This window comes from Geodermatophilus sp. SYSU D00758 (assembly GCF_054049955.1).
The window spans coordinates 1-52796 of record NZ_JBJGYK010000028.1 but is presented as its reverse complement, the minus strand read 5'-3'; the positions used below and the strand labels follow the sequence as shown (position 1 = coordinate 52796).

The window sequence follows — 52796 nt, the reverse complement described above, 5'->3', positions numbered from 1 at the left end:
CCCCCCCCCCCCCCCCCCCCCCCCCCCCCCCCCCCCCCCCCCCCCCCCCCCCGCCCCCCCCCCCCCCCCCCCCCCCGCCCGCCCCCCCCGCCCCCCCCCCCCCCCCCCCCCCCCCCCCCCCCCCCCCCCCCCCCCCCCCCCCCCCCCCCCCCCTCCCGGGTGTCCGGGTTGCCGGGGCGCCGGCCGGTCGGCCGGCGTCGGGGTGCGCTCAGCTGGTCCTCCTCCGCAGCGTCGCCGCCGCGAGGGCGAGGGCGACCAGGGCGGCGCCGGCCACGACGGCGACGTCCACCCACATCGTGCCGGTCGGCTCGGCCGAGCGCCCCAGCTCCTGCAGCCCGTCGACGGCGTAGGTGAGGGGCAGGGCGTCGCTGACCGCCTGCAGCCAGCCGGGCATCTGCTCGCGCGGCACGAGCAGCCCGCAGAGGAAGAACTGGGGCAGGACGACGACCGGCATGAACTGCACCGCCTGGAACTCGGTGCGGGCGAAGGCGCTGGCCAGCAGCCCGAGCGCCACCCCGAGGACGGCGTTGACCACGGCGATGAGGACCACCGCCCACAGCGGGCCGGCCACGTCGAGGTCGTAGAGCGTGGTGGCCACGGTGACGGTGACGGTGGCCTGCAGCGCCGCGGCCAGCCCGAAGGCCGTGCCGTAGCCCAGGAGCAGGTCCAGCCGGGACAGCGGCGTGGTGAGCAGCCGCTCGAGCGTGCCCGAGGTCCGCTCGCGCAGCATCGCGATGCTGGTGACGAGGAACATCACGACGAACGGCAGGATGCCGAGCATCGTCAGGCCGACGCGGTCGAAGGTCGACGGCTGACCGGGCGCGGTCGGCAGGTCGGCCCAGATGAGGTGCAGCAGCCCGAGCAGCAGGCTCGGCAGCACGAGCAGCATCGCCATCGTGCGGTGGTCGTGCCGCAGCTGGCGCAGCACGCGGCCGGTGGTCGCCGCGGTCAGCGCGGGGCTCACGTGGGTGGTCGGGGCGGTCATGCTCGGCTCACCTGCTCGCTCCCGCGGGACGCTCCGCTCCTCGTACGTCCCTCGCTGCGATGCTCAGGCCCCTGCTCGCTCGCAGCCACCTCCTCGGAGGCGCGGATCAGCCGGAGGAAGGCCTCCTCCAGGTCGTCGGTGCCCGACTCGGCGCGCAACCGGGCCGGCGTGGAATCGGCCAGCAGCCGTCCCTCGCGCAGCAGCAGCAGCCGGTCGCAGCGGGCGGCCTCGTCCATCACGTGGCTGGAGACCAGCAGGGTGGTCCCGGCCGCGGCGAGGGCGTGGAAGCGCGCCCAGAGCTCGGCGCGCAGGACCGGGTCGAGCCCGACGGTCGGCTCGTCGAGCACCAGCAGGTCGGGTGCGGCCACCAGCGCGCAGGCCAGGGACACCCGGCCCTGCTGGCCGCCGGAGAGGTCGCGGACCAGCCGGCCCGCGGCGTCCGCGAGACCCACGTCGGCGAGGGCGGCGTCGGACTCGCGGGCGCCCATGCCGTACAGGGACCCGAAGTGGCGCACGTTCTCCCGGACGGTCAGGTCGGCGTACACGCTCGGTGCCTGGGTGACGTAGCCGACGCGGGCCCGCAGCGCGGGGGAGCCGGCCGGCCGGCCGAGCACGGCGACCGCGCCCCCGGCCGTGCGCTGCACGCCGACGACCGCGCGGATCAGCGTGGTCTTGCCGCTGCCGCTGGGCCCCAGCAGGCCGGTCACCTGGCCGGCCGGGACGGAGAACGACAGCCCGTGCAGCACCCGGCGGCGGCCGCGGTCGACGGTCAGGCCGGTGACGGTGACGGCGTCGGTCATGGCGACCTCCCGGAGAGGAACTCAACGCCTGATGAACTCAACGGTAGGTGAGTTTTCCGGGCGCCGTCAACGGCCCCGAGTCCGGAATCCGGCGGCGACCCCGGGGGACGACGCGGCCGGCAGGGCGCCGTTCCCGGGCGAGGCTCAGGCGGTCCCGGCCAGCGCGCGGCCCAGCGCCGTCCCGGAGGTCCAGGCGCTCTGCACGCGGGAGGGCGCCGACCAGCCGTCCCCGCACGCGCCGACGCCGTCGACGAGGCCGAACGGCTCCTCGCGCGGCCGGGCCGGGCGGGCGAAGGTCCAGCGGTGCACGGCCGTCCAGGCCGGTGGCCCGTCGATGCCGAGCGCGCGGGTGACCGCGGCGGCGACCGGGCCGGCGGCCGCGTCGGGGTCCTCGAGGTGGGCGGCGGCGAGTTCCGGGGTGGTGTGGGCGACCAGCACGGGGGCGCCGTCCCCGCGGCGGTCGCCGTCGTCGGCGACCCACTCGACCGCGGGGTCGTCGTGGACGAAGGCGCCGTGCAGGTCGGCCGGCCAGCGCCGGGTCCCCCACCCGAGGACGACGGCCAGCGCGGGCAGCCAGGGCCGCTCGTCGAGCAGCGCCGCCGCGGTCGCCGGGTCGAGCAGCCGGCGGGCCTGCGGGTCGGGCATCGCCAGGACGACGGCGGGGGCCGGCTCGCCGTCCAGGTGCGGGCCGGGGCCGACCTCCCCGACCGTGCGGCCCTGCTCCACCTCGAGGTCGCCGGCGAGGTCGGCGACCAGCGAGCGCAGCCCGCCGGGCGCCCCGTAGCGCAGCGGGCCGCGCCGGGTCTCGCGCACGCCGTCCGGGCCGGCCACGGCGAAGGTGTCGGTCCAGGGCCGGGCCAGCCCGCGCGCGACCCAGCCGGCCACCACCTCGGCGAAGGGGGAGCCATCCTCGGCGGTCAGGTAGCTGGCGCCGAGGTCGACGACCCGGTCGTGGAGGGTCCGGGAGGCCATCCGGCCGCCGGGGCGCCGGCCGCGGTCGAGGACGCGGACCGGCCGCCCGGCACCGGCCAGGGCGCGGGCGCAGGCGACCCCGGCGATGCCGCCGCCGACGACGAGGACGGGGGCAGGGGAGGGCACGTCCCGATCCTGCGGGCTGTCCCGGCGCGGCGCCCGGCGAGCGCGCTGGCACGATCGCCGCCGTGCCCCCCGTGACCGTCACCGACCCGCGCGACGAGCGCCTGGCCGACTTCTTCGACCTCAAGGCCGGCGACCGGCGACCGGGGACGGAGCGGGGCACCGGCCCCGTGATCGTCGAGGGCGTGCCCGCGGTGCAGCGGCTGCTGGCCTCGCCGTACCGGGTGCGCGCGGTGCTCGGCGTCCCCGGGCGGGTGGCCGCGCTGGACCTGCCGCCGGGGACGCCGGCCTACGAGGCGGACAAGTGGGTGCTCTCCGAGGTCATCGGCTTCCGGCTCACCCGCGGGGTGCTCGCCTCGGCCGACCGCCGCCCGCCCGCGGACCTCGAGGACCTGCTGCGCGGGCCGGCCCCCGCGGCGCCGCGCCGGCTGGCCGTGCTGGAGGCGCTCAACGACGCCGAGAACCTGGGTTCGATCGCCCGCTCGGCGGTGGCCCTCGGCGTCGACGGCCTGCTGCTGGACCCGCGCTGCGCCGACCCGCTCTACCGGCGCTCGGTCCGGGTCTCGATGGGGCACGTGCTGGCGCTGCCGTTCGCCGTGCTCGCCGACTGGCCGGGCGGGCTGGCGCGGCTGCACGACGCCGGCTACCTGACGGTGGCGCTCACCCCGGCCCCGGATGCGGTCGACCTGGCCGAGGTGGACCCCCGCGCCCACCCGCGCACCGCGCTGCTGCTCGGGGCGGAGGGGCCCGGGCTCAGCCCCGAGGCGCAGGCGGCGGCGCGGGTGCGGGCGCGGATCCCGATGCGCGCCGGGGTCGACTCCCTCGGCGTGGCCGCCGCGGCCGCGGTCGCCTTCGCCGCGCTGCGCTGAGGCAGGACCCCCTCCTGCCCACCCCTCGCGGCGGCCCCGTCCAGAGGCTCGCCGCGAGCCTGCGAGCGGTGAGGAGGACGGGGTCCCCTTTCAGCCGCGCAACGAGAAGCGGGCCAGCATCGCCCGGGCCTCCTCGGCGTGCGCGGGATTGCACATGACGTCGTAGCGGCCGGCCACGATCGCGCTGGTGCTCGTGAAGTCCCGTCGGCCGCGGGTCGCGGCGTAGCCCATGGCGCCGAAGAGCGCGCCGAAGGCCAGACCGATGAGCAGGCCGGTGAGCACCGACCCCACCCAGCTGCTGCCGTCGGGGGCGAAGATGCCGAGCAGCAGGCCCACGAACAGACCCCACCAGGCGCCGGCGGCGGCCCCGGCGGCGATGGCCCGGCCCCAGGACAGCCGGCCGGTCACCCGCTCGACCTGCTTGAGGTCCGAGCCGATGATCGTCACGTTCTCGACCGGGAAGCGTTCGTCGGACAGGTAGTCGACGGCGGCCTGGGCCTGGGGATAGCTGTCGTAGGACCCGACCTGCACGCCGCCGAGGGGCATGGACACCGACGCAGACATGACCACCTCCTACCCCCGGGTCAACGGCGGACACGCAGGGCCGGTTCCGGGAGACGGAGGTCACCGGGCGGGTCAGCGCTGCCGGCGCACCCCGAAGACGATGTCCTCCCAGGCGGGGATCCGGGCGCGGGGGTCCTCGTCCTCGCCCTCCCCGCCGGGACGGCCGAGGACGACGGTGTCGTGCTCGGCGATGTCGTCGATGTCGACCGGCTCGTCGTCCCGCCGCTCCCGGCCGCGTCCGCCGGCCCGGTCGCGGTCGGGTCCGGTCCGCGGGCGGGCGTCGTCGGCGGTGGCCCCGGTGGGCGGGGCGCCGCCGGTCGCCGTCCCGTCCGTCCCCTCGCCGGTGGTCTCCCGGCCGGCGGTCCCGGTCTCCGCGGGCGGCTCCTCGTCGGCGACCACGGCGACCGGCCGGGTGCGCACCGGCGGCACGGGGACGCCGGCGGGCACGTGGGGGACCACCCGCACCAGGCGGGTGCCCTCGGCGAAGTCGGTGGTGGCCGCGTCGAGCGGGGTGACCGTGCGCGAGGGGACGTCGTAGGCCCACCGGGTGACGCCCTCGTCGTCCCCGGCCTGCCAGGTCGCGGTGACCTGCCAGGTGCCGTCGGTGGTCCGGGCGGCGTCCCACCGGACGGCGTCGAGGTCGCTGCCGAGCACGCGCAGGCGCTCGGACATGAACTGCTGCAGGGGGACGGCGGGGCTGCCGTCGGAGAGCCGAACCCGGGCCTCGCGGGCCTGCTCGGCCACCCGTCCGCGCTCCTGGAGCACCGGGTGGGCGAAGCGCATGACCCGCTCGACGGGGATCCCCGAGGCCTCGGCGACCTGCTCGGGGGTCTCGCCGGCGCGGATGCGGGCCTGGATGACGCGCGGCGGCAGCGTCGCGCCGATCTCGACCTCGATCTGACCGAGCCGGCGGGCGTCGCCCCGCGCCGCCGCGCGGACCCGTTCGTCGACGACCAGCTCGAAGCGCTCGCCCTCCTCGCCCGGCTCGACGGGGTCGGCGGCGAGCACCATCCGCGACCCGTCCTCGGAGAGCGCCACGAGGCGCAGCGTGCGCATGGGCACCTCCCGGAACCGGTCGTCGACGCGGACGGCCCGAGGGACAGTCCGGCTCCCGAGGCTATCCGTGCCGGGCCGAGCGTGTCGGCAGGCCACCCGGCGTGGCGGGGTGCGGCGCCGGGGTCGGGCGTCGGGGTCGTGGGTGGCGATGAACCGGGCGCAGCGCTCCGCGCCGGTGCCCGGGGCGACGGCGCAGCCGCGGAGCACCGTCAGGCCGAGGTGGCCCCACGTCCGGAAGGCCTCCTCGACGTCGTCCTGGTCCGCGTCGGTCCGCACCCCGCCGGCGAGCGCGTTCTCGCCCTCGAGCTCGGGCCCCGCCGCGAGCGTGCGAGTGGTGGGCGGCAGGGGGTCCTTTCAGAGCTTCTCGACGACGAAGTCGATGCAGGCGGTCAGCGCGCTGACGTCGTCGGGGTCCACGGCGGGGAACATCCCCACCCGCAGCTGGTTGCGGCCGAGCTTGCGGTACGGCTCGACGTCGACCACGCCGTTGGCCCGCAGGACCTTCGCGACCTGCGCCGCGTCGACCGACTCGTCGAAGTCGACGGTGCCGACCACGTAGGAGCGCTGCTCGGGGTCGGCGACGAACGGGGTGGCGTAGGACGAGCGCTCGGCCCACCCGTAGAGCCGGCTCGACGACTCCTGGGTGCGCGCCACGGCCCCGGAGAGGCCACCCAGCGACAGCAGCCAGCGGATCTGGTCGGCCAGCAGGAACAGCGTGGCCACCGCGGGGGTGTTGTACGTCTGGTCCTTGGCGGAGTTGTCGATCGCGATCGACAGGTCGAGGAAGCCGGGCACCCAGCGGCCCGAGCCCTTGATCTCGGCCACCCGGTCCAGGGCGTCCCGGGACATGAGGGCCACCCACAGGCCGCCGTCCCCGCCGAAGTTCTTCTGCGGCGCGAAGTAGTAGACGTCGGTCTGCGACACGTCGACGGGCAGGCCGCCGGCGGCGCTGGTCGCGTCGACGAGCACCAGGGCGTCCTCGGTGCCGTACGGCCGCTCCACCGGGGCCATGACGCCGGTCGAGGTCTCGTTGTGCGCCCAGGCGTAGGCGTCGACGCCCTCGGTGGCGGTGGGCAGGGCGAGCCCGCCCGGGGCGGCCTTGGCGATCACCGGGTCGGCGAGGAACGGGGCCTCGGCCACCCCCGAGGCGAACTTGGCGGAGAACTCGCCGTAGCTGCCGTGGGCGCTGCGCTCCCGGACGAGCCCGAAGACCGCGGCGTCCCAGAAGGCCGTCGTCCCCCCGTTGCCGAGGACGACCTCATAGCCGTCGGGGAGGTCGAACAGCTGCGCCAGGCCCTCGCGCACCTGCCGGACCAGGCCCTTGACCGGTGCCTGCCGGTGCGAGGTCCCCATGATCGCGGCGCCGTCGGCGGCCAGGGCCTGCAGCGCCTCCGGGCGCACCTTGGACGGACCGCACCCGAAGCGGCCGTCGGCGGGCAGCAGGTCGGCGGGGATGGACATGGTCATCCGGGGGGTGCCTCTCGGGTCGTGAGGGGGGAGGGAGGCCCTGCTAGGCGGGTGCGACCTCGTCGACGGCCTTGGTCTGGATGGTGTCCCAGCCCTCGACCTCGTCGGGCCGGCGCGGCGCCGGGCCGATGTAGCGCGCCGAGGGGCGCACCAGCCGGCCGGTCTGCTTCTGCTCGAGGATGTGCGCGCACCAGCCGGCGGTGCGGGCGCAGGTGAACATCGAGGTGAACATGTGGCCGGGCACCTCGGCGAAGTCGAGGACGATCGCCGCCCAGAACTCCACGTTCGTCTCGATGGGCCGGTCCGGGCGCCGCTCGCGCAGCTCCCGGAGGGCGGCCTGCTCCAGCGCCAGCGCGGCCTCGAACCGCGGGGCGCCGAGCTCCTGGGCGGCCTTGCGCAGCACGCGGGCGCGCGGGTCCTCGGCCCGGTACACCCGGTGCCCGAAGCCCATGAGCCGCTCCTTGCGGTCCAGCAGGTCCTTCACGTACCGGTCGGCGTCCCCGGCCTGCTCCACGCCGTCGAGCATGTGCAGCACCCGCGAGGGCGCCCCGCCGTGCAGCGGCCCGGACATCGCGCCGATGGCCCCGGACAGCGACGCGGCGACGTCGGCGCCGGTGGAGGCGATCACCCGCGCGGTGAAGGTGGAGGCGTTCATGCCGTGCTCGGCGGCCGACGTCCAGTAGGCGTCGACGGCGGCGACGTGGCGCGGGTCCGGCTCGCCGCGCCAGCGGACCATGAACCGCTCGACGATCGTCGCGGCCTCGTCGACCCGCGACTGCGGCACGGCCGGGACGCCGATGCCGCGCGCGGACTGGGCGACGTAGGACAGCGCCATCACCGCGGCGCGGGCCAGCTGGTCGCGGGCCTCCTCGTCGGAGATGTCCAGCAGCGGGCGGTAGCCCCAGAACGGCGCCAGCATCGCCAGCGCGGCCTGCACGTCGACGCGGACGTCGCCGCTGTGCACCGGGATGGGGAACGGCTCGGCGGGCGGCAGGCCCGGGCCGAACTTGCCGTCGACCAGCAGCGCCCACACGTTGCCGAAGGTGACCTTGCCGACGAGGTCCTCGATGTCGACCCCGCGGTACCGGAGGGCACCGCCGTCCTTGTCCGGTTCGGCGATCTCGGTCTCGAAGGCGATGACGCCTTCCAGCCCGGGGGTGAAGTCGTCGGCCATCTCGCATGCTCCTCTGCGCGCGGGACACGTGCGGCCACGGGAGGCATGGCGCACGACTGCGCCTGCGACCCTAGGCGGTGGCGGGCCCCCCGGTGCACGGGGGGCGCGGCCCGCACCGGAGGGGCGCACCGGCGCGGTGACAGCATGGTCGCCGTGCCCGACCTCTCCCGCATGCGCAGGGACTACGACCGGCAGGGACTGCGCGAGGAGGACCTCGCACCGACCTGGGTGGAGCAGTTCGACCGCTGGTTCGGCGACGCCGTCGCCGCCGGCCTCCCCGAGCCGAACGCGGTGGTCGTCGCGACCGCGGACGCCGACGGCGCCCCCGACGCGCGCATCGTGCTGGTGAAGGGCTACGACGAGTACGGCTTCGTGTTCGGCACCAGCTACGCCTCGGCGAAGGGCGCCCAGCTCGCCGTCAACCCGCGGGCGGCGCTGGTCTTCCCGTGGCACGCCCAGCAGCGCCAGGTGCGGGTGACCGGCCGGGTCGAGCGGGTCGGCGACCGGGCCTCCGACGACCTGTGGGACCCCCGCCCGCGCGGCGCCCAGCTCGCCGCCGCGGCCAGCCTGCAGTCCACGGTCGTCGACTCCCGCGACGAGCTGGTCGCGCGGCTGCGCCGGCTGGACGCCGACACCCCCGACGGCAAGCTGCCGCGGCCGGAGACCTGGGGCGGCTACCGGGTGCTGCCCGACGCCGTCGAGTTCTGGCAGGGCGGTGCCGACCGGCTGCACGACCGGCTGCGCTTCGTGCGCGACGACGCGGAGGGCGGCGGCTGGGTGGTCCAGCGGCTCGCCCCGTGAGGGAGCCCGCCGGGAGGACGCGGTGACCTCACCCGTCGACCCCGTCGAGGGGGCCGGCGGCGTCGAGGAGCCGGTGCCCGAGCAGGTGCGCCGCCGCGGGTGGGCCATCGACACCACCCCGCTGCGCAACCCGCACTACCGCCGGCTGTTCTGGGGCGTCGCGGCGACGATGCTCGGCCAGCAGATGACCCTGGTCGCCGTCCCGTACCAGGTCTACGCGCTCACCGGCTCCTCGCTGCTGGTCGGCGTGACGTCGGTCGTGGCGCTGGTGCCCCTGGTCGTCTTCGGCCTGCTCGGCGGGGCGATCGCCGACTCGATGGACCGGCGCCGCCTCATGCTGGTGACCGGTGCCGGGTCGGCGGTCACCAGCGCGCTGCTCGCGGTCCAGGCGCTGCTGCCCGGCGGGGGGAACCTGTGGCTGCTGTGGGCGCTCACCGCCGCGGTCTCCGGGTTCAGCGCTGTCAACCAGCCCACCCGCAGCGCGGTGATCCCGGCGATCGTGGGCGCCGAGGGCGTCCCGGCGGCCAACGCGCTGGCGATGACCGTCCGGCAGGTGGGGGTGATCGTCGGGCCGCTGCTGGCCGGCGTCCTCATCGGCCTCGGCGACCTGTTCGTCACCTACGCCGTCGACGCGCTCGGCTTCCTCGTCGCCGTCCTGCTGCTGCGGGGCCTGCCCGCCCTGCCCCCGGGCCGGGACGCCGGGCCGCTGCGGCTCGGCGCCGCGGTGCGCGGGGTGGGGGAGGGCTTCGGCTTCCTGCGCACCCAGCCGGTGCTGCTCATGACGTTCGTCGTCGACGTCGTCGCGATGCTCTTCGCCTGGCCGCAGGCGGTGTTCCCCGAGCTGTCCGAGGGCCGCTACGCCGACTCGCCCAACAGCCTCGGGTGGCTGTTCGCCGGCATCTCGATCGGCGCGCTGGCCATGGGGCTGACGTCGGGCTGGGTCTCGCGGGTGGACCGGCAGGGCGCCGTCGTCCTCGCGGCGATCGCCGTCTGGGGCGTGGCGATCATCGGGTTCGGTCTCGCCCCGACCCTGTGGCTGGCCGTGCTCTGCCTCGCCGTCGCGGGGGCCGGCGACATGGTCAGCGCGGTGCTGCGCTCCTCGATGCTGCAGCTGGCCGCACCGGAGGAGATGCGCGGGCGCATGCAGGGCGTCTTCCTCGTCGTGGTCGCCGGGGGCCCGCGGTTGGGCGACCTGCGCGCCGGCGCGATCGCCAGCACGGCCGGGGTCGGCGTGGCGATGGTCTCCGGCGGCGTGGTGGTCGTCGTGGCGATGGCCGTGGTCGCGGTCGCGGTGCCGTCGTTCTGGGCGTTCCGCGCCTCCCGGTCGGCGCTGCCCTGAGCGGTCCGGCGGGCCGGCGCGCCGTGTCCCTGAGGGCGGCCATCAAGGTGCCAGCGAACGCTCCCCTCATCGGCGGCTCGGGACGCGGCCCGTGTTCGTGCTCGAGATCCTCTCGGGCACATGGCGCGTGTGGCCGAGGACGAACCGCCAGGTCGGGGAGGCAGGCTGTTGACCGCCCCCTCCCGCCGCAGCCTGCTGGCCACCGTGGCCGTGGTCGCCGGCCTCGCACTCCAGCTGGTGAACCTGCTCGACGTCTTCGACGGAGCGCCGACGTCGGTGTGGATCACCGTCTTCGCGGTGCAGGCGCTGGTTCTCGCCGACGTGCTGGTCGTCGCCTACTCGAACGTCAGGGACGCACGGGCACGTCGCCGGCGCTGATCCACGTGACCGGGGAACGGACTGGCCAGCGGCGCCCGAACTGATGTCCCCCCGATGGCCACGTGCCTGGTCCTTGGCTTGCGGTCGCGGTGACGAGGCATGCGCCACCGGGACTCGCCCGCGTTCCCGGGGGAACGCCGTCAAGCCTCTCCCCTTGGCCGCGTTCCCGCGGGGAACGTCTGAGCAGGTCTCGTAGCGGGTTGCTCGGCGGCAGCCCGGCACCGGCTCGGGACCCTCGGGAGTCGCGCACGCGGCACGTCGGCGTTCCCGCGGGGACGCCGGCAGGACGCGGCCGGGCCGCACGACGCCGCACGACGCCACAGGGGGGCGCACGAGGGCCCGACGCGGCCGGGGCCACACGAGGTCGGGCACCGAACGCCCGTGTCAGCCCTCCCCGGCCGGGTCGCCCACGTGCAGGCCCACCTCGACGTTGCCCGCGGTCGCCCGCGAGTAGGGGCAGACGGTGTGCGTCTCGTGGAGCAGCGCGCGGGCCTGGTCGGCGTCCAGCCGGGGCAGGTGCGCGTGCAGGTCGACGGCGAGCCCGAAGTCGCCCTGCGCGCCGCGGAGGAAGTGCACCCGGGCGGTCACCCGCGAGCCCTCCAGCGCGTCGGCGGGCAGCCCCAGCCGCGGGACGCCGAAGCGCATGGCGCTGTGGAAGCAGGCTGCGTACCCGGCGGCGAACAGCTGCTCGGGGTTGGTGCCCGGCCCGTCGTCCCCGCCCATCGCCGCGGGCCGCGACAGCTCCAGCTCCAGCCGCTCGTCGGAGGAGACCACCGCACCGGTGCGCTGCCCGAAGGCGGTGGCCTCGGCCGTGTAGACCCGCGTCCTCCCGGCGCTCACGCCAGGGCCCCGGCGACGACGCGGAGGTCGGCGACCAGCGCGTCGTAGGCGGCCGCGCGGGCGTCGTCGGGCGTGCGCAGCACGGCCGACGGGTGCGCGGTGGCCAGCATCCAGGTCTGGTGCGGCGCGTCCTCCTCGTCCGGCGCGGCGTCGTCCCCGGCCTCGGCACGGGCCACCCCGGGCGGCGTCCACGGCATCAGCCGGCCGCGGTCCTTGGTGATCCGGAACGAGGGCGCGATGAGCGCCTTGGCCGCGACCGCGCCCAGGCACACCACCACCTCGGGCTGGAGCACGGCGAACTCCGCCTCCAGCCACGGCCGGCACGCGCGCAGGTGCTCCGGGCCCGGGCTCTGGTGGATCCGCCGCTTCGGCGTCGGGGTGAACCGGAAGTGCTTGACGGCGTTGGTGACGTAGGCGTCCCGGCGGTCGATGCCCGCGTCGCCCAGCGCCCGGTCCAGCAACCGCCCGGCCGGGCCGACGAACGGCTCGCCCTTGCGGTCCTCCTGGTCCCCGGGCTGCTCGCCGACGAAGACGATCCGCGCGGTCTCCGGCCCCTCGCCGAACACCGTCTGGGTGGCCGGCTCCCACAGCTCGCACGCCCGGCAGCCCGCCGCGGCGGCCCGCAGCCCGTCGAGGCCCACGCCCGAGGGCGGCTGCGCGGGCACGTTCTCCTGGCTCATGCGCCGATGGAAGCGCAGCCGCGGCCGCCGTGCACACTGACGCCCCACCCACCGCGAGGAGGCCGCGCACCGTGACCACCACCCACCTGATCGGCGGCGGCTGGGACCCCGCGGCGGCGGCCGACCTCTACGGCCCGTTCCTCGAGTCGGCCGGGACCGCACCGGTGGTGGCCGCCGTCGTCCTCGACGAGGGGGACGGCGCGGCGCAGTTCGAGCGCTGGGCCGGCGTGCTGCGGCGGACGGCGACCTGCGAGCCGGTGCCGGTCCTGGTGCCCCTCGGCGGGCGGCTGGACCCGGCCGCGCTGGGGGACGCCGACGCCCTGCTGGTCTGCGGTGGCCTCACCCCCGCCTACGCCGACGCGCTGGCCCCCGCGGCCGCGGGCGTGCGGGAGTGGCTGGCCGGCGGCCGCCCCTACGCCGGTTTCTCCGCCGGCGCCGCGGTGGCCGCCGCGCAGGCGCTGGTGGGCGGCTGGCGCTCCGGCGGCGTGCCGGTGTGCCCGGAGGACGCCGCCGAGGACCTCGACGAGCTGCGGGTGACCCCCGGGCTGGGCCTGGTGCCGTGGACCGTCGACGTCCACTGCGCCCAGTGGGGCACCCTGCCGCGGCTGCTCTCCTCGGGTGCCGCGCGGGGCCTGGCCCTCGACGAGGACACCGCCGTCCACGCGGACGGCGACGGCGCGCTCGTCGCCGGTCGCGGCACCGCCTGGCGGGTCACCCGCGACGGCGGCGCGTCGACGGTCACCGCCTCCCGCGCCGGCGACCGGCTGCGGTGGGCCGGGGACGCGTGATCGCGCCCGCCGGAACGTGCCCGGGGTCACCCGGATAGCGTCGGTCCCGCAGACCAGGGCGGCGAGTGCGGGGGTCGGAGCGGTGCTGGAGTTCGACGGGCTGACGAAGAGCTACGGCGCGAACCGCGTCCTGGACGACGTCAGCTTCACCGTCGCCCCGGGGACGATGTTCGGGTTCTGCGGCTCCAACGGCGCCGGCAAGACGACGACCATGCGCATCGCGCTCGGGCTCGTCCGGGCCGACGCCGGGGTGGTGCGCTGGCGCGACCGGCCCCTGGACCAGGAGGTCCGGCGCCGCATCGGCTACATGCCGGAGGAGCGCGGCCTCTACCCGAAGATGCGGGTCGGCGAGCAGCTGGCCTACTTCGCCCGGCTGCACGGCCTCGATGCTCGGGCCGCCGCCCGGGCGGCCGACGAGTGGGCCGGCCGGCTGGGCCTCGGCGACCGCCGCGGCGACGCGGTCGAGAAGCTGTCGCTGGGCAACCAGCAGCGGGTCCAGCTGGCCGCGGCCCTGGTCAGCCGCCCCGAGGTGCTCATCCTCGACGAGCCCTTCTCCGGGCTGGACCCGGTCGGGGTCGACGCGCTCGCCGACGGGCTGCTGGAGCAGGTGCGCGGCGGTGTCCCCGTGGTGTTCTCCAGCCACCAGCTCGACCTGGTCGAGCGGCTGTGCGACTCCGTCGGCATCCTGGCCCGCGGCCGGATGGTCGCCGTCGGCACGGTGCCCGAGCTGCGGGAGCGGGAGGCCGGCCGGCTGCTGCGCGTCGTCGTCCCCGACGCGCCGCGGGGCTGGGCCGCCACGCTGCCCGGGGTGCGGGTCGTCTCCGAGCAGGCCGGCGACACGCTGCTGGCCCTCGACGCCGGCGGCGACGACCAGGCCGTGCTGGCCGCCGCGGTGCGGACCGGGCGGGTCACCCACTTCGCCTGGCGGGAACCGACGCTGGTCGAGCTGTTCCGCGAGGCGGTCGCCGACGAGCGGACCCCCGAGGCGGTGGCGGCGTGAGCGAGGTGCGCACCCCGTCGAGCGCGGCGCTGGTCCGGATGGTGGCCGGCCGCGAGGTCTCCAGCCGGATCCGCGACAAGAACTTCCTCATCAGCTCGGTGGTCATCGTCCTGCTGCTGATCGGCGTGATGGCCTTCCAGGTGGTGGTCAACTCGGGTTCGGACACCAGCCGCCTCGGGGTCGTCGACGGCACCGAGGGCGTCGGCCCGGCCGTGCAGGCGCAGGGCGAGGCGGTCGGCCTCGACGTCGAGCTGGTCGACCTCCCCGACGAGGGCGCCGCCCGCGCCGCGCTGGAGGCCGAGGAGGTCGACGCCGTCCTCCTCGACGGGGGTGCGGCCCCCGAGCTCCTGCTCGCCGACCGCGACCCGACCCTGGAGGCCGTCGTCGGCTCCGCGGTGGCCGAGGTGGCGGTGACCGGGCAGCTGGTGGAGGCCGGGGTCGACCTGCAGGCGGTCCCGCAGCTCGGCATCACCACGCTCGAGGGCGACGACGAGGCCGACGGCCAGCGCGTCGTCGTGGCGATCATCGGCGTCGCCGTCCTCTACGGCCTGCTCATCCTCTTCGCCCAGTTCGTCGCGCAGGGCGTCGTGGAGGAGAAGGCCAGCCGCGTCGTGGAGCTCCTGCTGGCCACCATGCGCCCGTGGCAGCTGCTGGCCGGCAAGATCCTCGGCCTCGGGCTGCTCGGCCTCGCGCAGATCGTGCTGATCGCCGTCGTCGGCGTCACCGGTGCCCTCGCCTTCGACGTCGTCAGCGTCCCGGGCGAGCTGGTCTCCACCGTGGTCACGGTCGTGGCCTGGTTCGTGCTCGGCTACGGCTTCTACGCCTCGGTGTTCGCCGTCGCGGCCTCGCTGGTCAGCCGCCAGGAGGACCTCGGCAGCGTGCTGACCCCGACGACGATCCTGCTGGTCGCGGGGTTCGTCGTCGCCATCCAGGCCGCCGGCGACCCGTCGAGCACGCTGGCCACCGTCACCTCCTACGTGCCGGGGCTCTCCCCGCTGGTCATGCCGGTGCGGCAGGCCGCCGGCGAGGTCGCGGTGTGGGAGGTCGCCCTGTCGGTGCTGGTCATGCTCGCCGCGATCGCGGTCGTCGTCCGCGTCGGTGGCCGGGTCTACGCCGGGGCGCTGCTGCGCACCACCGGCAGGACGAAGCTGCGGGAGGCGCTGCGGGCCGAGCGGGCCTGAGCCGGACCACGCCTCCGAGGGGTGAGAGCGCACCGAACGGGGGACGACGTCCCGCCGCGGGGCCCGGATGATCACGGGCATGGAGGACCTGGACCGGCGCATCCGGCTGCTGCGGACCTCCCGGGACACCGACGCCGTCATCGAGCTGGGTTGCGACCTGGTGGAGGCCGGCCGGGGACGGGAGGCCGAGGACTGCTTCCGCCGTGCCGCCGAGCTGGGCGCCCCGCTGGGCTGGTTCAACCTGGGCAACGCGCTGGCCGCCCGCGGCGCGGCCGCGGAGGCGGTGGACGCCTACGAGCGCGCGCTGGCCGGCGGGGAGAGCGACGCCTGGCTGAACCTGGGGCTGGTGCTCGAGGACCTCGGCGACCTCGCCGGGGCCGAGCGGGCCTTCCGCGGCGCCGGCGCGGCCGGCGACCCGGCCGGCCTCCTGGAGCTGGCCTTCCTCCTCCGCGAGCAGGGCGAGACCGACGAGGCGGCCGTCGTCGCGGCCGGGCTGGCCCGGACCGGGCACGAGACGGCCGCCGCGGTGCTCGCCAGCTGGCGCTGGGCCGAGACCCGCGACCCGGCGCTGGAGGCCGAGCTGCGCGCCGGCGCGGGGGCCTTCCCGGCGACCCGGACCGCGCTGGCGGCGCTGCTGCGCGACGGCGGGCGCACCGCCGAGGCGCGCTGGTTCCTCGAGTGCGGCGCCAAGCTGGGCGAGCGGGAGTCCTGGCTGCCCCTGGGCAACCTCTACGTCGACGACCTGGGGGACGTCGAGTCCGCGGAGGAGGCCTACCGGGCGGGGCTGGCCGCCGGCGACCCGTACTGCCACCACAACCTGGCCGTCCTGCTCGCCGGCCGCGGCGACCTCGACGGGGCGATCGAGCACCTGCGCCTCGGCGCCGCCGAGGGCGACGAACTGGCCGCCCGCACCCTGGCCGACCTCGAGGGCTGAACGACCCGCCGGGCGCCGGACGGCTCAGCCGGCCTGGTGCAGCCCGCCTCCCGGCCCGCGGTACGGGGCGGCCGGCGGGCCGGTCACCCCCGGGCGGGCGGTGAACAGCCGGCCGGCGTCGGGCTGCGCGGCGCGGGCCGCGTCGTCCAGGCCCTCCGTCGAGGTGCTGATCACCAGCAGGTCGCGGCCCGGCCCGGCGAAGGCGCAGCTGGAGGTCTGCGCCGCCGGCACCTCGACCACGGCGAGCAGCGCGCCGTCCGGGGACCACCGGCGGACCTGCCCCGCACCCCAGAGGGCGGTCCAGAGGCAGCCGGCGTCGTCCACCGTGAGGCCGTCGGCCGGCCCGTCGTCGCCCGAGAGGTCCAGCACCACCCGGCCGCGGTGCAGCGCGCCGGTCGCCGGGTCGTAGTCGAAGGCGTGCACCACGCCCGGGCCGGAGTCGGCCAGGTAGAGGGTCCGCCCGTCGGGGGACCACCCCAGCCCGTTGGAGACGGTCAGGCCGTCGAGCACGCGGGTCACGGTGCCGTCGAGGTCGACGCGGTACAGCGCCCCCGCCCCCGGCCGCTGGTCGAAGGCCATGGTGCCGCCGAACAGCCGCCCGGCCGGGTCGCAGCCGCCGTCGTTCATCCGCGTGCCGCCGGTCCCCGGCGTGCCGCCCTCACCGGCCAGCTCGACCAGCACCCGTGCGGTGCCGTCGGGGGAGAGGTGGGTGAACCCGCCGTCGGCGCCGAGCAGCCACCCGCCCGCCGCGGCCGGGACGGCGAAGCCCACCGTGCCGCCGCCGCGGTCGCAGGCGACCTCGGTGAGCTCGTCGCCGTCGCCCAGGGTCGCGCGCCGGACGAGGCCGGCCGGGATGTCCACCCACACCAGCTCCCCGCGGCCGTCGTCCCACACCGGCCCCTCGCCGTGCTCGGCGGCCGCGGGGGCGGCGGGGCGCGCGGTCAGTCGCTCCACGGCCCCATCCTGGCCCGCGGGGTGCCGCGGCACCGCCGGGACGCCCAGGACACGCACCCGTCACACCGACGGTCGATACTCGCGGGGTGTCCGAAGCCAGCATCGACGTCGCGGACCTGCGTCACCACGGGGGGGTGGACGCCGACGGCGCCGACGCCCCGCTGCGGGAGGACATCCGGCTGCTGGGCCGGGTCCTGGGGGAGGTCATCGGCGAGCAGTCCGGCGACGACGTCCTCGACCTCGTGGAGTCCACGCGCGTGGAGGCCTTCCGGGTCCGCCGCTCGGAGGTCGACCGGGCCGAGCTCGCCGGCCGCCTGGGCGACCTCGACGTCCGCGCGGCCAACCACGTCATCCGCGCCTTCAGCCACTTCTCCGTGCTCGCCAACCTCGCCGAGGACCTCCACCACGAGCGGCGCCGGCGGTTCCACCGCCGGGAGGGCTCGCCGCCGCAGAAGGGCAGCCTCGCGGCCACGTTCCGGCTGCTCGACGCCGAGCGGCTCGACCCCGACGCGGTCGCCCGCCAGCTGCGCGGCGCGATGGTCTCCCCGGTCGTGACCGCCCACCCGACCGAGGTGCGCCGGCGGACCATCTCGCGGGTGCAGCGGCAGGTGACCGAGCTGATCCGGCAGCGCGACCGCTCGGCGGCCGGCGAGACCGACGCCGACTGGGAGGCCGCGCTGCACCGCGCCGTGCTCACCCTGTGGCAGACCGCGCTGCTGCGGCTGTCCCGGCTGCGGCTGGCCGACGAGATCGACGAGGCGCTGCGCTACTACGAGCTCTCGCTGTTCGAGGTGCTGCCGGCCATCAACGCCGAGCTGCGCCGGCAGCTGCGCGCCCGCTGGCCGGACGCCGGCCTGCTGGCCCGCCCGATGCTGCTGCCCGGTTCCTGGATCGGCGGGGACCGGGACGGCAACCCGTTCGTCACCGCCGAGGCCGTCCGGCGGGCGAGCACCCGCCAGGCGGAGACCGCGCTGGGCCACCACCTCGCCGAGCTGCTGGTCCTGCACGACGAGCTGTCGATGTCCGACCGGCTCATCACACCCACGCGCGAGCTGGCCCACCTCGCCGAGGTGGCCCGCGACGACTCCCCGTTCCGCGCCGACGAGCCCTACCGGCGGGCGCTGTACGGCATGTACGCCCGGCTGGCCGCCACCGCCGAGCGGGTCCTCGGCGCGGTGCCCGGCCCGCCGCCGCACGCCCGGCTCGAGCCCTACGACGACCCCGACGAGCTGCTGGCCGACCTGGCGGTCGTCGACACCTCGCTGCGCACGCACGGCGCCGGTGCGCTCGCCGACGACCGGCTCGCCCGGCTGCGGGAGGCGGTGGAGGTCTTCGGCTTCCACCTGTGCGGGCTGGACATGCGGCAGAACTCCGCGGTGCACGAGGAGGTGGTCGCCGAGCTGCTGGCCTGGGCGGGCGTCTGCCCCGACTACGCCGCGCTCGGCGAGGAGGAGCGGGTCGCGCTGCTGGCCGGCGAGCTGCAGATGCGCCGGCCCCTCGTGCGGCCGGGGGCCGGGCTCTCCGAGCTGGCCCGCGGCGAGCTCGACCTGCTGGAGGCCGCGGCGGGGCAGGTGGCCCTGCTCGGTCCGCGGGCCATCCCGAACTACGTCATCAGCATGTGCGAGTCGGTCAGCGACGTCCTCGAGGTCGCCGTCCTGCTCAAGGAGGTCGGCCTGCTCGACCCCGACGGCGAGGACGGTCCCGGCTGCCCGGTCGGCATCTCCCCGCTGTTCGAGACGATCGACGACCTGCAGCGCGCCGGGACGACGATGGCCGCCGTCCTCGCCCAGCCGCTCTACCGCGCGCTGGTCGCCGACCGCGGCGACGAGCAGGAGGTCATGCTCGGCTACTCCGACAGCAACAAGGACGGCGGGTACCTCGCCGCCAACTGGGCGCTGTACCGCGCCGAGCTCGAGCTGGTCGAGGTCGCCCGCGCCGAGGGCATCCGGCTGCGGCTCTTCCACGGCCGCGGCGGCACCGTGGGCCGCGGCGGGGGGCCCAGCTACGACGCCATCCGGGCCCAGCCGCCCGGCGCGGTGGCCGGGTCGCTGCGGATCACCGAGCAGGGCGAGGTGATCGCGGCCAAGTACGCCGACCCCGACCTCGCCCGCCGCAACCTGGAGGCGATGGTCTCGGCCACCCTCGAGGCCACGCTGCTCGACGTCGAGGGCCTCGGCGAGGACGCGGACGAGGCCTACGCGCTGCTCGACGACCTCGCCGACCGGGCCCGGCGCGCCTACGCCGAGCTGGTGCACGAGACGCCGGGCTTCGTCGAGTGGTTCCGCGCCGCCACCCCGATCCGGGAGCTGGCCGAGCTGAACATCGGCAGCCGGCCGCCCTCCCGCAAGCCCGGTGACCGGATCACCGACCTGCGGGCCATCCCCTGGGTGTTCAGCTGGTCGCAGGCGCGGATCATGCTGCCCGGTTGGTACGGCACCGGCACGGCCCTGGAGAGCTGGGTGGACGGCTCGCCGGAGCGGCTGGACCGGCTGCGCGACCTGCACCGGCGCTGGCCGTGGTTCCGGACCATGCTGTCCAACATGGGCATGGTGCTGGCCAAGACCGACCTCGGGCTGGCCGCGCGCTACGCCGAGCTGGTGCCCGACGAGACGCTGCGGCGGACGGTGTTCGACCGGATCACCGCCGAGCACGGGCGCAGCTGCCGGATGCTGCTGGCGCTCACCGGCGACGACGGCCTGCTCGCCGACAACCCCGCGCTGGCCCGGTCGATCCGCAACCGGTTCCCCTACCTCGAGCCGCTGCACCACCTGCAGGTGGAGATGCTGCGGCGCCGCCGGCAGGGGGACGACGACGAGCTCGTCCGGCGCAACATCCAGCTGACCATCAACGGCATCGCCACCGCGCTGCGCAACAGTGGGTGACGTCGGGGCCGGGCTCGGCGTGGCCACCACCGGCGCCCAGGTGCGGGAGGCGGCCGCCCGGATGGAGGTCTCGCCCAACGCGCTGGCGCCGGCCCTGCTGGACCCCAACGCCCGGGTGCTCCTCGGCCCCGCCGGGGCGGCGCACCTGCGCCGCCAGTGGTCGCCCGACGGCACCCCCGAGGTGGTCGTGCTGCCCTCGGCCGGGCTGGCCCTCGGCCGGCCGGAGGTGCTCGACGCCGCGGCCGGCTGGGGCTGCCAGCGGGTGCGGCACAAGTTCCGGGACGAGTCCCTCCCCGTGCCCGTCCCGCCCGGCGACGCGCCGCTGACCACCCGGTTCCGGCACGCGGCGGCGCTGGCGGCCAGCCGGGTGGAGATCGCCGTCGCCCTCACCCGCGACGACGGCGGGGACACCCGCAAGGACGACGGCAGCCTGTCGGTCGCCGCCGACGACGCCGCGCACGAGGCGGCGGCCGCGGTGATGGGCGACCTCGGCGTCCCGGTGCTCAGCGAGGAGCGCGCCGACCCCGCCGACCCGGGGCTGGGGCCCTGGGTGGTGCTCGACCCGCTCGACGGCACCGGCAACTTCCGCGCCGGGGTGCCGCCGTGGGCGTTCTCGGCGGCGCTGGTGCAGGCCGGCCGCCCGCTGGCCGGGGTCGTCGTCGACCTGTCGTCCGGCCGGCGCTGGGAGGGGGTGCCCGGCGAGGGCGCGCGACGGGACGGGACCCCGGTGCGGGTGCGGGCCGGCTCGACCGTCGTCCTGCCCTCGGCGCCCGGTGGCGGGGCGGTGCGGGTGCCCCCGTCAGCGCACCGGGTCCGGGTCACCGGGTGCACCGCCGTGGAGCTGTGCCTGGTCGCCGACGGGTCGGCGGCGGCCTGGCACGACGTCGACCGCAGCGGCACCCACGTGCACGACGTCGCCGGGGCGCTGGCCGTGCTCGCCGCGGCCGGCGGGGTCGCGCTGGACCCGGACGGCGAGCCGCTGCTGCTGCAGCCCGACACCGTCGCACTGATCCGCTTCGCCGCCGCGGCCGACACCCGGACCGCGCGGGAGCTCATCCGCCTGGCGCGCTGACCGTGGGGCCGGGCGGGCGGGCCGTCCGGCCGCGGTGACCGGGCCGCTGAGGTGGGCCTGCGGCGCTCCTACGCCGCTGAGTGCGATGGCACTCAGCGGCGTAGGAGCGCGGGTGCACCAGCAGGGGACCCGCCGGGGCCGGGCTCCGGGGCCCCGGGCCGGGGCCGGGCTGCAGAGCCGGAGCTGGGGAGAGGGCGCGGGCCCCGGCGTGCTCAGCCGACCCGGTGGGCGGCCTCCCGCACCGCGGCGAGCAAGGAGTCCCACTCGTGCAGCGTGGTGCGCGCCCGGCCGCGCTCGGCCCCCAGCGCCACCTCGGCGGCGTCGATGGCCCGCCAGTCCTCGAGCAGCACCGGGTCGGCGCCGCGGGTCCGCAGCAGCTCGACCAGGTCGCCGCGGCCGCCGGTCGGCCGCAGGACGCCGGTCGCGACGTCCTCCAGCAGCGCGGCCACCGTCTCCCGCGCGTCGTGCTTGTTGGTGCCCACCACCCCGGTGGGGCCGCGCTTGATCCAGCCGGCCACGTACTCGCCGGGGGCCGGGCTCCCCTCGCGCAGCACGCGGCCGGCCGCGTGCGGCACCGTCCCGCGGCCCTCGTCGATGGGCAGGCCCGGCAGCCCGCTGCCGCGGTAGCCGACCGAGCGGACGACCAGGTCGGCGGGCACCAGTTCGACGTCCCCGGTGCCCGAGGCGCGGCCGTCCTCGTCGACCACCGTCCGCTCGACCTCCACCCCGGTCACCCGGTCCTCGCCGGCCAGCCGCACCGGCCGGCCGAAGAAGCGCAGGGTCACCGTCGGGCGGCCCGGCTCGGCGGTGTTGCGGGCGAACTCGCGCAGCACCCCGATGTTGCGGGCGACCAGCCGGTCGGCCGGCGGCGGCTCGTCCTCGCCGGGCAGGTCGGCCGGGTCGACCAGCACGGTCGCGCCGGCCACCTCGCCGAGCTCGTCGAGCTCCTTGGTGGTGAACGTGGCCTGGGCGGGGCCGCGGCGGCCCAGCACCGTCACCCGCTCGACGGGGGCGGCGGCCAGGACGTCGAGCACGTGCTGGGGCATGTCGGTGGGGTCGAGCTCCTCGGGCGTGCGGACGAGGACGCGGGCCACGTCGAGCGCCACGTTGCCCACGCCCACGACCACGACGTCCCGGACCCCCTCCAGCGCCGCCTCCACCTTCGCGCGGTCGGCGTCGGGGTGACCGGTGTACCAGGCCACCAGCTCGGTGGCGGCGAGGCTGCCCAGCAGCTCCTCGCCCTCGATGCCCAGCTGGCGGTCCAGGGCCGCGCCGTAGGTGTAGATCACCGCGTCGACTGTCTCCAGCAGCTCCGCGCAGGAGATGTCGGTGCCGATCGACACGTTGCCGACGAACCGCACGCTGGGGTGCTCCAGCGCCCGGTGCAGGGTCTCCCGGATGGCGCGCATCTTCAGGTGGTCGGGCGCGATGCCGTGCCGGACCAGCCCGAACGGCGTGGGCAGCCGGTCGACGAGGTCGACGGCCACGGGGACGTCGTCCTGCCGGGTCAGGGCCTCGGCGGCGTAGATGCCGGCGGGCCCGGCGCCCACGACGGCGACCCGCAGCGGTGCGGACAGGGGGCCAGGGGGGGTGAGGGCCGACACGACAGGCATCCTGACCCGGCCGGGCGCGCGTGCGCCAGGCTCCGCCCCGATCTCCCCGGAGGAACCACGTGCCGATCGTCGTCGTCGCCACCATCAGCCCCCAGGCCGAGCACGCCGCCGAGGTCCGGGAGGCGGTGCTCGCCGCGGTCCCGCAGGTGCACCAGGAGCCGGGCTGCGCGCGCTACGCGCTGCACGAGGCCCAGGACGGCCGGCTGGTCATGGTCGAGCAGTGGGAGAGCCCCCAGGCGCTGGCCGCGCACGGCAAGGGGGAGGCGCTCACCGAGCTCGGCCGGCGGCTGGAGGGCAAGCTGACCGCCGCACCGGAGGTCGTCGTCCTGACCGCCGTGCCGGCCGGGGACCCGGGCAAGGGCGCCCTCTGACCCCGGGCGGGTCGCACCGCGCTCAGCGGCACGCGTGGTTGTGGTCCAGGCCGTCGGCGACGTACTGGACGAGCACCACCCGGCCGCCGCCGACCAGCGGCGGGAGCGCGCAGTTGGCCGCCGCCCCCGAGCGGGTCGTCGCGCCGGCCAGCCAGCTGTCCAGCTCGTACAGCGGGCTGTCCGGCGGCACCCGGCCGGCGATCCGGCCCCACTGGTACCCGGTGGAGTAGAGCCCGACCTCGGCCCCCAGACCGGTGAGGTGGTCGGTCATGCCCTCGAGCGCCGCCCGGTTGTGCGCGGCGGCCTCGGGGGAGCGCTCCTGCCAGGTGTTCATGGTCTCCACGTCCAGCCACCACCGGTACTGGGCGGGGTCGGGGTCCAGGTCGGCCTCGAGCGCGGCCGGGACGAAGAAGGAGTTGACGCTGGTGTAGGACCGCAGCCAGCCGTACTGCCAGGAGCAGGCCAGCGTGTTGCCGCCCAGGCAGCGGCCGTACGGCGAGCGCCCGGATTCCGGCCACGTGGTGACCAGGTGGCGTACCTGCCCCGGGTTGGCGGTGTTGAGGTAGAGCTGGACCTCGGGCTGGCCGCTCACCCGGCCGGTCGCGGACTCGGCCGCCCACTCCAGCTGCTCGGCCAGGCACGGGTTGGGGCGGGTGGCCAGCCCGCCGTTGACGCCGACGACGGCGAAGGCAGGGTTCTCGGGCAGGTCCTCGTCGCACTGCGGGTGGGAGACGTCGTAGCCGACCCGCCCGTCGTCCGGGCCCCGCCCGCTCCCGCTCCCGCGTCCCGGCTGGTCGTCGCCGCTCCGCTCGTCGCCGCTGCTCCGGTCGTCCCCGCTGCCGCGCGTGCCCTCGCTGCCCCGGTCGTCGCCGCGGCCGCCCCCGGGAGCGGCCGCCGCCGGCGGAGCGGCGAGCACCAGCGCCAGGCAGACCAGCGCGAGGCAGGCGACCAGGCGCACGGCGGCCCCGACCGCCGGGGGGTGCACCGTCGCCCTCATCGGTCCACCCTAGAACGCCGCGCGGGGCGGCCGGTCAGACCGCCTGGCAGACGGGGCACCAGTGCAGGTTGCGGCCGACCATGACCTCGGTGCGCACCGGTGTCCCGCAGATGCGGCACGGGAGGCCGGTGCGGCGGTAGACGTAGTGGGCGTCCTCGCGGCGGACGGCCCCGCCGCGACGCCCCCGGTCCTCCGGCCGCGTCGTGACGATCCGGCCCATCCGGACGCCGGCCCGCATGAGCGTGCGCAGGTCGGCGTAGAGCGCGGCCCACAGGTCGGCGTCGACGTCCCGGCCAGGGCGGAACGGCGACACCCGGTGCCGGAAGAGGATCTCGGCGCGGTAGACGTTGCCGACCCCGGCGAGCACCGACTGGTCCATGAGCAGCGTCCCGACGGCGGTGCGGCTGCCCTGCACACGGCGCAGGGCCCGTCCGTCGTCCCGCCGCGGGCGCAGCGGGTCCGGGCCGAGCCGGGCCAGGATGCCCTCCACCTCGGGCGGGGTGAGCACCTCGCAGGCGGTCGCGCCGCGCAGGTCGGTCCAGGCGCCGAGCCCGTCCGGCCCCTCGCCCACCCAGCGCATCCGCAGCGCGCCGCGCGGCGGCGGGGGCGCGCCGGTGCCCGCGGCGTACTTCCCGTACAGGCCCAGGTGCACGTGCAGGGTGTCCTCGCCGAACCCGGCGAACAGGTGCTTGCCGTAGGAGGTCACGCCGTCCAGCACCCGGCCGTCGAGCAGGGCGGCCCCGGCGGTGAAGCGGCCCTGCGGGCTGGACACGCGCACCGGGCGACCGGCGAAGGCGAGCGACTGGTCCTGGGCCAGCCGGTACAGGGTGTGGCCCTCAGGCACGGGCGGCTCGCCGGGTCATGCCCCCAGCGTCACCTGCGCGCCCACCGCTCGCCACGGCCCCGGCGTGACCTCGGCGACACCCGGGCGTCACCGGGCCTCACGGACCCGCTGGTAGCGCTCGAGGGCCACGTGGCGCTCCTCGGCGTGGTCGACGATCGGCGGCGGGTAGCCGTCGGGGACGCCGTCCGGGCTGTCCCAGGGGCGGTGCACGTACCGCCTCGGCACGTCCCGCAGCTCGGGCACCCAGCGGCGCACGTACTCGCCGTCCGGGTCGAACCTCTCGCCCTGGGTGACCGGGTTGAACACCCGGTAGTAGGGGGAGGCGTCGGTCCCGGTGCCGGCCACCCACTGCCAGCCGTGGTTGTTGCTGGCCAGGTCGCCGTCGACCAGGTGCGCGAGGAAGTGCCGGGCGCCGCGCCACCAGTCGACGTGCAGGTCCTTCACGAGGAACGACGCGACGATCATCCGCACCCGGTTGTGCACCCACGCCTCGCCGAGCAGCTGCCGCATCCCGGCGTCCACGACGGGGTAGCCGGTGCGGCCGGCGGCCCAGGCGGCGAACCGCTCGTCGGCGTCGGGCCCGGTGTCGTAGCGCATCGCGGCCATCCGGCGGTCGAAGGGCTCCTTGTGCGTCTCCGGCCGGTGCCAGAGGACGTCGGCGTAGAAGTCCCGCCAGGCCAGCTCGTTCGCGTACGCGCCCGCCGCCGCGCCGCCGACCTCGGCCAGGTCGGCCAGCAGGGTGCGCGGGTGCAGGCAGCCGTACTTGAGGTAGGCCGACAGCCGGCTGGTGCCGTCGGTGCCGGGGGTGTTGCGGGTGTCGGCGTAGCCGGTCAGCCGCTCGTCGCGGAAGCGCCGCCAGGCCTCCCGCGCGGCGGCCTCGCCCGCCGGGGGGAGCCGCACGCCGCCGAGGTCGGGCGCCGGCGGCGGGTCGTCGGAGCGCACGCCGGTCAGCCAGCGCACGTCCCGGGGGCGCGGCGCCGGGGCGCGCCAGCCGTGCGCCCGCCAGGCGCGGGCGAAGGGGGAGAAGACGCGGAACGGCGTCCCGTCGTCCTTGGTCACCCGGCCCGGGGTGACCGCGTAGGGCGAGCCGGTGCGCTCCAGGGGGGCGTCACCCAGCGCCCGCTCGACCGCCGCGTCGCGCTGCCGGCCGTAGGGCCCGGCGTCGGCCGAGACGTGCACGGCGGTGGCGCCCACCTCGCGGACCACGGCCGGGACGACGCGGGCCGGGTCGCCGTGCCGCAGCACGAGCGCGCCGTCGAGCTGGCCGGACAGGTCGGCGAGGCAGTCGAGCAGGAACGCCCGCCGCGGGTCCCCGGACGGTCCCCACAGCCGGTCGTCGAACACGAACACCGGCAGGACGGCGCCGTCCGGGCCGGCGGTGTCGCGGGCCGCGAGGAGCGCCGGGTGGTCCTCCAGCCGGAGGTCGCGGCGGAACCAGAGCAGGACGGTCGGCACCCGCGAAGACTAGGTCGTGCACGACCGGCTTGCAGGACGCGGAAGGGCCCCTCCACCCGGCGGGCGGAGGGGCCCTCGCGCGTCGGTGTCAGTGGTCGGCGGTCGCCAGGCCGAAGTGCGGCCGGTCGTCCTCGCTGACCAGGTCGAGGTACTCGGGGTGCTGCGCGATGTAGTGGCGCACGAACGAGCAGTAGGGCAGCACGTGCAGCCCCCGTTCCCGGGCGGCGGCGAGCACCCCGGCCACCAGCGCGGAGCCGATGCCGCGACCGCCGACGGAGGGGTCCACCTCCGTGTGCGGGAGCGCCATGGTGCCGCCCTCGACGTGGTAGCTGGCCAGGCCGACCACCCGGTCCCCGAGCAGCACCTCGAAGCGCCCCCGCTCCGGGGCGTCGACCACACGTGTCTCCATGCTGCTGATCCACCTCCGCTCCGCCCCGGCGCCGTTGCCGGGACACGACATGCGTACGGGAACGGTAACGCCTCGGAGCCCCCCGTGGTTTCGCCCCGGCGGGCGAGTCGATCACCGGGGCGCGGTCACGGAGCGTGGCACCGCCGGGGCGCGACCGGCCGTCGGGCGGCACGCGACCCGTCGTCGGGCGGCGCGCGACCCGTCGTCGGGCGGCGCGCGACCCCCTAGGCTCCGCCCCGTGACCGCGCGGCTGTTCGCCTCCCTCGGCTACCGCGACGCCCGGGCCGCCCTCGACTGGCTGGCCGCGGTCGGGTTCACGGAGGTCCGGCGGCAGGAGACACCGGACGGGCAGGTCCTGCACGCCGAGGTCCGGTGGGGGGACGCCGTCCTCATGGTCGCCGGAGACGGCACCGCGACCGGGGACGGCGCCGACGCCGCCGTGCGCCCGCCCGCCACGTGCGGCCTCTACCTGCGCGTGCAGGACGTCGACGGGACCTTCGAGCGGGCCGTCGCCGCGGGCGCCCGGCCGGTGGTCGAGCCGGAGCGGACCATCTGGCACACCCGCCGCGCCCAGGTGGTGGACCCCGGCGGCCAGGAGTGGACCTTCGGCACCTACGAGCCCGGCGTCGGCTGGTAGCCCGCGGAGCCCGGTGCCCCCGGCAGGATTCGAACCTGCGACGCACGGTTTAGGAAACCGATGCTCTATCCCCTGAGCTACGGGGGCTCGTCGGCGGGTGCGCCGACCGGGGCGTACGGCCTGGAGGGTATCGGCCCGCGCCGCCGGCTCCCGCGCCGGGCGGCGGCTCTGGCGCCCGGAGCGCACTACCGTCGTGACATGACCGGGGTGCTGGCGGCGGTGGTCCTCGTCGCGGTGCTGGCCGCCGTCCTGGTGTGGGTGGCCTCGCCGGAGCGCCGGGCGCGGCTGTCGGCCGGCCGGCCGGCGGCCCTGCCGCCGCGGGAGCGGGCGCGGCTGGCCGACGCGGTGGCCACGGCGCGCTGGGCGCCGGCGCACGACGAGGTCGACGGGCGGACGCGGGTGCTGCTGCGCCGCTCCTGCACCGGCCTGGACGGGTTGCCGATGGTGCTCGAGGAGCGGGTCTTCACCGACTTCCCGGCCGACGACCCGGCGTGGGAGGCCCGGTTCACCGAGGCCATGGCCGGCGCGCGGTTCCGCTGCACCTACCTCAACAACGAGGAGCACGGGGCCTGACGCCTCGCCCTGTGGACGGCCGGTCCGCTGGGGACGGCGGTCGAGCCCTGTCGGCGGCCGTCGCGACGGTGTCCTCCCGAACCGAGGAGGACACGTGGACACCCCGACCCCGACACCCGCCGAGCCGGAGGAGCACCTGCGCTCCCTCGCCGGCGCCCTGACCGAGCCGCGGGACGCCGAGTGCGTCCTGTGCTTCGCCGACCGGATGCTCGACGCCTTCGGCTGCGACGGCACCCTGCGCCGGGCCGGCCGCTGGCGGGACCTGCGCCGGCCCCGGGCGACCGGCCTGGAGCGCCGGCCGGCGTCGCGCGGCGGCCACTGCGACTGCGAGGTCTTCCTCGACGGCTGGACCCACCGGGACGACCTGCAGGTACCCGGCGAGGACGGCGAGCCGGACCGGCCGGAGGTGCGCCCGCCCTGCGCCGGCGCGGGTCCCCGGTCGGCGGAGCCGTGCGCGAACCGGGTCCCCCTGCGGAGGAGCCGCCGGTGAGGTGGCGCAGGATGGGGTCATGGGACAGGTCGTCGCCACCGCTGAACGCGTCGTCCGGGCACCGGCCGACCAGGTCCGCTCGGCGCTCGCCGACTACACCGGTGCCCGCCGCGAGGCGCTGCCGGAGCAGTTCTCCGACTACCGGGTCGAGGCCGGCGGCCAGGGCGCGGGCACCCGCGTCGCGTGGCGGTTCGCCGCCACCTCGAAGCGGGTCCGCGAGCAGCTGGTCGAGGTCTCGCAGCCCGACCCCGACACCCTGGTCGAGCGCGACACCCGCTCCTCGATGGTGACGACCTGGAGCGTGCACCCGGCCGATGCCGGCAGCACGACCGTCCGGGTCCGCACCACCTGGGACGGCGCCGGCGGCGTCGGCGGCTTCTTCGAGCGCACCTTCGCGCCGAGGGGGCTGCGCCGGGTGTACGAGGACCTGCTCGGCCGGCTCGAGCGACAGCTGGGCCCGGCGGCCTGACACCGGCGGTGGCGCCGCGGGTGGACCGGCGGCGCGCGACCGGATCGCGGGGGACCATGGCGGGGTGACCGCCGTCCCCGCGACCGACGCGCTCCCCGGCCTGCCCGTGGACGACACCCCGCCGGTGGACCGTGCCCCGGCCGTGGACGAGCCGGCCCTCGACGCGCCGGCCCTCGACGCGCTGGCCGAGCTGGTCCGGGACGGCGACGTCGTCGTCCTCTCCGGTGCCGGGCTGTCCACCGACTCGGGCATCCCCGACTACCGGGGCGCCACCGGGTCGCTGCGCCGGCACACGCCGATGACCTACCAGACGTTCCTCCGCGACCCGCGCGGCCGGCACCGGTACTGGGCGCGCAGCTTCGTCGGCTGGCCGCGGATCGCGGCCGCCCGCCCCAACGCCGGGCACCGGGCGGTCGCCGACCTCCAGCGCGCCGGGCTGCTCTCCGGGGTCATCACGCAGAACGTCGACGGGCTGCACCAGGCGGCCGGCGCGACGGGCGTGCTCGAGCTGCACGGGGGCCTGGACCGCACGGTGTGCCTCGCCTGCGGGGACCTCGCCGACCGCTGGGAGCTCGACGCCCGGCTGCGGGCGGCCAACCCGGCGTTCGGCCCGCACGCCGACGAGGTCAACCCCGACGGCGACGCCGAGCTGCCCGACGAGGTGCTCGACGGGTTCGTGATGGTCGACTGCCGGGCCTGCGGCCGCGGCCCGCTCAAGCCCGACGTCGTCTTCTTCGGCGAGACGGTGCCCCGGGACCGGGTCGACCGCTGCTTCGCCCTGGTGGAGGACGCCGGCGCGCTGCTGGTCCTCGGCTCCTCGCTGACCGTGATGAGCGGCTACCGGTTCGTGCTGCGGGCGGACAAGCTCGGCATCCCGGTCGGGCTGGTCAACCTCGGGCCCACCCGGGGTGACGCGAAGGTCGACGTCCGCGTCGACGCCCCGCTCGGCGCGGTCCTGCCCGAGCTGGCGCGTCGCGCGGCCCACCGCACGGCCTGAGCGGCGCCCGCGGCCGGGTCCGCCCCCGCTGACCGGGCGGGCCGCGCCGGCCTCGGCGAGGATCGGGCGCGATGCAGACCTTCCTGCCCGTCGCCGACTTCGAGGAGAGCGCCCGGCTGCTGGACTCGCCCCGCCTGGGCAAGCAGCGCGTCGAGACGCTCCAGGTGCTGCGGGCCCTGGAGCTGCCCGACTACGGCTGGACCTCCCACCCGGTCGTTCGGATGTGGCGCGGCCGCACGCCGGCGCTGGTGGCCTACGGGTTGGCGATGGTCCGCGTGTGGCGGGAGCGGGGGTTCGCCGACACGACGCACACCCTCATCGCCGAGTTCGCCCCCGACGTGGTGGGGGTGGCGCAGGAGGAGCTGGCCCGCGCCGGGCTGCTGCCCAGGTGGATCGGCGACGAGGCGCTGCACCGCTCGCACCGGTCCAACCTGCTGGCCAAGGAGCCCGGGTTCTACCGCGAGCGCTTCGTCCCGCTGTTCGGCCCGGAGCCCGACGACCTCCCCTACCTCTGGCCGGACCCCGACGACCTGCCGCCGGCGCCGGCCCCCGAGGGGGTGCCCGTGTGGGTCGTCCGGCCCCGCGCGCACAACGAGCTGGGCGCCTGCCTGGCCGCCGGCGTGGTGGGCCTGGGGACCCAGTCGGGCATCGACGTCGACGCCACCGGGCTGACCCCCGCGGAGCTGCGGGCCCTGGCCAAGGAGATCTCGGGCCGCCGCCCGGCCAAGGACCTCCGCCAGCTCTCGGCCTTCCTCGACGAGGTCCGGCCCGGCGACCGGGTGGGCCTGCCCGTCGAGCGGGGGGCCGGGTTGCTGCTCGGCGAGGTCGTGGGCGCCTACCAGTTCGAGGGGCGGGAGCTGCTGCCGCACCGGCGTCCGGCCCGCTTCGACCGCGTGGTCCCGCGGGCCGCGGCCCTGCCCCCGGCCACGCTCCAGGACCCCCGCGCCCTGTTCCGGGTCGTCCTCGACCCCGCGCACGTCCCCGGCGGCTGAGACCTCATCGGGCCCCCGGCAGCGGCACGTTCTGCAGCCGGACCTGCCCGCGCGCCACCGGCTTGCCGTCCGAGGCCCGCGTCAGCGTGACCAGCCACAGCTGGAGGGTGCGGCCCTGCTGCAGCGGCTCGGCGAGGACATGGAGCCGGTCGGCGGTCACCGGCCGCAGGAAGTCGGTGCTGTTGTTGACCCCGACGGCGAACTGGCCGCGGTCGGCGACCGCGGCGCTCGCGCCGATGCTGGCGGCGGACTCCACCACCGTGCAGTAGACGCCGCCGTGGACCACGCCCCAGGGGGTGTGCTGGTCCGGGCCGAGCTCCACCGACCCGGTCACCCGCGTGCCGCTCACCTCCCCGACGGTGAACCCGGAGGCCGCGACGAACCGGCTCGCCCGCCGGAGGTCCTCGGGGCCGCTCACGCGTCCCACACCAGGCAGAAGGGGTGCCCGACCGGGTCGGCGTAGACCCGGAAGTCGCCGCCCTCGCCGGGCAGCCGGCGGGCGCCGAGCGCCAGGACCCGCGGCTCGGCCTCCTCGACGTCGGCGACCCGGACGTCGAGGTGGAACTGCTGCGGCCGCGCGGGATCGGGCCAGTCCGGCGGCTGCAGGTCCGGCGCCTGCTGGAAGGCCAGGCGGTACCCCTGGCCGGTGACCACCACCCAGTCGTCGCCCGGCCCGCCCTTCGACACCTCCATCCCGAGCAGCTCGGCGTAGAAGGTGGCGAGCGCGTGCGCGTCGGGTGCGTCGATGACGACGGAGTGCAGCTGGCCGATCATGGCGGCCATCCTGCAGCGGCGGCCCGGGCCGCGCACCAGCGCGGACCCCCCGTGGGGGGGGGGGGGGGGGGGGGGGGGGGGGGGGGGGGGGGGGCCCCGCCCGCCCCCCCCACCCGCTCCACCCCCCCCCCCACCCACCCCCCCCACCCCCCCCCCCCCCCCCCCGTCCAATAGCGCGCCCGGCGCCGGGCCCCGGGCCCCCCCGCCCGGCCCGGGCCCCCCCCCCGGGTCCCGGCCCCCCCCGGGCGGGGCCCCCAGGACCGGCAACGACCAGCTCACCTGATCCCGGGAGCCGTCGTCCGCCGCCGTCGCTCGACAGGCCGATCGGCCCACCTGGTGCTTGACTCCCTCCTAGGCAACACGATGGCGCGCCACAGGGTCGTGGCCGACCGCGGAGGGGGTGCCGGTGGGCTGGCTGGTGACCGGGGGAGCCGGCTACATCGGGGCGCACGTGGTCCACTCACTGGTGGCCGGCGGGGAGGACGTCGTCGTCCTCGACGACCTCTCCACCGGTGACGCCGGGCGGCTGGCCGGGCTGCCGGGCGTCCCGCTGGCCGTCGGCTCGGTGCGCGACCGCGGGCTGCTCGCCCGCCTGCTGCGCGAGCACCCGGTCGACGGGGTGGTGCACCTGGCCGGCCGCAAGCAGGTGGCCGAGTCCGTGGCCGACCCGCTGCGCTACTACGGCGAGAACGTCGACGGCGTGGTCGCGCTGCTCGAGGCCTGCCGCGCGGCCGGGGTGGCCCGCGTGGTGTTCTCCTCCTCGGCCGCGGTGTACGGGCCGGCCGGCGCCGACCGGGTGGCCGAGGACGACGACTGCCGCCCGATCTCCCCGTACGGGCGCACGAAGCTCGCCGCCGAGTGGGTGCTGCGCGACAGCTCGGCCTGGGGCCTGGCGGCGGTGTGCCTGCGGTACTTCAACGTGGCCGGCGCGGGCGCGCCGCACCTCGGCGACCGCGGCGCGGCCAACCTCGTCCCGATGGTGTTCCAGGCCCTGGACGCCGGGCGGCGCCCGGTCCTCTTCGGCGCCGACCACCCGACCCCCGACGGCAGCCCGGTGCGGGACTTCGTGCACGTCTCCGACGTCGCCGAGGCGCACCTGGCCGCCGCCCGGGCGCTCGCCGGCGGGCACCCCGGCGGGGTCTACAACGTCGGGCGGGGGGAGGGCAGCAGCGTGCTGGAGGTGCTGCGCGTCGTCGGCGCGGTGACCGGCCGCGACACCGCGCCCGAGGTGGCCGGGCGGCGCCCCGGTGACCCGCCCCGGGTGGTGGCCGCCGTCGACCGGATCGCCGCCGACCTGGGCTTCCGGGCCCGCTGCGACCTGGGATCGACGGTCGGCAGCGCGTGGCGGGCCTGGCGCTGGGCGACCGCCGACCGCGCCGCCGTCGCGCGCTAGCGGAGCGGGCGGGGCGCACCTCCCGCGCCCTGCCACCCCACCGCGGCGCCGCTGAGCACCGCGCGGGCGCGCGCCCCCGCCAGCAACACCTCCGGCAGGCCGGCCAGCGCCGCCCGCATGCCCTCGGTCCCGCCGAACTGGAAGCCCAGCTGGGTGCCGTAGCAGGCGCACGCGGCCGCGCGCCGGTCCGGGTCCTGCGGCAGCCGCACCGGGGCCAGGCCGCCGGGCAGGTGCGGGCCGGGGGCGGCGGCGGGGTCGCGCAGCACGTACGGGCTGTCCCGCCACCACAGCACCGGGCGGTCCCGCCCGGCCACGGCGCGCAGCACCTGCAGGTGGTCGACGTGGCCGCCGAGGGCCTGCGGGGCCAGCACCAGGTCGGCCCCCAGACCGGCCTCCAGCCCGTCGAGCCGGGCGGCGAGCTCGCGCCACAGGTCGTCGTCCCCGTGCACGCCGGCGAACAGGTCCGCGGCGCTGCCGTAGCCGCGGTGGGGTGCCTCGGGGAGGTCCCAGTGCACCGGCGTGGCCCCGAGCGCGGCCATCGCGGCGGCGTCCTCGGCCCGGCGCAGCGCCATGTAGTCGGCGTCCGCGGGCAGCCCCTTGTCCAGCTGGCAGGCCAGCGCGAACCCGGCCGGGTCGGGCACGCTCGCCGTCAGGCAGGTGACCACGGTGACCTCGTGGCCGGCGTCGGCGAGGGCGGCGAGCGTGCCGCCGACGGAGAACGCCGCGTCGTCCAGGTGCGGGCTGACCGCCAGCACGCGCATCACAGCAGGTGCGCCGCGGACCGGAAGCGGCAGGAGGGGTCGACGCCGTCCGGCATCGTCCAGCCCGCGCCCGGCGTCGTCCCGGCCACCTCCCGGTGCACCGCGTCGACCGCGCGGGCCAGCACCGGCCAGGAGTACAGCCGGCGCACCTCCGCCAGGGCCGCCGTCGCCAGGCGCTCCCGCAGGCCGGCGTCGGCGAGCAGCCGGTCCAGCGCGGCCCGCAGCCCGGCGACGTCCCCGGGCGCGTGCAGCAGGCCGTTCTCCTCGTGCCGCAGGCAGTCGACCACGCCGACGCTGTCGGTGCTCACCACCGGCAGCCCGCTGGCCATCGCCTCCAGCAGGGTGTTGCTGAAGCCCTCGCTGTAGGTGGGGCTGACGAAGACGTCGGCCGACCGGTAGACCTCCGGTGCCTCGTCCGGCGGGACGTAGCCGAGGAACGTCGTCCGCCCGTCGGCCCGCGCCCGGGCCTCGTCGAGGTCGGGGCCGATCCCGGAGACCACCAGCCGCACCCCTTCCGGCAGCGCCGCAAGCAGGTCGAGCACGCCCTTGCGCCGGTCCACCCGGCCGTGGGAGAGCAGCACCGGCGGCTCGCGCAGCGCCCCGAGCGGCCGCTCCGCGGGCGTGAAGCGGCGGGTGTCGGTCGCGCCGGGGACGATCGTGAACCGCGCCGGGTCGCAGCCGAGGTTGCCCACCACCTCGTCGCGGAAGCTGGCGCTGCCGATCAGCACCGCGCTGGAGGCGTCGACCACGGTCCGCATGGCGTGCGCGTGGGTGGCGCAGCAGGTGCCCACCCAGTGCCCGTCACCGCCCTGGATGCTGACCACGGCCGGCAGGCCGGTCTCGCGGGCGGCGGCCAGCACCGCCAGCCCCGGCGGGTAGCCGTACTGGGCGTGCAGGACGTCGAAGGGCCGCTCGGCGTGCAGCCGGACGACGGTCCGCACGATCTCGTCGATGTCGCCCTCCCAGTCGGCCGGGACGACGGTCTCCCCGCGGCTGGGCAGCGCCACCACCTCGACGCCGTCGGGCACCCGCTCGGGCGGGGGCGGGCCGCCGCCGTACACCCGGGTGCCGGCCTCGTCGTCGCGGTACTGGCTCACCAGCGTCACCTCCTGGCCGAGCGCGACCAGCTCGCGCAGCAGGTTCTCCGCGTACACGCTCATCCCGCTGACCGCCGGCCAGTAGCGCCGGCTCACGAAACAGGTGCGCACAGTGCCTCCTCCGCGGCCCGCAGGGTCGCCATCGACCGCGGCACCATCTCGTGCGCGCGGTGCCCGTCCCGGGAGAGCTCGAGGGTGACCAGCCGGTCGAAGCCCGCGGTCCGCAGCGCCCGGAGGACGGCGGGCAGGTCGACGTCGCCCTCGTCCAGCGGCAGGTGGTCGTGCACGCCCCGGCGCATGCCCTCGACGGCGACCGTGCCCAGGTGCGGCGCGAAGGCGGTGACGGCCTCCTCGGGGGCGTACCCGCCGGCGACCACGCAGTGCCCGGTGTCCAGCGCGAGGGTGATCCCCGGCGCGGCGGCCGCCAGCCCGGTCCACCCGTCGCAGTCCTCGACCAGCATGCCCGGCTCGGGCTCCACGGCGAGGGCGTAGCCGGCCCCGCCGTGGCTGTCGACCAGCGCGCGGACGCCGTCCACCAGCCACCCCCACGCGGCGCCGCGGTCGACCGCCGGCTGCGGCACGCCGGCCCAGAAGCTGACCGCCTCGGCGCCCAGCACGCCCGCCAGGTCGCAGGCCCGCCGCAGGTAGGCCAGCCGGCGGGCGCGGCCGGCGGCCGACGGGGAGACGAGGGTGGGCTCGTGCTTGACCCGCGGGTCGAGCAGGAAGCGGGCGCCGGTCTCGACCACGACGCCGAGGCCCAGCGCGTCGCAGCGGGCCCGCACCCGCTCGGCCTGCGCGAACGCGTCGTCGGCGAACGGGTCGAGGTGCACCACGTCGAGGGTCAGGGCCACGCCCGCGTAGCCGGTGTCGGCGAGCAGGGCCAGGGCGTCGCCCAGCCGGTGCGAGGTCAGCCCGTTGGTGTTGTACGCGTAGCGGAGCGCGGTGGTTCCCGGGCCGCTCCCGCGCTCGCGGCCGGTCACCGGGCCGCTCCCGCGCTCGCGGCCACGTGCCGGCCCGGCTCCCGGTACAGCGCGTACAGCGGTCCCACCCGGGCCGCGGCACCGGACCGGTCGAACCAGGCCGGCCCGCCCAGGCGCTCCTGCGCCTCCGGGGTCAGGTGCACCCGCGCCCAGCCGCCCGGGTCCGGGCCGACGGCCACCAGCGGGTCGCCCCGCTCCAGCAGCCGGCGCACGCCCCGCTCGCCGATCCGGCCGTAGGACATCGTCTCCACCTCCAGCCCGGGCACGAGCACCTTCGCCGCGACCGCCTCGCCGTCGGAGCGGTGCAGGTCGACCAGCACGTCGAGGCCCGCGGCGGCCAGCCGCCCGGTCAGCGTGCCGAGCAGGTCCCCGCCGTCCCAGGTCGGCAGGCCGGTCAACGGCACGGTCTCCCGCCGGGAGAGCACCGATCCGCGCAGCTGGTCGACCAGCGCGGCGGTGCCCTGCCGGGCCCAGCCGAGCATCGCCTCCAGCGCGCGGTCCTCCTCGACCAGCCGCTCGGGCGGGTGCCCGGCCAGCCACGCGTCGAGGTAGCCGGGCGGGGTGGCCGCCGCGACGCGGTCCAGCGGGCCGTGCATGAACGCCTTCCGGCTGCGGGCGGCGGCGAACTCGTGCAGGGCCTTGCGGACGGCGGTGTCCCGGTCGGGGTGCGCGGCCTCCCCGCAGGCGGTCGCCATGACCGGCACCGGTTCCGAGCCGTCCCGCGAGCAGCCGACGGCGTACACGTCGACCACCCCGAAGGCGGTGCTCGCCAGCTTGACCAGCACCTCGATGCCCGCGGCGGCCAGCCGCTCGAGCAGCGCGCACGCGTCGGGGTCGCGCAGCCCGGCGAGGTCGACCACCACGCCGCGGTCCATGGCCCGGAAAGCGGTGGCGTTGCCGTCGCGCTGCAGGACCTCCAGCAGGGCGTGCGCGACCGCCCGGTCGACGTCGAAGCCCGCGCCCTGGCCGTTGGTGACCACCGTGGTCAGCCAGCCCCCCGGGGGCGGGTCGCCGGGCAGGTCCGCGGGCCCGGAGGCGACCAGCTCGGCGGGGACCCACACGCTCCCGGCGTCCGACCACCGGGTCATGGGCAGCCACTGCAGCGGCCGGTCCTCGACGTAGGGGCTGCCGGCCTCCAGGGCGAGGGTGCGGGGGTCGGCCACCCGGTCGCGGCCCTCCCGCCGGACCAGCTCGGCGTACGAGGCCTGCACCCGCGGCCGCACGGAGAGGGTCCGGGCCGACAGCGCCATCTCGGCCATCTCGCCCAGCGCCCCGGTGCGGGCCTCCTCCCGGGTGGCGCCGTAGCCCAGGCCGCTGCCGCCGGCGTGCGCGGGGGAGTCGACGAGGAAGGCGCTGTGCAGCGGCACGTCGAGCACGTCGAGGCCCTCGACCGCGAACTCCTCGACCGGCGGGAACGAGGCCAGGTACCGCTCGGCCGGGGTCACAGCTCCTCCAGCGGGACGGGGGCGGCGTCCGGCGGACCGGCCAGCAGCCGCTGCACCAGGTGGACGACGTGGTCGGTGGTCACCCCGCGGACCAGCTCGAACGGCGTGGCCACCGTGTCGAACTCCAGCGCGCCCACCACGGTCAGGTACTCGCGGAGCTCGCCGTGGGAGAGCGGGATCTGGGCGTGGAACGCCTTGTGCGCGGAGAGGGCGACCGGGGTGCCGGCGTCGTCGAGGTCGACCTTGAGCGAGTCGCCGCAGAACAGCACCCCGCGGCGGGCGTCGTGCAGCACGGAGTGGCCGGGGAAGTGCCCGCCGGTGCGGTGCAGCGTCAGGCCGGGGGCCAGCTCCAGGACGTCGTCGGCCGGCCAGGTCACCCGGAAGGCCTTGGTCCACTCCAGGTCGCGCACGCCGACGCAGACCACCCGCGGCTCCAGCTCGGCCTGCAGCTGCCACAGCGCGCCGTAGCCGTGCACGTGGCTGGACGCCAGGACGTCGAGGCCGCCGTGCTCCGCGGCCATCCGGCGCAGCTCGGCGAGCATGCCGGCGGTGTACCAGGGGGCGCACTCGAAGCCGACCAGGCCCGCGTCGGTCTCGATCACCCACCCCCGGCTGTCCAGGCCGAACCGGGGCTCGGTGCCGAACTCGGTGACGCCGTCCACCGCGGTGGGCCGCCAGGAGCCGGTGACCAGCTCGTCGGCCTGCTTGGCGGTGACGAACTCGAAGCCGTGCTCGGGCAGCGCGTTGCGCACGTCGGCGCAGACCGGGCAGGTGAGCGGGCCGGGCGCCGGCCAGCGCTGCCAGTGCCCGCAGTTGGTGCAGGCCCAGGCGGGCAGGTCGGGCAGCAGGCCGCGGTAGGGGTTGGTCATCGTGCCTCCTCCAGGGCTCGCAGCAGCAGGCGGTGCAGGCGCAGGTCGCGGTCGGGGTCGTGGGGCCAGGCGACCGCCACCGCCGCCGTCCCCGCGACCGCGGCGGTGAAGGCGGCGAACTGCGCGGCGAACGGGGCGGTGCCGGCGAAGGGGACGTCGACCGGCTCGGGGCGGTGCAGGGTCAGCGATCCCCCCGCGGTCTGGCCCATCGTGTCCACGGCGACGGCCATCCCGCGGGTGCCGACCACCTCGAGCCGGCGGCGGGGCAGGGCGTCGGGGGTGTTGTAGGCGACGTGCAGGTCGACCAGGACGCCCCCCGCGGTGCGGCCGGCCAGCAGTGCCCCGTCGTCCACCGGGTAGCCGTGCACCCGTCGCTGGAGCAGCGCGGTGAGCTCCACGACGTCCTCGCCGAGCAGCACGCCGACCAGGTCCAGCCCGTGCGGGGCGAGGTCGATCGCGGCGCCCCCGCCGGCGCGGGCCCGGTCGACCCGCCAGTTGTCGTGCGGGGCACCGTCCGGCGTCCAGTCGGCCGGCAGCCAGCAGCAGTAGACGACGCGGACGGCGGTCACCGTGCCCAGCTCCGGCAGCAGCCCGCGCAGGCGGGCGTGGGCCGGGTGCCAGCGTTGGTCGTAGGCGGTGCCCAGCAGCACGCCGGCCTCCCGGCAGGCGGCGACCAGCGCCTCGGCGTCGGCCACGTCGGCGGCCAGCGGCTTCTCCACCAGCACCGCGCGGCCCGCGGCGGCGGCGGCCTCGACGACGGCCCGGTGCGCGGCGTTGGGCACCGCGACGTAGACCGCGTCGAGGCCCGGGGTGGCCAGGAAGGCGGCGAGGTCGGTGCCGCGCGGGGTGTCGCCGCCCACCCGGGCGAGGGCGGCGGCGTCGCGGTCGTGCAGCGCGACCACCTCCGCCCCCGGGGTGGCGCGCAGCGCGGGCAGGGCGTGGTCGCGGGCCACCCACCCGCACCCGGCGACCCCCCAGCCGACCGCCCCGCTCACGGCGCCGCCCCCTCCCGGCCGAGATCGCGGGGCCTCGCACGCCCGGAGGGGCGGACCCGTGGGAGACCCCGCGATCTCGACGGCAGTCGGGCGGAGGTCACCAGGCCTCCGGCAGGTCGACCAGCAGCCGGCGGCGGGCCGCGTCGGGCGGCAGCGGGTGCGGCCAGCGCTCGGGCAGGTACCCCGACCGCGGGCCGTACTCGGCGGCGTACCGGTCGCTGGGCCAGGTGCGCAACCCGTCGACGTAGAGCGGGTTGGGGCGCAGCGGGGGCAGCGGCTCGCCCAGGTCGACCGGTGCCGGCCGGCGCGGGTCGCCGGCGACGAGGGCCACCGCCTCGCTCCCGTGCAGGTCGGCCGGCGCCGCCGGGCGCGGCGGGCGGCGCTCGAGCAGCGCGCGGGTCAGCTCCCCGTCGTCGTAGAGGAGGTCCGCCCCGAGCAGCGCGGCGTAGCCCTCCGGGGTCGACGGCTCGCCGGCGGGGTCGGTGACGTGCGCGTGGCCGACCGCGACGGTGCCGCCGGGGCCGGCGAGCGCGTGCAGCGCGGCCGCGGCGGCCGGCTTGTCGCGCATGAAGTAGAAGGCGTCGGAGCACAGGACGTAGGCCGGCTGGGGCACGTCCAGGCCGGCCACCGCGGTGCCCGGCACGGTCAGCCCCGGGACGGCGGTGACGTCGGCGCACACGTACCGCGCACCCGGGCAGACGAAGCGGCGGGCGAGCCACAACTTGGCCCACACCACGTCGACGCCGACCAGCCCGGTGCAGCCGCGGCGGGCCAGCTCGCGCAGCTGGGTGCCGATGCCGCAGGCGACGTCGACCACCGGGCGCCGGCCGGGCCAGTGCTGCTGCAGCAGCGCCAGGCCGGCCAGGTGGGTGGGGTCCGACCAGCGGTGGGCGAAGTAGTCGGCCACCCGGCCCATGCCGAGCAGGTCCATGGCCTCCCGGAGGGTCCGCGCGGCCGGCACCCGGGCCAGCTGCTCCGGTGGCGGCGGGGGCTCGGTCCACCAGTCGTCGGCGTCGGCCAGCAGCAGCACCCGGGCGCGGGCGACCTCGCCGGCGGCGACCAGCCCGGCGACCTCGGCGCGGAGGTCCTCGCGGCCGGCCCGGACGAACGGGATGCCGTCGACGAGGGGGACGGGCGGGGCGAGGGTCACAGCCCCGCCGCCGCCAGCACCTCGAAGTGGAACCCCTGCACCGGCCCGGCGTGCACCAGCTCGAGCTCGTCGAGCGCCTGCTCGGCGGTGAACGCCACGGCGCGGGCGTGGTGGTGCACCTGCAGCACCCGGTCGAGGACGTCGGCGGCGTGGAAGGCCCGCGCCTCCGGGGTCCCGGCGTCCGCGCGCAGCGCCAGGACCTCCCGCAGCCGCCCGGCCAGCGGCCCGGGGAGGGCGGCCAGCTCCCGCTCCTCGAGCGTGGCCAGCACCCGCGGCAGGGCCCCGCCGAGCAGCACCTCGCCGGCGAACCCGGCGTCGGGCAGCGCGACGTTGTGCAGGTGGTGGGCCAGGCCGACCAGGAAGGGCGGCACCGGGTCGGCGCCGAACAGCGGCGCGGTGAGGACGCCGTAGACCGCCACGGTGAGGCAGTGGTCGCCGTGGCTCTCGGGCGGCTCGACCACGACCCGCGCCCGGCCGGGGGCGGTGGCCCCGGCCCGCGGCTGCCGGCTGAGCACCTCGGCCGGCGCCGCGGGCCCGGGCCGCGGGAGGTCCACCGCCAGGGCCGCGCGCAGGTCCGCGGCGAGGTCCGGGTCGAGCGGCCCGGCGACCTCGTCGAAGGACCGGCGCAGCACGGCGAGGGCCTCGGCGTCCCCGAGCCCCGCCGTCCGCAGCACCGCGCCGTCGATCCCGGCCAGCCGGGCGCGGGCCACCGCCGCCGCGGTCTCCGACCGCGCCACGACCGCCGGGTCCTCCCCGGCGACCAGGCGGCCCCAGGCGCGGCCGAAGGCCTGCTCGGCCAGGGAGCCGGGGCCGCCGGCGACCCGGACCCGTTTGGCGTCCCCGATCTCGGCCAGCAGCGGGCGCAGCTCCTCGAGGGGGGCCGGCCCGCCGCTCACCGGGAGGCGGGCGCGGCGGCGAGCCAGTCGAGCAGCGCGCGCTCCTGGCGGTGCAGCGCGTGCTCGGGGACCTCGCCGTCGGCGGTCATGGGCGCCTTGAAGAACCAGCCCAGCTGCTCCTGCACCCCGCCCTCGCCGCGCTGCTGGGCGAGGTCGGTGAGCCGCGCCAGCTCGATGGCCAGCGGGGCGGCGAGGATCGAGTCGCGGCACTGGAAGTCGACCTTGACCTGCATCCGCTGGCCGAGGAAGCCGACCAGGTCGATGGCGTCCCAGGCCTCCTTGGCGTCGCCGCGCGGCCGGTAGTAGTCGATGCGGACGACGTGGTCCTCGACCGGGTAGCCGAGGATCGAGTCGAGGACGCTGCCCTTGGTCTGCAGCTTGCTCGACAGGGAGTCGGGGTCGTCCAGGGCCAGGCCGTCGCGGTTGCCGAGGATGTTGGTGGAGTACCAGCCCTCGACGGTGAGCGCGCGGCTGCGGAAGGCCGGGGCCAGGACGGTCTTCATCATCGTCTGCCCGGTCTTGCCGTCCTTGCCCGCGACCGGCACGCCGCGGGCGGTGGCCAGCTCCAGCAGCGCCGGGACGTCGGCGGCCAGCGACGGCGTGAAGTTGACGTACCCGGCGCCCTCGCTGATCGCGGCGTGGGCGTACACCATCGCCGGGGTGATCGAGCGGTCGTCGGCGTCCAGCGCCGCCTCGAAGGCGGCCGCCGTCTGCAGCGCGGGGGCTGCGGGATCGGGCCAGCGCTCGGTGGAGGCCAGGTTGACCAGGACCAGCCCGTCGAGCCGCTGCTCCTCCCGGAAGCGCCGCAGGTCGGCGCGGACGGCGTCGGACTGGTCGCGGCGGGTCCGCGCCAGCACCACGTTGCCACCGGTCACGTTGTGGCAGAAGTCGGCGTCGCCGGCCGCCGGCCACGGGGTCAGCGCGGACAGCGCCGGGCCGGCCTGCTCGAGCTGCCGGTGGTCGAGGACGCCGTGCAGCTCCGCGGCCTTGCGCAGGTCCGCGCCGTCGAGGTCCCAGCCCCCGACCACCAGGTCGCCGTAGCCGGCCAGGCCGGTCGCGACCTCGACGGGCTCCCCGTCGACCTCCACCCCTGCCAGGGGCAGCCCGTCGGGGTCGACCGCGCCGAGCCGCAACAGCTCCAGCCCCGCCACGGCGGTCGTGGCGACCGCACCCCCCAGACCGACCACCGCGACGCCGACTCGACGGGACGTACCGGGCAACGCAACCTCCGCTGGTTGTGCTGGATCAGGTCTTGCACAACCGAGCGTGGCACAGGCCGGTGGGGTCCGCGCGGTGAGGCCGCGACCGGCCGCCGGTGGGCCTCGGCCTCATCGGCAGCCGGCCGCGCGGGAGCCCGCCGACCCGGGGAGGGGGCCCTGGTCAGCCCAGGGAGGCGGTGAGCGTGACCTCGTCCTCGGCGACGGTGGTGCACTCGAGGCTCAGCGGGCCCGCGGCGACGCTCTGCCCCTGGGTGCACGAGGCCTGGGTGCCGCCGACCTCGAGGCTGGCCTCGCCGTTCTGGACGCCGTTGAACGCGATCTGGGTGCCCAGCACGTCGACCTGGGCGCCCTGCCCGGTCAGGGTGACCGAGCAGGAGGTGCCGGAGCAGTCGACGTTGGAGGCGGCCTCCTCCGCGGCCGAGCTCGCCGCGGAGCCCGCCGACTCCGCGGCGGACTGGGCCGCCTCGCCGGCGGACTCGGCGGCGGTGGCGGCGCTCTCGACGGCCGAGGTCGCGTCGTCCGCGGTCTCACCGGAGCACCCGGACAGGGTGGCGACGGCGAGACCGCCGGCGAGCAGGCCGGCGGCCACCCTGGGACTCGGTGTCGATGTCATGTATCGAGGCTAGGGTGACCCGGATCACGGCGCGTGCTGGGCGGCGAGGTGTCATCCGGGCGTCATGCGGCGGCAGCCGGTCGGTCGGACGACGGGCCGGCGTCGTCCACCGACCGGTGGACGACGGACCGGCCGGTCGGCCGTCCCGCGCGGGCCGCAGCCGGCGGCAGGCTCGTCGCCATGACAGCGATCCAGCCGGCGCCGGCTCCTCCGGGGACCGCGCCCGACGAGCCGGCCGTGCGGGTGCGCGGCCTGGTCAAGCGGTACGGGGGGCGGGCCGTCGTCGACGGCGTCGACCTCGAGGTGCGGCGCGGGGAGGTCTTCGCGCTGCTGGGCCCGAACGGGGCGGGCAAGACGACGACGGTGGAGGTCCTCGAGGGCGTCCGCCGGCGCGACGCCGGGGAGGTCGCCGTCCTGGGCCGGGACCCCGCCACCGGCGGCCGCGCGTGGCGGGGCCGGATCGGCGTGGTCGGCCAGACCACGGGGGCGGGCAACGCGCTGACCGTCCGGGAGACCCTCGACCACTACGCGCGCTACCACGCCACCCCGGTGCCCACCGCGGAGCTGCTGGTCGACGTCGGCCTGACCGAGGCCGCCGGCCGGCGGGGGGACAAGCTCTCCGGCGGCCAGCGCCGCCGGCTGGAGGTGGCCCTCGGGGTGCAGGGGCGCCCGGAGCTGCTCTTCCTGGACGAGCCCACCACCGGCATGGACCCGGTCGCCCGGCGCGCGTTCTGGGGCCTGGTCGAGGGGCTGCGCGACCGCGGCACCACGGTCCTGCTCACCACCCACTACCTCGACGAGGCCGCGCACCTGGCCGACCGGGTCGGCGTCATCACCGCCGGCCGGCTGGTCGAGGTGGCCGCGCCCACCGAGCTGGGCGGGGACCTGCGGCGGGTCGCGACCGTGCGCTGGACCGAGGGCGGCGCGACCCGCGAGGTCGGGACGACCGCCCCGTCGGCGCTGCTGCGCGACCTGCTCGCCGCCACCCCGGCCGGTGAGGTGCCCGGCCTGACCGTCACCCGTCCCGGCCTGGAGGACGTCTACCTCCGGCTGGTCGCCACCCCGGAGGGGGAGCCCCGATGACCGCCCCGACCCTGCCCCGCCCGGCCGCGACCCGGCCCGCGCCGCCCTCGGCGGCGGCCGTCGGCCTGGCCCGGATCGGCCTGGAGCTGCGGCTGTTCACCCGCGACGCCGGCCAGGTCGTGTTCTCCTTCGCCTACCCGGTGATCATGATGGTGATCTTCGGCTCCGTCTTCGGGGACGACGAGGTGCTGCCCGGGGTGGGGTTCCCGCAGTACTTCCTCGCCGGCATCGCCGCCACCGGCGTGATGCTGACCAGCTTCCAGGCGGTCGGCACCGCGGTCACCGAGGAGCGCGACCGCGGCGACCTGGCCCGGCTGCAGACCCTCGGCACCCCGGCGCTGTCCTACGCGATCGGCAAGGCCGGGCAGGTCGTGCTCACCACCGTCGTCCAGCTGGCCGTGCTGCTCACCGTGGCCCGGCTGGTCTACGACGTCCCGCTGCCCACCGAGGCCGGCCGCTGGCTGACGTTCGCCTGGGTGGTCGTGCTGGGCATCCTGGCCGGCACCGTGCTCGGCATCGCGGTCGCGGGCGTCATCGGCAGCGCCCGGTCGGCGGGCGCCGGCATCCCCGCCTTCGCGGTGGTGCTGCAGTTCATCTCCGGGGTGTTCTTCCTCGACTCCGACCTGCCCGGCTGGATGGACCAGGTGGCCGCGCTGTTCCCGCTCAAGTGGATGGTCCAGGGCATGCGATCGGTCTTCCTGCCCGACTCCGCCGCCGTCGCCGAGCAGGCTGGGTCGTGGGAGCACGGGACCACTGCCCTCGTGCTGGCCGCATGGGTGATCATCGGCGCCGTGGTGTGCGCCCGGACCTTCCGCTGGCGGCGCGGGACGTGACCCGCGGTCGCTGGTGGGCCGCCGTCCTCGTCCCCGAGCCGGGTGAGGAGGACGGCGGCTTCCCGCTGTCCGAGCGCGGGTGGCGGGCCACCGTGGCCGGGATGCACGTGATCTCCGCGGCGGTCTGGACCCTCGCGGTGGTCTCGGCGGTCGCCCGGCCCGAGGGCGTGCGACCGCTGGTCCTCGCCGTCCTCGCAGTGCTGGCCGCGGCCTACGCCCTGGCGGGTGCGCCGGCGATCGCGGCCGGCGGGCTACGGCTGCGAAGCCCGGTCTACCTCACCGTGCTGGTCGCCGGCTTCGCGGTGCTCGGCTTCGCCGACCCGACGATGTTCTTCCTGCTGTTCCTGGCCTACCCGCAGGTGTGGTTCGTGGTCGGCGGGACGACGACCGGGATCGCCTGGACGGTGCTGCTGGCGGTGGCCAGCGCGATCGGCCCGGTGGCGAGGGCCGCCTCGGGGGACGCCGCGCAGGAGGCCCTGGTCTCCGCCGGGATCAGCCTCCTGTTCAGCCTCGCGCTCGGCCTGTGGGTGAGTCGGGTGCTGCACCAGAGCGAGCAGCGGGCCCAGCTGATCGACCAGCTGGAGCGCACCCGCGCGGAGCTGGCCGCGGCCGAGCACGAGCGCGGGGTGCTGGCCGAGCGGGAGCGGCTGGCCCGCGAGGTGCACGACACCCTGGCCCAGGGCTACACGAGCATCGTCGTGCTGGCGCAGACGGCGGCCGCCCAGCTGGACCGCGATCCGGCCGCCGCGCGGGAGCGGCTGGCGGTCATCGAGGAGGTGGCGCGCGACAACCTGGCCGAGGCGCGCGCGGTGGTGGCCGCGCTCCGGCCGGTGGGGCTGGAGGAGTCGACCCTGGTGGAGGCGCTGCAGCGGCTGGCCGAGCGGTTCGGCCGCGAGACCGGCCTCGCCGTGCGCGTGGACACCGGCGCGCTGGGCACCGGGCCGGAGCTGCGCCGCGACGAGGAGGTCGTGCTGCTGCGGGGCGCCCAGGAGGCGCTGACCAACGTGCGCCGGCACGCGGAGGCGACCGCCGTGGTGGTCCGGCTGGTCCGGGTGGCCGGGCAGGTGTCGGTGCACGTCGAGGACGACGGCGTCGGCTTCGACCCCGCGGCCGCGCCCGGCGCCGGGCTGGAGGGGCTGCGCGGCCGGGTGGCGCAGGTCGGCGGGACGGTCGACGTCGCCTCCGCGCCCGGCGCGGGGACGCGGGTGACCGTGCGGGTGCCGGCGCCGTGATCACCGGAGCCGAGCCGTGATCAAGGTGCTCGTGGTGGACGACCACCCCGTGGTCCGCGGTGGCCTGGTCGGCTGGCTCGACGCGCAGGAGGACCTCACCGTCGTGGGCGAGGCCGGCGACGGGCAGGAGGCGCTGGCGCTGGTGGCCTCGCTCGAGCCGGACGTCGTCCTCATGGACCTGCGCATGCCGCGCATGGACGGCGTCACCGCGACCGAGCGCATCGGCGCGGCCCACCCCGCGGTGCGGGTGCTCGTGCTCACCACCTACGACACCGACGCCGACATCGTGCGGGCCGTCGGCGCCGGGGCGACCGGCTACCTGCTCAAGGACGCGCCGCTGCCACAGCTGGCCGACGCCGTCCGGGCCGCGGCGCGCGGGGAGACGGTGCTCGCACCGCCGGTGGCGGCCCGGCTGGTGTCGCACCTGCGCGCGCCCGCGCCCGAGGCGCCGACCGCGCGGGAGCTGGAGGTGCTGGCCGGGGTGGCCCGCGGGCTGACCAACGCCGAGATCGGGCGGGAGCTGTACATCGGCGAGGCGACGGTGAAGACCCACCTGCTGCGGGTGTTCGCCAAGCTCGGCGTCGACGACCGCACCCGCGCGGTCATGGTCGCCGTCGAGCGCGGCCTGCTGCCCCCGCCCGGAGCGTGACGCCGGCACGCCCCAGGGCTGCTCACCTCGTGAACCGGACCAGCACCTGCTCCCACAGCGGGTTGTAGGCCACGTAGTCGAACCCGCGGCCGGTGCGGTCGACGAACTCCGTGAACGCCCGGTGCTCGTGGCGCTCCCAGCCGGGGTAGTTGAAGTACTCGTCGAAGAGCAGGACGCTGCCCGCGACCAGGCGGTCCCCGGCCTCCCGGAGCACGGTCGCCGTCGAGCTGTAGAGGTCGGCGTCCAGGTGCGCGAAGGCGATCGGCCCCGGGTGGTCGGCGAGGAACCGCGGCAGCGTGTCCTCGAACAGCCCCGCGTGCAGCACGGCACCGGGCACCTCGGGCGGCTCGGCGGCGAAGGCGCCCCGCTCGAAGCCGGTGCGCCAGTCCTCGGGCAGCCCCTGGAACGAGTCGAAGCCGTGCACCGGTGCGCGGCGGGCCGCGATCCGGCGCAGGGTGTCCCCGCCGGCGACCCCGAACTCGAGGACGAGGCCATCGGCGGGGGCGAGGTCGAGCGCCAGGTCGAGGAGCCGGTGCTTGCCCTCCACGGGGGTGGCCCCGCCGACGGAGCGGGCGGTGGGCATGTGCTCCTCGACGAAGGCCGCCGTCCGCCGGAGGGCGGCCCGCTGGCGCTCGGCGTCGATGTCGGTCAGCGACGGGTCGTGCCCGGGGCCGAGGTGGTGCTCGACCCCGCCGTCCCCCTCCGCTGCCATGCCCCGACGGTAGCCAGCCCCCTGCCGGCGGAGGGGCGGGCCTCAGCGTCCGGTGCGCGAGGCACGGGCCCGTGCGAGGACCTCCTCGATCAGGTCCCCCTTGGCCTCGGCGTAGTAGTTGACGTCGGTCCACGGCTGCCGGGCCAGCTCCTCCTTGCGGGCCTGGTAGCGGGCCCGATCGGCCGGGTCGGCGCGCAGCCGGTCGCGGAAGAGCAGGCAGCGCTCGACCTCGGGGTCGTCGTCGGCCCAGACGTGCACGTTGGCGTCCGGACCGCGGGACTCGACCAGGCACCGGTGGCCGGGCTCGCGGATGTGCAGCGCGTACCCGGCGGCTTCCAGCCGCGCGACGACGTCCGGGTCCTCGGGGTCGGCGACGGCGACGAGGACGTCGACCCGGTCCTTGGCCCGCAGACCAGGGACGGACGTGGAACCGATGTGCTCGACCCGGCGGGCGTCCGCGCCGAGCGCCGCCCGGATCCGCGCCCGGTGCCCCTCGAAGCGCCGGGGCCAGTCGGGGTCGGGATCGACCAGGACGATCCGTTGGGGCACGGCCGGCCGGGGGCCGACCGTGACCCGGTCGAGGTGCTCGTCGGTGATCGGCTCGCGGTCTCCGGTCACGGGCAGCACCTCCGCCGGGACCCCACCCCTGCCGTGTCGGTCACGGCACCATCGTGCTCCGCCGGCCGGTCAGCCGGCCGCGGGCACCGCCCGGTCGACCAGCGCGAGCAGCCGCTCGCTGACCTCCGCGCGCCGCTCCAGCTGCACCATGTGCCCGACGCCGGGGTGCACGACCAGCTCGGCCCCGGGCAGCGCGTCGGCGATGACCCGGCTGTGGTCGGGCGGGCAGAGCAGGTCGCGGTCGCCGCCGACGACCAGCACCGGCAGGCCGGCCAGCGTCTTCAGCGCCCGGGCGCGGTCGTGCTCGGTGAAGGTGTGGAGGAAGGCGGCCACCGTCTCCGCCGAGCAGGCGCGGTGCACCTCCAGCGCGGCCGCGACGTCCTCGGGGTGGGCGTCCGGGCTGAAGATCAGCCGCATGTCGAACCCGCCGACGCGGCGGGGCCGGCCCGCCTGCTCGGCGCGCACCGCCCGCTCGTTGAGCAGGGGCAGGAGCCGCTGCACGACGCGGGCCACCGGCGCGGGCATGCCCCACGTCGCGGCGGCCAGGTCGCCGGAGCTCGTGGCGACGAAGGCCGCGGCGACGACCCGGTCGCCGAAGAGCTCGGGGCGCTGCTCGGCCAGCGCCATGAGCGTCATGCCGCCCATCGAGTGGCCGCCGAGCACGACCGGACCGGCCGGCGCGACCTCCTCGACGACCCGCGCCAAGTCGCGGCCGAGCTGCTCGATGGTGGCGCGGTCCCGCGGCGTCGGGCCGGAGGCGCCGTGGCCGCGGTGGTCGTAGGTGACGACACGCAGGTCCGGGCGTGCGGCGGTGAGGTCGCGGACCTGGCCGGCCCACAGCCGGGAGGACTGCACGTAGCCGTGCGCCAGGACGACGGTGGCCGACGGCTGCTCGGCGCCGAACACCTCGACGTGCAGGGGGACGCCGTCCTCGGTCAGCACGGTGCGGCTGCGCCCGTCCAGCGGCGGCTCGGGGGTGCGCGGGGGGACCGGGGTGGCGGTGTGGACCCGGCGGCGGCGGGCGAGGGCGGTGCCGGCGACGAGGCCGGCGGCGGTCAGGCCGGCAGCGGCCGCGGTGGAGGTGCGCACCGGGGGAGTCTGCCCCAGGGGTCCCGCGGGCCGTGGGCGCGGTCGCCGTCCGGTCCCCGCGCCGCCGGGAGCCGACCGCCGTCCCCCGCACCGGACACCCCGGCCGGCGAGGAGTCCGGTAGCGGGACATCGACCGCGCGCAGTTGCCGGGACCGGCCCGCGTCGACGGCCCTCCCGCGGACGACGGGCGGCCCCGGCGGTACCGCCCGGCACGCCTGGGAGGATCCGACGCGGCAGCGGATCCGACCCGCACCGCGCAGCCGACCGGCTGGATCGACCGGCTGAGGCGGACGCCGGCGTGGCCGCTGCCGCAGACCCGCCGGCCCAGGACGCCCCCCACCCCTGCCGAGGAGCCCGCACGATGAGCCCCCGCCGACCGCTGCGCCGCGATGCCTCCGGCCGCGTGCCCCCGGCGGTGACCTGGGGCCTCTTCGCCGCCTGGGCGGTGCACGACGCCGAGGAGCTGCTCACGATGGCCGGCTGGTCCGGCCGCGCCCGCCCCCGGCTCGAGCGGAACCTGCCGTGGGTGCCGCCCGCGGTCTGGCAGCGGATGGACGTGTCGCAGGAGCACGCGACCGCGGCCATCGGGGTCATGGCGTGCGTCATCGGCGCGGCCGCCGCCCGTGGCGCCCGGACCGGCGGGCGCAGCCCCTTCTTCCAGGCCGTGCTCGCCGGTTTCGGGGTGCACGCCGGTCCGCACGTGGCCTCGGCGCTGCTCACCCGGGGCTACACCCCCGGCGTGCTGACCGCGCCGACGGTGGTCGCGCCGTTCTCCCTGTGGGCCTGGCGCCGGCTGCGCCGCGCCGGTGTGCCGATCGCCCCGGTGCCGCCGGCAGCGGTCCTGCTGGGCCCCGCGGTGGTGGTCGGCGCCCACGTCGCCGCAGCCGGCCTGGTCCGGGCTCGTGCCGCCCGGCGGACCCGGTGACCCCGCCGGCGCCCGTGGACCGGGCCGCCGCCGCGGCGCTGGTCGCCCGCTTCGCCGCGGGGGGCCGGCGGCTACCCCGGATCGGCTCGCACCGGGTGGCCTGCGACGGAGCCGCCACCCCGCGTGCGGTGCTGCACACGGTCGACCTGCGCATCGGCCCCCTCGACAGCGTCGACGACGCGTTCCCGTACGAGGGTGAGGGCCACCGGACGCGGGAGCGCTGGCTGCGCGACCACACCCGCCACCAGCGCCGGATCTGCGCGGCCGAGGGGGCACGCGGACCGAGCAGCACGAGGTCGTCTTCGAGCGCTTCCGGCTCGTCCGGCCCCCGACGTCGCGGATCGACCGACGCAGCTCGGGGCGGCCCGGCCACGGAGCCGCGGCCGTCCCGGGCGCGCGCCGTACCCTGGACACCCGTGAGTCTCACCATCGGCATCGTCGGGCTGCCCAACGTCGGCAAGTCGACGCTGTTCAACGCGTTGACCAAGAACGACGTCCTGGCGGCGAACTACCCCTTCGCCACCATCGAGCCGAACGTCGGTGTCGTGGGGGTCCCCGACCCGCGGCTGGAGGAGCTGGCCCGGATCTTCGGCTCGCAGAAGATCATCCCCGCGACCGTCTCGTTCGTGGACATCGCCGGCATCGTGCGCGGCGCCAGCGAGGGGCAGGGGCTGGGCAACAAGTTCCTCGCCAACATCCGCGAGAGCGACGCCATCTGCCAGGTCATCCGGGTGTTCTCCGACCCGGACGTGGTGCACGTCGACGGCAAGGTCTCCCCGCGCGACGACATCGAGACGATCAACACCGAGCTGGTGCTGGCCGACCTGCAGACGCTCGAGAAGGCGGTCCCGCGGCTGGAGAAGGAGGCGCGCAAGGACAAGGAGCGCGCCGCCCTCCTCGCCGCGGCCCAGGAGGCCCGGAAGGTGCTCGACGAGGGGCGGACGCTGTTCTCCGCCGGCGTCGACCCCGCGCCCCTGCGCGAGCTGACCCTGCTCACGACCAAGCCGTTCCTCTACGTCTTCAACGTCGACGAGGAGGAGCTGTCCGACGAGTCGCTGGTCGCCGAGCTGCGCGAGCTGGTCGCGCCGGCCGAGGCGATCCTGCTCGACGCGAAGATCGAGTCCGAGCTCATCGAGCTGCCCGCCGACGAGGCCGCCGAGCTGCTGGCCGCCGTGGGCCAGGACGAGCCGGGCCTGGACCAGCTGGCCTCCGTCGGGTTCCGCACCCTCGGGCTGCAGACCTACCTGACCGCCGGCCCCAAGGAGGCCCGCGCCTGGACCATCCCGGTGGGCGCGACCGCCCCGCAGGCGGCCGGGGTCATCCACACCGACTTCCAGCGCGGCTTCATCAAGGCCGAGATCGTCTCCTACGACCAGCTGGTGGAGGCCGGATCGATGCAGGAGGCCCGGTCCCGCGGCTGGGTGCGCATGGAGGGCAAGGACTACGTCATGCAGGACGGCGACGTCGTGGAGTTCCGCTTCAACGTGTAACTCCCTGTCATCCGCACAGGTCAGCCCTGTGCTGACTGCCGTGATGGCACCGTGATGGCGCACCAGGCTTCGTCGACCGCCCGCCGGGTGCGCTCCTCGGAGTCGGGCATCAGGTGTCCGTAGGTCTTCAGGACCAGCGTGGCGTTCTCGTGGCCGAGCCGTTCGGCGACAGCGACGACGGACTCGCCGGCTGCCAGGAGGACGCTGGCGTAGTGGTGCCGCAGGTCATGACTGGTGGTCCCGGCCGGCAGCCCGGCGCGCACTACGGCTCGGGCGAAGATCTGCGACCCGTAGTAGTCGTGCCTGTAGACGGCCCCGGTCTTCGTGGTGAACAGCGAACCGTCCACGCCCGGGGGGGAACTCCGCGATGTGCGCGGCCAGCTCGTCAGCGACGACCTGGGGGAGCGGGATTGTGCGCCGGGACCGCGGCGTCTTCGGCTCCGACCGCAGCTTCGCGCCCGGAGCGATCTGGAACTCGACCCGAGCGGTGCGCCGCAGGAAGTCGATGTCCTCGACCCGCAGCGCTAGCAGCTCGCCGATCCGCAACCCCAGCCCGGCCTGCGTCACCACCATCGCCCGGTTCCGGGTCGGCATCGCGTCAGCCAGCTCCTGCACCTGCGCCACGGTCAGCGGGACCACTCGCGCACGTTCGTGGCGGGGAAGTGCCACCCGAACCACGGGAGAGGACGCCGCCAGTCGATCGAGCACGGCACTCGCGTAAATCGAGCGCAGCAGCGACACAAGGTTGCGCAGGGTCGTCGGAGCGAGCACCTGCGCCCGATCCGACGCCCACGCCTGCACCTCCGACGGGCGCACCGCGGACAGCCGCCGGTCTCCGAGCCGCGTACCCGCGATGTGCTGCTCGATCAGGCTCGACACCCGCCGGGCAGTCGACGGCCGATGCGGACGGACTGCCGCCCACGTCCGTGCGTACTCGGCGACCGTGACACGGTGGCTGTGGTCGACGTACTGGCCCCGCAGCTTGTCCGCCTCGACAGTGGCCGCGAACCGATCCGCGTCGCCCTTCTTCCCGAACGTCTTTCGCCGTTGCCGGCCGTCCGGGTCGCGGAAGCGGACGTCGTAGACCTTCGCCTCGCGGCCGGCGCGGCGGGTCAACCGACTCTCAACGCTCGCCATGAGGGACTGCCCCCAGTCCGGTTGACTCGTTCCGGTAGGGGGTCAGGCCGCTGCTGCGGCGTGGGTGAGTGTCTCGTATTCGACCGGGGTCAGTCGGCCGAGGCGGCGCTGCCGGCGACGGCGGTGGTA

General features: G+C 77.0%; 56 protein-coding genes and 1 tRNA gene. 24 read left to right on the top strand and 33 right to left on the bottom strand.

Annotated features, from left to right (window positions below; all coding sequences use genetic code 11):
• Positions 1–208: 208 nt before the first annotated feature.
• From ACI8AC_RS18415 to ACI8AC_RS18405, 3 genes are all read right to left on the bottom strand, one after another.
• A complete protein-coding gene (locus tag ACI8AC_RS18415) occupies positions 209–985 on the bottom strand; it encodes an ABC transporter permease (RefSeq protein WP_456899284.1) in 777 nt (258 codons plus the stop codon).
• Positions 982–1785: an ABC transporter ATP-binding protein gene (locus tag ACI8AC_RS18410; RefSeq protein ID WP_456899283.1), complete on the bottom strand. Its 804-nt coding sequence runs from the start codon at positions 1783–1785 to the stop codon at positions 982–984. Before ACI8AC_RS18410 ends, ACI8AC_RS18415 begins: the two co-directional genes overlap by 4 nt.
• 144 nt (positions 1786–1929) lie before the next feature.
• On the bottom strand, positions 1930–2883 hold the full coding sequence (locus ACI8AC_RS18405; RefSeq protein ID WP_456899282.1) for an NAD(P)/FAD-dependent oxidoreductase: 954 nt from the start codon (positions 2881–2883) through the stop codon (positions 1930–1932).
• 62 nt (positions 2884–2945) lie between these two features.
• Between ACI8AC_RS18405 and ACI8AC_RS18400 the strand changes: the two genes are divergently transcribed.
• Positions 2946–3749 carry a TrmH family RNA methyltransferase gene (locus tag ACI8AC_RS18400; protein ID WP_456899281.1) on the top strand — a complete coding sequence of 268 codons (804 nt, stop codon included), beginning with the start codon at positions 2946–2948 and terminating at the stop codon, positions 3747–3749.
• A gap of 90 nt (positions 3750–3839) precedes the next feature.
• Here ACI8AC_RS18400 and ACI8AC_RS18395 read toward each other — a convergent pair whose 3' ends face one another.
• The 4 genes from ACI8AC_RS18395 to ACI8AC_RS18380 form a co-directional block, all read right to left on the bottom strand.
• Positions 3840–4313, bottom strand: coding sequence for a general stress protein (locus ACI8AC_RS18395; protein WP_456899280.1), 474 nt, complete (start codon positions 4311–4313; stop codon positions 3840–3842).
• Positions 4314–4385: 72 nt separating this feature from the next.
• The gene (gene sepH / locus ACI8AC_RS18390) at positions 4386–5369 is read right to left on the bottom strand and encodes a septation protein SepH (protein WP_456899279.1); all 984 of its coding nucleotides are present in this window, start codon (positions 5367–5369) and stop codon (positions 4386–4388) included.
• Between the two features lie 354 nt (positions 5370–5723).
• Entirely contained in the window at positions 5724–6836 is a 1113-nt protein-coding gene (gene serC, locus ACI8AC_RS18385) for a phosphoserine transaminase (RefSeq protein WP_456899278.1), read from the bottom strand.
• A gap of 43 nt (positions 6837–6879) precedes the next feature.
• A complete protein-coding gene (locus ACI8AC_RS18380) occupies positions 6880–8010 on the bottom strand; it encodes a citrate synthase 2 (protein WP_456899277.1) in 1131 nt (376 codons plus the stop codon).
• Between the two features lie 144 nt (positions 8011–8154).
• Between ACI8AC_RS18380 and pdxH the strand changes: the two genes are divergently transcribed.
• The 3 genes from pdxH (at position 8155) to ACI8AC_RS18365 (ending at position 10528) form a co-directional block, all read left to right on the top strand.
• On the top strand, positions 8155–8811 hold the full coding sequence (pdxH, locus tag ACI8AC_RS18375; protein WP_456899276.1) for a pyridoxamine 5'-phosphate oxidase: 657 nt from the start codon (positions 8155–8157) through the stop codon (positions 8809–8811).
• 22 nt (positions 8812–8833) lie between these two features.
• Positions 8834–10150: an MFS transporter gene (locus ACI8AC_RS18370; protein ID WP_456899275.1), complete on the top strand. Its 1317-nt coding sequence runs from the start codon at positions 8834–8836 to the stop codon at positions 10148–10150.
• A gap of 168 nt (positions 10151–10318) precedes the next feature.
• A complete protein-coding gene (locus tag ACI8AC_RS18365; protein ID WP_456899274.1) occupies positions 10319–10528 on the top strand; it encodes a hypothetical protein in 210 nt (69 codons plus the stop codon).
• Between the two features lie 384 nt (positions 10529–10912).
• On the opposite strand, the gene ACI8AC_RS18360 is transcribed toward ACI8AC_RS18365, so the two are convergent.
• Complete coding sequence (locus tag ACI8AC_RS18360; protein WP_456899273.1) at positions 10913–11368, bottom strand: Ohr family peroxiredoxin; 456 nt, start codon at positions 11366–11368, stop codon at positions 10913–10915.
• Positions 11365–12048 carry a UdgX family uracil-DNA binding protein gene (locus ACI8AC_RS18355; protein ID WP_456899272.1) on the bottom strand — a complete coding sequence of 228 codons (684 nt, stop codon included), beginning with the start codon at positions 12046–12048 and terminating at the stop codon, positions 11365–11367. Before ACI8AC_RS18355 ends, ACI8AC_RS18360 begins: the two co-directional genes overlap by 4 nt.
• A gap of 71 nt (positions 12049–12119) precedes the next feature.
• Between ACI8AC_RS18355 and ACI8AC_RS18350 the strand changes: the two genes are divergently transcribed.
• The 4 genes from ACI8AC_RS18350 to ACI8AC_RS18335 all read left to right on the top strand — a co-directional run bounded on the left by ACI8AC_RS18350 (position 12120) and on the right by ACI8AC_RS18335 (position 15951).
• Positions 12120–12836: a hypothetical protein gene (locus ACI8AC_RS18350; protein WP_456899271.1), complete on the top strand. Its 717-nt coding sequence runs from the start codon at positions 12120–12122 to the stop codon at positions 12834–12836.
• Between the two features lie 82 nt (positions 12837–12918).
• On the top strand, positions 12919–13836 hold the full coding sequence (locus ACI8AC_RS18345; RefSeq protein ID WP_456899270.1) for an ABC transporter ATP-binding protein: 918 nt from the start codon (positions 12919–12921) through the stop codon (positions 13834–13836).
• The gene (locus tag ACI8AC_RS18340) at positions 13833–15017 is read left to right on the top strand and encodes an ABC transporter permease (RefSeq protein ID WP_456899269.1); all 1185 of its coding nucleotides are present in this window, start codon (positions 13833–13835) and stop codon (positions 15015–15017) included. The genes ACI8AC_RS18345 and ACI8AC_RS18340 overlap by 4 nt, the downstream gene beginning before the upstream one ends.
• 79 nt (positions 15018–15096) lie before the next feature.
• Entirely contained in the window at positions 15097–15951 is an 855-nt protein-coding gene (locus ACI8AC_RS18335; protein WP_456899268.1) for a tetratricopeptide repeat protein, read from the top strand.
• A gap of 24 nt (positions 15952–15975) precedes the next feature.
• Here ACI8AC_RS18335 and ACI8AC_RS18330 read toward each other — a convergent pair whose 3' ends face one another.
• The gene (locus ACI8AC_RS18330) at positions 15976–16905 is read right to left on the bottom strand and encodes an SMP-30/gluconolactonase/LRE family protein (protein ID WP_456899267.1); all 930 of its coding nucleotides are present in this window, start codon (positions 16903–16905) and stop codon (positions 15976–15978) included.
• A gap of 86 nt (positions 16906–16991) precedes the next feature.
• Here ACI8AC_RS18330 and ppc point away from each other — a divergent pair, with 86 nt between their 5' ends.
• Together ppc and ACI8AC_RS18320 are read left to right on the top strand one after the other, a co-directional pair.
• Positions 16992–19787 (top strand): phosphoenolpyruvate carboxylase, encoded by a 2796-nt coding sequence (gene ppc, locus ACI8AC_RS18325; protein WP_456899266.1) that lies wholly within the window; start codon positions 16992–16994, stop codon positions 19785–19787.
• On the top strand, positions 19780–20859 hold the full coding sequence (locus ACI8AC_RS18320) for an inositol monophosphatase family protein (protein ID WP_456899265.1): 1080 nt from the start codon (positions 19780–19782) through the stop codon (positions 20857–20859). Before ppc ends, ACI8AC_RS18320 begins: the two co-directional genes overlap by 8 nt.
• Before the next feature lie 212 nt (positions 20860–21071).
• Here the strand turns inward: ACI8AC_RS18320 and ACI8AC_RS18315 are convergent, their stop codons facing one another.
• Complete coding sequence (locus tag ACI8AC_RS18315) at positions 21072–22463, bottom strand: FAD-dependent oxidoreductase (RefSeq protein WP_456899264.1); 1392 nt, start codon at positions 22461–22463, stop codon at positions 21072–21074.
• Positions 22464–22531: 68 nt separating this feature from the next.
• Here ACI8AC_RS18315 and ACI8AC_RS18310 point away from each other — a divergent pair, with 68 nt between their 5' ends.
• A complete protein-coding gene (locus ACI8AC_RS18310; protein WP_456899263.1) occupies positions 22532–22843 on the top strand; it encodes a putative quinol monooxygenase in 312 nt (103 codons plus the stop codon).
• Positions 22844–22865: 22 nt separating this feature from the next.
• On the opposite strand, the gene ACI8AC_RS18305 is transcribed toward ACI8AC_RS18310, so the two are convergent.
• The 4 genes from ACI8AC_RS18305 to ACI8AC_RS18290 all read right to left on the bottom strand — a co-directional run bounded on the left by ACI8AC_RS18305 (position 22866) and on the right by ACI8AC_RS18290 (position 26548).
• Positions 22866–23840 carry a hypothetical protein gene (locus ACI8AC_RS18305; protein ID WP_456899262.1) on the bottom strand — a complete coding sequence of 325 codons (975 nt, stop codon included), beginning with the start codon at positions 23838–23840 and terminating at the stop codon, positions 22866–22868.
• A 34-nt stretch (positions 23841–23874) separates the two neighbouring features.
• On the bottom strand, positions 23875–24684 hold the full coding sequence (locus tag ACI8AC_RS18300) for an Fpg/Nei family DNA glycosylase (RefSeq protein WP_456899261.1): 810 nt from the start codon (positions 24682–24684) through the stop codon (positions 23875–23877).
• An 87-nt stretch (positions 24685–24771) separates the two neighbouring features.
• The gene (locus ACI8AC_RS18295; protein ID WP_456899260.1) at positions 24772–26139 is read right to left on the bottom strand and encodes a cryptochrome/photolyase family protein; all 1368 of its coding nucleotides are present in this window, start codon (positions 26137–26139) and stop codon (positions 24772–24774) included.
• Between the two features lie 88 nt (positions 26140–26227).
• Positions 26228–26548 (bottom strand): GNAT family N-acetyltransferase, encoded by a 321-nt coding sequence (locus ACI8AC_RS18290; protein ID WP_456899259.1) that lies wholly within the window; start codon positions 26546–26548, stop codon positions 26228–26230.
• Positions 26549–26786: 238 nt separating this feature from the next.
• Here ACI8AC_RS18290 and ACI8AC_RS18285 point away from each other — a divergent pair, with 238 nt between their 5' ends.
• The gene (locus ACI8AC_RS18285) at positions 26787–27185 is read left to right on the top strand and encodes a VOC family protein (RefSeq protein ID WP_456899258.1); all 399 of its coding nucleotides are present in this window, start codon (positions 26787–26789) and stop codon (positions 27183–27185) included.
• A 14-nt stretch (positions 27186–27199) separates the two neighbouring features.
• On the opposite strand, the gene ACI8AC_RS18280 is transcribed toward ACI8AC_RS18285, so the two are convergent.
• Positions 27200–27272, bottom strand: a tRNA-Arg gene (locus tag ACI8AC_RS18280).
• A gap of 111 nt (positions 27273–27383) precedes the next feature.
• Between ACI8AC_RS18280 and ACI8AC_RS18275 the strand changes: the two genes are divergently transcribed.
• The 5 genes from ACI8AC_RS18275 (at position 27384) to ACI8AC_RS18255 (ending at position 30706) form a co-directional block, all read left to right on the top strand.
• Entirely contained in the window at positions 27384–27758 is a 375-nt protein-coding gene (locus tag ACI8AC_RS18275; protein WP_456899257.1) for a hypothetical protein, read from the top strand.
• Positions 27759–27852: 94 nt separating this feature from the next.
• Entirely contained in the window at positions 27853–28248 is a 396-nt protein-coding gene (locus ACI8AC_RS18270; RefSeq protein WP_456899256.1) for a DUF2695 domain-containing protein, read from the top strand.
• Positions 28249–28267: 19 nt separating this feature from the next.
• Positions 28268–28717 carry an SRPBCC family protein gene (locus tag ACI8AC_RS18265; RefSeq protein ID WP_456899255.1) on the top strand — a complete coding sequence of 150 codons (450 nt, stop codon included), beginning with the start codon at positions 28268–28270 and terminating at the stop codon, positions 28715–28717.
• 64 nt (positions 28718–28781) lie between these two features.
• Positions 28782–29714 (top strand): NAD-dependent protein deacetylase, encoded by a 933-nt coding sequence (locus ACI8AC_RS18260; RefSeq protein WP_456899254.1) that lies wholly within the window; start codon positions 28782–28784, stop codon positions 29712–29714.
• Positions 29715–29785: 71 nt separating this feature from the next.
• Positions 29786–30706 (top strand): MSMEG_6728 family protein, encoded by a 921-nt coding sequence (locus ACI8AC_RS18255; RefSeq protein ID WP_456899253.1) that lies wholly within the window; start codon positions 29786–29788, stop codon positions 30704–30706.
• 4 nt (positions 30707–30710) lie between these two features.
• On the opposite strand, the gene ACI8AC_RS18250 is transcribed toward ACI8AC_RS18255, so the two are convergent.
• Both ACI8AC_RS18250 and ACI8AC_RS18245 read right to left on the bottom strand, forming a co-directional pair.
• Positions 30711–31124: a PaaI family thioesterase gene (locus ACI8AC_RS18250; protein ID WP_456899252.1), complete on the bottom strand. Its 414-nt coding sequence runs from the start codon at positions 31122–31124 to the stop codon at positions 30711–30713.
• Positions 31121–31480, bottom strand: coding sequence for a VOC family protein (locus ACI8AC_RS18245; protein WP_456899251.1), 360 nt, complete (start codon positions 31478–31480; stop codon positions 31121–31123). Before ACI8AC_RS18245 ends, ACI8AC_RS18250 begins: the two co-directional genes overlap by 4 nt.
• 406 nt (positions 31481–31886) lie before the next feature.
• On the opposite strand from ACI8AC_RS18245, the gene galE reads away from it, so the two are divergent.
• The gene (gene galE / locus ACI8AC_RS18240; RefSeq protein WP_456899250.1) at positions 31887–32873 is read left to right on the top strand and encodes a UDP-glucose 4-epimerase GalE; all 987 of its coding nucleotides are present in this window, start codon (positions 31887–31889) and stop codon (positions 32871–32873) included.
• Here the strand turns inward: galE and ACI8AC_RS18235 are convergent.
• The 10 genes from ACI8AC_RS18235 to ACI8AC_RS18190 all read right to left on the bottom strand — a co-directional run bounded on the left by ACI8AC_RS18235 (position 32870) and on the right by ACI8AC_RS18190 (position 42899).
• Positions 32870–33634, bottom strand: a complete 765-nt coding sequence (locus tag ACI8AC_RS18235; RefSeq protein WP_456899249.1) for a PIG-L deacetylase family protein — start codon at positions 33632–33634, stop codon at positions 32870–32872. The two genes, galE and ACI8AC_RS18235, sit on opposite strands and share 4 nt — an antisense overlap.
• The gene (locus ACI8AC_RS18230) at positions 33634–34842 is read right to left on the bottom strand and encodes a glycosyltransferase family 4 protein (protein ID WP_456899247.1); all 1209 of its coding nucleotides are present in this window, start codon (positions 34840–34842) and stop codon (positions 33634–33636) included. Before ACI8AC_RS18230 ends, ACI8AC_RS18235 begins: the two co-directional genes overlap by 1 nt.
• Positions 34824–35711 carry a sugar phosphate isomerase/epimerase family protein gene (locus ACI8AC_RS18225; RefSeq protein WP_456899246.1) on the bottom strand — a complete coding sequence of 296 codons (888 nt, stop codon included), beginning with the start codon at positions 35709–35711 and terminating at the stop codon, positions 34824–34826. Before ACI8AC_RS18225 ends, ACI8AC_RS18230 begins: the two co-directional genes overlap by 19 nt.
• Positions 35708–37156: a YcaO-like family protein gene (locus tag ACI8AC_RS18220; RefSeq protein ID WP_456899245.1), complete on the bottom strand. Its 1449-nt coding sequence runs from the start codon at positions 37154–37156 to the stop codon at positions 35708–35710. Before ACI8AC_RS18220 ends, ACI8AC_RS18225 begins: the two co-directional genes overlap by 4 nt.
• On the bottom strand, positions 37153–38025 hold the full coding sequence (locus tag ACI8AC_RS18215; protein ID WP_456899244.1) for an MBL fold metallo-hydrolase: 873 nt from the start codon (positions 38023–38025) through the stop codon (positions 37153–37155). The genes ACI8AC_RS18220 and ACI8AC_RS18215 overlap by 4 nt, the downstream gene beginning before the upstream one ends.
• Entirely contained in the window at positions 38022–39020 is a 999-nt protein-coding gene (locus ACI8AC_RS18210) for a Gfo/Idh/MocA family protein (protein WP_456899243.1), read from the bottom strand. Before ACI8AC_RS18210 ends, ACI8AC_RS18215 begins: the two co-directional genes overlap by 4 nt.
• A 97-nt stretch (positions 39021–39117) precedes the next feature.
• The gene (locus tag ACI8AC_RS18205; RefSeq protein ID WP_456899242.1) at positions 39118–40170 is read right to left on the bottom strand and encodes a class I SAM-dependent methyltransferase; all 1053 of its coding nucleotides are present in this window, start codon (positions 40168–40170) and stop codon (positions 39118–39120) included.
• A complete protein-coding gene (locus ACI8AC_RS18200) occupies positions 40167–41066 on the bottom strand; it encodes a hypothetical protein (protein WP_456899241.1) in 900 nt (299 codons plus the stop codon). Before ACI8AC_RS18200 ends, ACI8AC_RS18205 begins: the two co-directional genes overlap by 4 nt.
• Positions 41063–42253, bottom strand: a complete 1191-nt coding sequence (locus ACI8AC_RS18195) for an inositol-3-phosphate synthase (RefSeq protein ID WP_456899240.1) — start codon at positions 42251–42253, stop codon at positions 41063–41065. Before ACI8AC_RS18195 ends, ACI8AC_RS18200 begins: the two co-directional genes overlap by 4 nt.
• Positions 42254–42446: 193 nt before the next feature.
• Positions 42447–42899: a hypothetical protein gene (locus ACI8AC_RS18190; RefSeq protein ID WP_456899239.1), complete on the bottom strand. Its 453-nt coding sequence runs from the start codon at positions 42897–42899 to the stop codon at positions 42447–42449.
• A 180-nt stretch (positions 42900–43079) separates the two neighbouring features.
• Here ACI8AC_RS18190 and ACI8AC_RS18185 point away from each other — a divergent pair, with 180 nt between their 5' ends.
• The 4 genes from ACI8AC_RS18185 to ACI8AC_RS18170 are packed head-to-tail and all read left to right on the top strand — an operon-like array spanning position 43080 to position 46696.
• Positions 43080–43982: an ABC transporter ATP-binding protein gene (locus tag ACI8AC_RS18185; protein WP_456899238.1), complete on the top strand. Its 903-nt coding sequence runs from the start codon at positions 43080–43082 to the stop codon at positions 43980–43982.
• Positions 43979–44815: an ABC transporter permease gene (locus ACI8AC_RS18180; RefSeq protein ID WP_456899237.1), complete on the top strand. Its 837-nt coding sequence runs from the start codon at positions 43979–43981 to the stop codon at positions 44813–44815. Before ACI8AC_RS18185 ends, ACI8AC_RS18180 begins: the two co-directional genes overlap by 4 nt.
• Entirely contained in the window at positions 44812–46047 is a 1236-nt protein-coding gene (locus ACI8AC_RS18175) for a sensor histidine kinase (RefSeq protein ID WP_456899236.1), read from the top strand. Before ACI8AC_RS18180 ends, ACI8AC_RS18175 begins: the two co-directional genes overlap by 4 nt.
• 16 nt (positions 46048–46063) lie before the next feature.
• Complete coding sequence (locus tag ACI8AC_RS18170; RefSeq protein ID WP_456899235.1) at positions 46064–46696, top strand: response regulator; 633 nt, start codon at positions 46064–46066, stop codon at positions 46694–46696.
• Positions 46697–46718: 22 nt separating this feature from the next.
• Here ACI8AC_RS18170 and ACI8AC_RS18165 read toward each other — a convergent pair whose 3' ends face one another.
• The 3 genes from ACI8AC_RS18165 to ACI8AC_RS18155 form a co-directional block, all read right to left on the bottom strand.
• Positions 46719–47408, bottom strand: coding sequence for a class I SAM-dependent methyltransferase (locus ACI8AC_RS18165; protein WP_456899234.1), 690 nt, complete (start codon positions 47406–47408; stop codon positions 46719–46721).
• Positions 47409–47450: 42 nt separating this feature from the next.
• Positions 47451–48026, bottom strand: coding sequence for a GrpB family protein (locus ACI8AC_RS18160; protein WP_456899233.1), 576 nt, complete (start codon positions 48024–48026; stop codon positions 47451–47453).
• Between the two features lie 69 nt (positions 48027–48095).
• Entirely contained in the window at positions 48096–49115 is a 1020-nt protein-coding gene (locus ACI8AC_RS18155) for an alpha/beta fold hydrolase (RefSeq protein WP_456899232.1), read from the bottom strand.
• A gap of 361 nt (positions 49116–49476) precedes the next feature.
• Here ACI8AC_RS18155 and ACI8AC_RS18150 point away from each other — a divergent pair, with 361 nt between their 5' ends.
• Together ACI8AC_RS18150 and ychF are read left to right on the top strand one after the other, a co-directional pair.
• Positions 49477–50040: an HXXEE domain-containing protein gene (locus ACI8AC_RS18150; RefSeq protein WP_456899231.1), complete on the top strand. Its 564-nt coding sequence runs from the start codon at positions 49477–49479 to the stop codon at positions 50038–50040.
• A gap of 416 nt (positions 50041–50456) precedes the next feature.
• Entirely contained in the window at positions 50457–51530 is a 1074-nt protein-coding gene (gene ychF, locus ACI8AC_RS18145) for a redox-regulated ATPase YchF (RefSeq protein ID WP_456899230.1), read from the top strand.
• Positions 51531–51550: 20 nt separating this feature from the next.
• Here ychF and ACI8AC_RS18140 read toward each other — a convergent pair whose 3' ends face one another.
• Positions 51551–51793 (bottom strand): tyrosine-type recombinase/integrase, encoded by a 243-nt coding sequence (locus tag ACI8AC_RS18140; RefSeq protein WP_456899229.1) that lies wholly within the window; start codon positions 51791–51793, stop codon positions 51551–51553.
• Entirely contained in the window at positions 51756–52667 is a 912-nt protein-coding gene (locus ACI8AC_RS18135) for a tyrosine-type recombinase/integrase (protein WP_456899228.1), read from the bottom strand. The genes ACI8AC_RS18140 and ACI8AC_RS18135 overlap by 38 nt, the downstream gene beginning before the upstream one ends.
• Positions 52668–52796: the final 129 nt, after the last annotated feature.

Bases quoted from the DNA above. Each gene is read 5' to 3' on its own strand.
- ACI8AC_RS18415 (WP_456899284.1), bottom strand. From the start codon at position 985: ATGACCGCCCCGACCACCCACGTGAGCCCCGCGCTGACCGCGGCGACC.
- ACI8AC_RS18410 (WP_456899283.1), bottom strand. From the start codon at position 1,785: ATGACCGACGCCGTCACCGTCACCGGCCTGACCGTCGACCGCGGCCGC.
- ACI8AC_RS18395 (WP_456899280.1), bottom strand. From the start codon at position 4,313: ATGTCTGCGTCGGTGTCCATGCCCCTCGGCGGCGTGCAGGTCGGGTCC.
- sepH (WP_456899279.1), bottom strand. From the start codon at position 5,369: ATGCGCACGCTGCGCCTCGTGGCGCTCTCCGAGGACGGGTCGCGGATG.
- serC (WP_456899278.1), bottom strand. From the start codon at position 6,836: ATGACCATGTCCATCCCCGCCGACCTGCTGCCCGCCGACGGCCGCTTC.
- ACI8AC_RS18380 (WP_456899277.1), bottom strand. From the start codon at position 8,010: ATGGCCGACGACTTCACCCCCGGGCTGGAAGGCGTCATCGCCTTCGAG.
- pdxH (WP_456899276.1), top strand. From the start codon at position 8,155: ATGGTCGCCGTGCCCGACCTCTCCCGCATGCGCAGGGACTACGACCGG.
- ACI8AC_RS18355 (WP_456899272.1), bottom strand. From the start codon at position 12,048: ATGAGCCAGGAGAACGTGCCCGCGCAGCCGCCCTCGGGCGTGGGCCTC.
- ACI8AC_RS18335 (WP_456899268.1), top strand. From the start codon at position 15,097: ATGGAGGACCTGGACCGGCGCATCCGGCTGCTGCGGACCTCCCGGGAC.
- ACI8AC_RS18305 (WP_456899262.1), bottom strand. From the start codon at position 23,840: ATGAGGGCGACGGTGCACCCCCCGGCGGTCGGGGCCGCCGTGCGCCTG.
- ACI8AC_RS18290 (WP_456899259.1), bottom strand. From the start codon at position 26,548: ATGGAGACACGTGTGGTCGACGCCCCGGAGCGGGGGCGCTTCGAGGTG.
- ACI8AC_RS18275 (WP_456899257.1), top strand. From the start codon at position 27,384: ATGACCGGGGTGCTGGCGGCGGTGGTCCTCGTCGCGGTGCTGGCCGCC.
- ACI8AC_RS18265 (WP_456899255.1), top strand. From the start codon at position 28,268: ATGGGACAGGTCGTCGCCACCGCTGAACGCGTCGTCCGGGCACCGGCC.
- ACI8AC_RS18255 (WP_456899253.1), top strand. From the start codon at position 29,786: ATGCAGACCTTCCTGCCCGTCGCCGACTTCGAGGAGAGCGCCCGGCTG.
- ACI8AC_RS18245 (WP_456899251.1), bottom strand. From the start codon at position 31,480: ATGATCGGCCAGCTGCACTCCGTCGTCATCGACGCACCCGACGCGCAC.
- ACI8AC_RS18235 (WP_456899249.1), bottom strand. From the start codon at position 33,634: ATGCGCGTGCTGGCGGTCAGCCCGCACCTGGACGACGCGGCGTTCTCC.
- ACI8AC_RS18215 (WP_456899244.1), bottom strand. From the start codon at position 38,025: ATGACCAACCCCTACCGCGGCCTGCTGCCCGACCTGCCCGCCTGGGCC.
- ACI8AC_RS18190 (WP_456899239.1), bottom strand. From the start codon at position 42,899: ATGACATCGACACCGAGTCCCAGGGTGGCCGCCGGCCTGCTCGCCGGC.
- ACI8AC_RS18185 (WP_456899238.1), top strand. From the start codon at position 43,080: ATGACAGCGATCCAGCCGGCGCCGGCTCCTCCGGGGACCGCGCCCGAC.
- ACI8AC_RS18180 (WP_456899237.1), top strand. From the start codon at position 43,979: ATGACCGCCCCGACCCTGCCCCGCCCGGCCGCGACCCGGCCCGCGCCG.
- ACI8AC_RS18165 (WP_456899234.1), bottom strand. From the start codon at position 47,408: ATGGCAGCGGAGGGGGACGGCGGGGTCGAGCACCACCTCGGCCCCGGG.
- ACI8AC_RS18150 (WP_456899231.1), top strand. From the start codon at position 49,477: ATGAGCCCCCGCCGACCGCTGCGCCGCGATGCCTCCGGCCGCGTGCCC.
- ACI8AC_RS18135 (WP_456899228.1), bottom strand. From the start codon at position 52,667: ATGGCGAGCGTTGAGAGTCGGTTGACCCGCCGCGCCGGCCGCGAGGCG.